The organism is Enterobacter sp. Bisph1, assembly GCF_000814905.1.
GTDB lineage: Bacteria > Pseudomonadota > Gammaproteobacteria > Enterobacterales > Enterobacteriaceae > Kosakonia.
In genome coordinates, this window is the sequence record NZ_JXAG01000028.1 from 57,672 (window position 1) to 115,342 (window position 57,671).

53 protein-coding genes, 1 tRNA gene and 3 pseudogenes (2 of these 57 cut by a window edge) are annotated in these 57,671 nt (G+C 51.5%); 23 read left to right on the forward strand and 34 right to left on the reverse strand.

The window, feature by feature from the left end; all coding sequences use genetic code 11:
• Nucleotides 1-976, reverse strand: the 5' portion of a protein-coding gene (phoE, locus tag RW65_RS04305) for a phosphoporin PhoE (RefSeq protein WP_039055435.1). It extends 131 nt beyond the left edge of the window; the window shows 976 of its 1,107 coding nt (coding positions 1-976); its start codon is at nt 974-976; its stop codon lies beyond the left edge, outside the window.
• A 296-nt stretch (nt 977-1,272) separates the two neighbouring features.
• Here phoE and proB point away from each other — a divergent pair, with 296 nt between their 5' ends.
• The 3 genes from proB (at nt 1,273) to RW65_RS04320 (ending at nt 3,828) form a co-directional block, all read left to right on the forward strand.
• Nucleotides 1,273-2,376, forward strand: coding sequence for a glutamate 5-kinase (gene proB, locus RW65_RS04310; protein ID WP_039055436.1), 1,104 nt, complete (start codon nt 1,273-1,275; stop codon nt 2,374-2,376).
• A gap of 11 nt (nt 2,377-2,387) precedes the next feature.
• The gene (gene proA / locus RW65_RS04315; RefSeq protein ID WP_039055437.1) at nt 2,388-3,641 is read left to right on the forward strand and encodes a glutamate-5-semialdehyde dehydrogenase; all 1,254 of its coding nucleotides are present in this window, start codon (nt 2,388-2,390) and stop codon (nt 3,639-3,641) included.
• 111 nt (nt 3,642-3,752) lie between these two features.
• Nucleotides 3,753-3,828 (forward strand) — tRNA-Thr (locus RW65_RS04320).
• A gap of 14 nt (nt 3,829-3,842) precedes the next feature.
• On the opposite strand, the pseudogene RW65_RS21390 reads toward RW65_RS04320, so the two are convergent.
• A pseudogene (locus RW65_RS21390) lies at nt 3,843-4,175 on the reverse strand (site-specific integrase); the annotation flags it as partial.
• Between the two features lie 1,247 nt (nt 4,176-5,422).
• On the opposite strand from RW65_RS21390, the gene RW65_RS04335 reads away from it, so the two are divergent.
• Nucleotides 5,423-6,445 (forward strand): acyltransferase family protein, encoded by a 1,023-nt coding sequence (locus tag RW65_RS04335; protein WP_072037699.1) that lies wholly within the window; start codon nt 5,423-5,425, stop codon nt 6,443-6,445.
• A gap of 190 nt (nt 6,446-6,635) precedes the next feature.
• Here the strand turns inward: RW65_RS04335 and RW65_RS04340 are convergent, their stop codons facing one another.
• The 9 genes from RW65_RS04340 to RW65_RS04380 form a co-directional block, all read right to left on the reverse strand.
• Nucleotides 6,636-7,904: an SGNH/GDSL hydrolase family protein gene (locus tag RW65_RS04340; protein WP_052250270.1), complete on the reverse strand. Its 1,269-nt coding sequence runs from the start codon at nt 7,902-7,904 to the stop codon at nt 6,636-6,638.
• A gap of 1,065 nt (nt 7,905-8,969) precedes the next feature.
• A complete protein-coding gene (locus tag RW65_RS04345) occupies nt 8,970-10,142 on the reverse strand; it encodes an alpha/beta hydrolase-fold protein (protein ID WP_039055441.1) in 1,173 nt (390 codons plus the stop codon).
• A gap of 226 nt (nt 10,143-10,368) precedes the next feature.
• Entirely contained in the window at nt 10,369-10,716 is a 348-nt protein-coding gene (yajD, locus tag RW65_RS04350; protein WP_039055442.1) for an HNH nuclease YajD, read from the reverse strand.
• A 211-nt stretch (nt 10,717-10,927) separates the two neighbouring features.
• Complete coding sequence (locus RW65_RS04355) at nt 10,928-15,652, reverse strand: RHS repeat domain-containing protein (protein WP_039055443.1); 4,725 nt, start codon at nt 15,650-15,652, stop codon at nt 10,928-10,930.
• 124 nt (nt 15,653-15,776) lie between these two features.
• Nucleotides 15,777-16,946, reverse strand: a complete 1,170-nt coding sequence (locus RW65_RS04360; RefSeq protein ID WP_039055444.1) for a hypothetical protein — start codon at nt 16,944-16,946, stop codon at nt 15,777-15,779.
• 16 nt (nt 16,947-16,962) lie between these two features.
• A complete protein-coding gene (locus RW65_RS04365; RefSeq protein ID WP_039055445.1) occupies nt 16,963-17,523 on the reverse strand; it encodes a hypothetical protein in 561 nt (186 codons plus the stop codon).
• Between the two features lie 13 nt (nt 17,524-17,536).
• Entirely contained in the window at nt 17,537-17,788 is a 252-nt protein-coding gene (locus RW65_RS04370) for an acyl carrier protein (protein WP_039055446.1), read from the reverse strand.
• Nucleotides 17,789-18,529: a hypothetical protein gene (locus tag RW65_RS04375; protein WP_039055447.1), complete on the reverse strand. Its 741-nt coding sequence runs from the start codon at nt 18,527-18,529 to the stop codon at nt 17,789-17,791.
• 2 nt (nt 18,530-18,531) lie between these two features.
• A complete protein-coding gene (locus RW65_RS04380) occupies nt 18,532-19,782 on the reverse strand; it encodes a beta-ketoacyl-[acyl-carrier-protein] synthase family protein (protein WP_039055448.1) in 1,251 nt (416 codons plus the stop codon).
• Between the two features lie 376 nt (nt 19,783-20,158).
• On the opposite strand from RW65_RS04380, the gene RW65_RS04385 reads away from it, so the two are divergent.
• Complete coding sequence (locus RW65_RS04385; protein WP_197058862.1) at nt 20,159-21,067, forward strand: helix-turn-helix domain-containing protein; 909 nt, start codon at nt 20,159-20,161, stop codon at nt 21,065-21,067.
• Between the two features lie 85 nt (nt 21,068-21,152).
• Here the strand turns inward: RW65_RS04385 and RW65_RS21615 are convergent, their stop codons facing one another.
• From RW65_RS21615 to bhsA, 5 genes are all read right to left on the reverse strand, one after another.
• Entirely contained in the window at nt 21,153-21,635 is a 483-nt protein-coding gene (locus tag RW65_RS21615) for a TIGR02594 family protein (protein ID WP_039055450.1), read from the reverse strand.
• The gene (locus tag RW65_RS04395; protein WP_039055451.1) at nt 21,625-21,906 is read right to left on the reverse strand and encodes a phage holin family protein; all 282 of its coding nucleotides are present in this window, start codon (nt 21,904-21,906) and stop codon (nt 21,625-21,627) included. The genes RW65_RS21615 and RW65_RS04395 overlap by 11 nt, the downstream gene beginning before the upstream one ends.
• Nucleotides 21,903-22,253, reverse strand: a complete 351-nt coding sequence (locus RW65_RS04400) for a phage holin family protein (protein ID WP_052250271.1) — start codon at nt 22,251-22,253, stop codon at nt 21,903-21,905. The genes RW65_RS04395 and RW65_RS04400 overlap by 4 nt, the downstream gene beginning before the upstream one ends.
• Before the next feature lie 178 nt (nt 22,254-22,431).
• A complete protein-coding gene (locus RW65_RS04405) occupies nt 22,432-22,641 on the reverse strand; it encodes a YdgH/BhsA/McbA family protein (RefSeq protein WP_039055452.1) in 210 nt (69 codons plus the stop codon).
• Between the two features lie 85 nt (nt 22,642-22,726).
• Complete coding sequence (gene bhsA, locus RW65_RS04410; protein WP_039055453.1) at nt 22,727-22,984, reverse strand: multiple stress resistance protein BhsA; 258 nt, start codon at nt 22,982-22,984, stop codon at nt 22,727-22,729.
• Nucleotides 22,985-23,234: 250 nt separating this feature from the next.
• Here bhsA and RW65_RS04415 point away from each other — a divergent pair, with 250 nt between their 5' ends.
• Complete coding sequence (locus RW65_RS04415) at nt 23,235-23,870, forward strand: TetR/AcrR family transcriptional regulator (protein ID WP_039055454.1); 636 nt, start codon at nt 23,235-23,237, stop codon at nt 23,868-23,870.
• A gap of 38 nt (nt 23,871-23,908) precedes the next feature.
• Here the strand turns inward: RW65_RS04415 and RW65_RS04420 are convergent, their stop codons facing one another.
• The 4 genes and pseudogenes from RW65_RS04420 to RW65_RS04435 all read right to left on the reverse strand — a co-directional run bounded on the left by RW65_RS04420 (nt 23,909) and on the right by RW65_RS04435 (nt 28,374).
• Nucleotides 23,909-25,489: a glycoside hydrolase family 43 protein gene (locus RW65_RS04420; protein ID WP_052250272.1), complete on the reverse strand. Its 1,581-nt coding sequence runs from the start codon at nt 25,487-25,489 to the stop codon at nt 23,909-23,911.
• The gene (locus RW65_RS04425; RefSeq protein WP_039055455.1) at nt 25,489-26,919 is read right to left on the reverse strand and encodes a glycoside-pentoside-hexuronide (GPH):cation symporter; all 1,431 of its coding nucleotides are present in this window, start codon (nt 26,917-26,919) and stop codon (nt 25,489-25,491) included. Before RW65_RS04425 ends, RW65_RS04420 begins: the two co-directional genes overlap by 1 nt.
• A 317-nt stretch (nt 26,920-27,236) precedes the next feature.
• Nucleotides 27,237-27,874, reverse strand: a pseudogene (gene zinT / locus RW65_RS04430) (metal-binding protein ZinT).
• A 173-nt stretch (nt 27,875-28,047) separates the two neighbouring features.
• Complete coding sequence (locus tag RW65_RS04435) at nt 28,048-28,374, reverse strand: four-helix bundle copper-binding protein (RefSeq protein ID WP_039055456.1); 327 nt, start codon at nt 28,372-28,374, stop codon at nt 28,048-28,050.
• Between the two features lie 323 nt (nt 28,375-28,697).
• Here RW65_RS04435 and RW65_RS04440 point away from each other — a divergent pair, with 323 nt between their 5' ends.
• From RW65_RS04440 to RW65_RS23140, 3 genes are all read left to right on the forward strand, one after another.
• Complete coding sequence (locus RW65_RS04440; protein ID WP_039055457.1) at nt 28,698-28,883, forward strand: con-10 family general stress protein; 186 nt, start codon at nt 28,698-28,700, stop codon at nt 28,881-28,883.
• A gap of 106 nt (nt 28,884-28,989) precedes the next feature.
• Entirely contained in the window at nt 28,990-29,199 is a 210-nt protein-coding gene (locus RW65_RS04445) for a hypothetical protein (protein ID WP_039055458.1), read from the forward strand.
• Between the two features lie 59 nt (nt 29,200-29,258).
• Nucleotides 29,259-29,486, forward strand: coding sequence for a hypothetical protein (locus tag RW65_RS23140; RefSeq protein WP_039055459.1), 228 nt, complete (start codon nt 29,259-29,261; stop codon nt 29,484-29,486).
• A gap of 63 nt (nt 29,487-29,549) precedes the next feature.
• On the opposite strand, the gene RW65_RS04455 is transcribed toward RW65_RS23140, so the two are convergent.
• Entirely contained in the window at nt 29,550-29,831 is a 282-nt protein-coding gene (locus RW65_RS04455; protein ID WP_039055460.1) for an Rdx family protein, read from the reverse strand.
• Nucleotides 29,832-30,053: 222 nt separating this feature from the next.
• Here RW65_RS04455 and RW65_RS04460 point away from each other — a divergent pair, with 222 nt between their 5' ends.
• The 6 genes and pseudogenes from RW65_RS04460 (at nt 30,054) to RW65_RS04480 (ending at nt 36,019) form a co-directional block, all read left to right on the forward strand.
• A complete protein-coding gene (locus RW65_RS04460; protein ID WP_052250273.1) occupies nt 30,054-32,420 on the forward strand; it encodes a TonB-dependent receptor domain-containing protein in 2,367 nt (788 codons plus the stop codon).
• Nucleotides 32,421-32,674: 254 nt separating this feature from the next.
• A pseudogene (locus RW65_RS23325) lies at nt 32,675-32,779 on the forward strand (hypothetical protein); the annotation flags it as partial.
• Nucleotides 32,776-33,594: a heme/hemin ABC transporter substrate-binding protein gene (locus RW65_RS04465; protein WP_039055461.1), complete on the forward strand. Its 819-nt coding sequence runs from the start codon at nt 32,776-32,778 to the stop codon at nt 33,592-33,594. The pseudogene RW65_RS23325 and the gene RW65_RS04465, both read left to right, overlap by 4 nt.
• Entirely contained in the window at nt 33,594-34,583 is a 990-nt protein-coding gene (locus tag RW65_RS04470; protein WP_039055462.1) for a FecCD family ABC transporter permease, read from the forward strand. Before RW65_RS04465 ends, RW65_RS04470 begins: the two co-directional genes overlap by 1 nt.
• Nucleotides 34,580-35,359 (forward strand): heme ABC transporter ATP-binding protein, encoded by a 780-nt coding sequence (locus RW65_RS04475; protein WP_039055463.1) that lies wholly within the window; start codon nt 34,580-34,582, stop codon nt 35,357-35,359. Before RW65_RS04470 ends, RW65_RS04475 begins: the two co-directional genes overlap by 4 nt.
• A 75-nt stretch (nt 35,360-35,434) precedes the next feature.
• Nucleotides 35,435-36,019, forward strand: coding sequence for a LysR family transcriptional regulator (locus tag RW65_RS04480; protein ID WP_039055464.1), 585 nt, complete (start codon nt 35,435-35,437; stop codon nt 36,017-36,019).
• 14 nt (nt 36,020-36,033) lie between these two features.
• Here RW65_RS04480 and RW65_RS04485 read toward each other — a convergent pair whose 3' ends face one another.
• The 11 genes from RW65_RS04485 to ampH all read right to left on the reverse strand — a co-directional run bounded on the left by RW65_RS04485 (nt 36,034) and on the right by ampH (nt 48,442).
• Entirely contained in the window at nt 36,034-36,882 is an 849-nt protein-coding gene (locus tag RW65_RS04485; RefSeq protein WP_039055465.1) for a glycosyltransferase family 8 protein, read from the reverse strand.
• Nucleotides 36,879-38,261, reverse strand: a complete 1,383-nt coding sequence (locus RW65_RS04490) for a D-arabinono-1,4-lactone oxidase (RefSeq protein WP_039055466.1) — start codon at nt 38,259-38,261, stop codon at nt 36,879-36,881. The genes RW65_RS04485 and RW65_RS04490 overlap by 4 nt, the downstream gene beginning before the upstream one ends.
• 192 nt (nt 38,262-38,453) lie before the next feature.
• Nucleotides 38,454-38,954, reverse strand: a complete 501-nt coding sequence (locus tag RW65_RS04495) for a 2-oxo-tetronate isomerase (RefSeq protein ID WP_039055500.1) — start codon at nt 38,952-38,954, stop codon at nt 38,454-38,456.
• A gap of 92 nt (nt 38,955-39,046) precedes the next feature.
• The gene (locus RW65_RS04500; RefSeq protein WP_039055467.1) at nt 39,047-39,493 is read right to left on the reverse strand and encodes a DUF421 domain-containing protein; all 447 of its coding nucleotides are present in this window, start codon (nt 39,491-39,493) and stop codon (nt 39,047-39,049) included.
• 10 nt (nt 39,494-39,503) lie between these two features.
• Complete coding sequence (locus RW65_RS04505; protein ID WP_039055468.1) at nt 39,504-40,019, reverse strand: hypothetical protein; 516 nt, start codon at nt 40,017-40,019, stop codon at nt 39,504-39,506.
• A 90-nt stretch (nt 40,020-40,109) separates the two neighbouring features.
• The gene (eutC, locus tag RW65_RS04510; protein WP_039055469.1) at nt 40,110-40,886 is read right to left on the reverse strand and encodes an ethanolamine ammonia-lyase subunit EutC; all 777 of its coding nucleotides are present in this window, start codon (nt 40,884-40,886) and stop codon (nt 40,110-40,112) included.
• Nucleotides 40,883-42,271, reverse strand: a complete 1,389-nt coding sequence (locus tag RW65_RS04515; protein ID WP_039055470.1) for an ethanolamine ammonia-lyase subunit EutB — start codon at nt 42,269-42,271, stop codon at nt 40,883-40,885. Before RW65_RS04515 ends, eutC begins: the two co-directional genes overlap by 4 nt.
• Before the next feature lie 9 nt (nt 42,272-42,280).
• Nucleotides 42,281-43,657, reverse strand: a complete 1,377-nt coding sequence (gene eat / locus RW65_RS04520; protein ID WP_039055471.1) for an ethanolamine permease — start codon at nt 43,655-43,657, stop codon at nt 42,281-42,283.
• A gap of 667 nt (nt 43,658-44,324) precedes the next feature.
• Nucleotides 44,325-46,049 carry a bifunctional ornithine lipid synthase OlsF gene (gene olsF / locus RW65_RS04525; protein ID WP_039055472.1) on the reverse strand — a complete coding sequence of 575 codons (1,725 nt, stop codon included), beginning with the start codon at nt 46,047-46,049 and terminating at the stop codon, nt 44,325-44,327.
• 140 nt (nt 46,050-46,189) lie between these two features.
• Nucleotides 46,190-47,161 carry a porphobilinogen synthase gene (hemB, locus tag RW65_RS04530; RefSeq protein ID WP_039055473.1) on the reverse strand — a complete coding sequence of 324 codons (972 nt, stop codon included), beginning with the start codon at nt 47,159-47,161 and terminating at the stop codon, nt 46,190-46,192.
• A 123-nt stretch (nt 47,162-47,284) separates the two neighbouring features.
• Nucleotides 47,285-48,442 carry a D-alanyl-D-alanine-carboxypeptidase/endopeptidase AmpH gene (ampH, locus tag RW65_RS04535; protein ID WP_039055474.1) on the reverse strand — a complete coding sequence of 386 codons (1,158 nt, stop codon included), beginning with the start codon at nt 48,440-48,442 and terminating at the stop codon, nt 47,285-47,287.
• 186 nt (nt 48,443-48,628) lie between these two features.
• Here ampH and RW65_RS04540 point away from each other — a divergent pair, with 186 nt between their 5' ends.
• The 3 genes from RW65_RS04540 (at nt 48,629) to RW65_RS04550 (ending at nt 51,637) form a co-directional block, all read left to right on the forward strand.
• Nucleotides 48,629-49,162 carry an isochorismatase family protein gene (locus RW65_RS04540; protein ID WP_039055475.1) on the forward strand — a complete coding sequence of 178 codons (534 nt, stop codon included), beginning with the start codon at nt 48,629-48,631 and terminating at the stop codon, nt 49,160-49,162.
• 131 nt (nt 49,163-49,293) lie between these two features.
• Nucleotides 49,294-50,514, forward strand: a complete 1,221-nt coding sequence (gene sbmA / locus RW65_RS04545) for a peptide antibiotic transporter SbmA (protein WP_039055476.1) — start codon at nt 49,294-49,296, stop codon at nt 50,512-50,514.
• 13 nt (nt 50,515-50,527) lie between these two features.
• Nucleotides 50,528-51,637, forward strand: a complete 1,110-nt coding sequence (locus RW65_RS04550) for a DUF1615 domain-containing protein (protein ID WP_039055477.1) — start codon at nt 50,528-50,530, stop codon at nt 51,635-51,637.
• On the opposite strand, the gene RW65_RS04555 is transcribed toward RW65_RS04550, so the two are convergent.
• On the reverse strand, nt 51,634-51,948 hold the full coding sequence (locus RW65_RS04555; RefSeq protein WP_039055478.1) for a DUF2755 family protein: 315 nt from the start codon (nt 51,946-51,948) through the stop codon (nt 51,634-51,636). The genes RW65_RS04550 and RW65_RS04555 overlap by 4 nt on opposite strands.
• A 266-nt stretch (nt 51,949-52,214) precedes the next feature.
• On the opposite strand from RW65_RS04555, the gene RW65_RS04560 reads away from it, so the two are divergent.
• Nucleotides 52,215-52,433, forward strand: a complete 219-nt coding sequence (locus RW65_RS04560; RefSeq protein WP_039055479.1) for a DUF2754 domain-containing protein — start codon at nt 52,215-52,217, stop codon at nt 52,431-52,433.
• A gap of 3 nt (nt 52,434-52,436) precedes the next feature.
• Here RW65_RS04560 and ddlA read toward each other — a convergent pair whose 3' ends face one another.
• On the reverse strand, nt 52,437-53,537 hold the full coding sequence (gene ddlA, locus RW65_RS04565; RefSeq protein WP_039055480.1) for a D-alanine--D-alanine ligase: 1,101 nt from the start codon (nt 53,535-53,537) through the stop codon (nt 52,437-52,439).
• A 124-nt stretch (nt 53,538-53,661) separates the two neighbouring features.
• Here ddlA and RW65_RS04570 point away from each other — a divergent pair, with 124 nt between their 5' ends.
• From RW65_RS04570 to phoA, 4 genes are all read left to right on the forward strand, one after another.
• The gene (locus RW65_RS04570; protein ID WP_502685542.1) at nt 53,662-54,327 is read left to right on the forward strand and encodes an extensin-like domain-containing protein; all 666 of its coding nucleotides are present in this window, start codon (nt 53,662-53,664) and stop codon (nt 54,325-54,327) included.
• A 170-nt stretch (nt 54,328-54,497) separates the two neighbouring features.
• Complete coding sequence (locus RW65_RS04575; protein WP_039055482.1) at nt 54,498-55,688, forward strand: multidrug efflux MFS transporter; 1,191 nt, start codon at nt 54,498-54,500, stop codon at nt 55,686-55,688.
• Between the two features lie 261 nt (nt 55,689-55,949).
• The gene (iraP, locus tag RW65_RS04580; protein WP_039055483.1) at nt 55,950-56,210 is read left to right on the forward strand and encodes an anti-adapter protein IraP; all 261 of its coding nucleotides are present in this window, start codon (nt 55,950-55,952) and stop codon (nt 56,208-56,210) included.
• 101 nt (nt 56,211-56,311) lie between these two features.
• Nucleotides 56,312-57,671 carry the 5' portion of an alkaline phosphatase gene (gene phoA, locus RW65_RS04585; protein WP_156123966.1) on the forward strand. The gene runs 56 nt beyond the window's last position, so only the first 1,360 of its 1,416 coding nucleotides appear in the window; the start codon lies at nt 56,312-56,314; its stop codon lies beyond the right edge, outside the window.

Here is a 57,671-nt window from a genome sequence, read left to right on the forward strand (position 1 = left end):
CAACGTCGATATAGTTAACCAGATCTTCGTCGCCGATACCTTTTTCCATGTCTTTGCCTTTGGTCAGGACATAGCCCACGGACGGACGCAGACCGAAGTCGAACTGGTACTGAATAACCGCTTCGAAGTTCTCGGCTTTGTTAGCAAAACCAGAACCCAGCCCGGTCGGCGTGGCGGCAGTTACCGGCGTCATGTTGTAGGTAACGCCATACATCGCAGCTACGTACAGGTTATTGGCGTCATATTTCGCGCCGGTTGCCCAGGCTTCGGCTTTCTCGCCGCGACCCAGCGCCACCGCAGTATTCTGCGCGTTAGTACGGTCAGAGTTCGCATAGGCACCGATCAAGGTGACCGGGCTGCCGCCAAAGTCATACGCCAGAGAAGTTCCCCAGCCGTCGCCGTTCTGTTTTTGCACGCTGCTGCGGCCGTTTTCGTTTTTGCCCTGGTATTGCAGGGTCATATCCAGGCCATCGATCATGCCGAAGAAGTCGGTGTTGCGCCAGGTCGCCACGCCTGTAGTACGTTTGGTCATAAAGTTATCGGTACGGGTCATGCCGTCGCCGCCGAATTCCGGGAACATATCCGTGACGGCAGCCACGTCGTACAGTACGCCCAGGTTACGACCGTAATCGATTGAACCAAAATCTTTGATTTTCAGACCCGCAAACGCAAGGCGCGTTTTCTGACTGGTCGCACTATTATTGTTGTTGGTTTCGTCGTTATTACCTGCAAACTCAGCTTCCCAACGGCCGAAACCGGTCAGCTGATCGTTAATTTGTGTTTCGCCTTTAAAGCCAAAACGCACGTAGGTTTTGTCACCGTCGTTATTGGTATCGTCGCTAAAGTAGTGCATGGCTTTGACTTTGCCGTACACGTCCACTTTGTTGCCGTTTTTGTTAAAAACTTCCGCCGCGTGAGCAGAAGAAGCAGCAGCAACAACGCCCATCACCATTAATGCCAGAGTGCTCTTTTTCATTTTGATTCCTGATTGAACTAACGCGCTAATATTCGCAGGCCATACGCCCCGTGAAAAACAGGAAGGGTTTTAACGCTCCGAAATTAAAGATTTATGACAAAGTAAGAATGTTTTTAAAAAGTTGTGTTTTTTTGTCTTTGCCATAAAAGTGTCAAACAGTGCCGCTACGCTTGCTGATCCTGCGCAACAAAAAAGAGGGCTGACCGCACTGGCAGTTGGCAATCGCCCTGACTCCTGTTACAACGTCTGACGACTATCTATTTTCCTTATACTTTTTAAAAAAACGGCAGAGAATCATGAGTGACAGCCAGACGCTGGTGGTAAAACTCGGTACCAGTGTTTTAACGGGCGGTTCCCGTCGCCTGAACCGCGCCCATATTGTGGAACTGGTGCGCCAGTGCGCACAGCAGCACGCCGCCGGGCATCGAATAGTAATAGTGACGTCAGGCGCCATCGCCGCCGGACGTGAACATCTGGGCTACCCGGAACTTCCCGCGACCATCGCCTCGAAACAGCTGCTGGCGGCGGTAGGGCAGAGCCGTTTGATTCAGCTGTGGGAACAACTGTTTTCAATTTACGGTATTCATATCGGGCAGATGCTGCTGACGCGCGCCGATATGGAAGACCGTGAGCGTTTCCTCAATGCGCGCGATACGCTGCGCGCCCTGCTCGATAACAATATCGTGCCGGTGATTAACGAAAACGACGCCGTCGCCACCACCGAAATCAAAGTGGGCGACAACGATAATCTCTCCGCCCTTGCGGCGATCCTCGCCGGTGCCGACAAGCTGCTGCTGCTAACGGATCAGCAAGGTCTGTTTACCGCCGACCCGCGCAGCAACCCGAACGCCGAACTGATTAAAGATATCTATGGCATCGACGATGCGCTGCGCGCCGTCGCAGGCGATAGCGTTTCCGGTCTCGGAACCGGCGGCATGGGCACCAAGCTGCAGGCGGCGGATGTCGCCTGTCGCGCGGGCATCGACACCATCATTGCCGCAGGCAGCAAGCCCGGCGTGATTGGCGATGTGGTGGAAGGCATTTCCGTCGGTACGCGCTTCCACGCGCAGGAGTCGCCGCTGGAGAGCCGTAAGCGCTGGATCTTTGGTGCGCCGCCCGCCGGTGAAATCACCGTTGATGAAGGCGCAACTGCCGCCATCCTCGAACGCGGCAGTTCGCTGCTGCCCAAGGGCATTAAAAGCGTGACAGGTAACTTCTCCCGTGGTGAAGTGATCCGCATTCTCAATCTGCAGGGCCGCGATATTGCCCACGGCGTGAGCCGCTATAACAGCGATGCGCTTAGGCGTATTGCGGGACAGCACTCCCAGCAGATCGACGCCATTCTGGGCTATGAATATGGCCCTGTCGCGGTACACCGCGACGATATGATTACCCGTTAAGGAGCAGAGGTATGCTGGAACAAATGGGTGCCGCTGCAAAAGCAGCGTCTTACACGCTGGCATTGCTCTCCAGCCGCGAAAAAAACCGCGTGCTGGAAAAAATCGCCGATTACCTTGAAGCACAGGCGCATGAGATCCTGCTGGCAAATGAACAGGATCTGCTGGAAGCGCGGCGTAACGGACTGAGCGAAGCGATGCTGGATCGTCTGGCCCTCAACCCGGCGCGTTTAAGCGCGATTGCCAACGATGTGCGCCAGGTATGCAAACTGGCGGATCCCGTCGGCCAGGTGATTGATGGCGGTTTACTGGACAGCGGCCTGCGCATTGAGCGCCGCCGCGTGCCGTTGGGCGTTATCGGCGTGATTTATGAAGCGCGTCCTAACGTGACCGTGGATGTTGCCTCGCTGTGCCTGAAAACCGGCAACGCGGCGATCCTGCGCGGTGGGAAAGAGACCTGGCGCACCAATGCCGCCACGGTAAAAGTGATCCAGCAGGCGCTGGAAGAGTGCGGTTTGCCCGCCGGTGCGGTGCAGGCGATTGAAAGCCCGGATCGCGCGCTGGTGAATGAAATGCTGCGTATGGATAAGTATATCGACATGCTGATCCCGCGCGGTGGTGCAGGCTTGCATAAGCTGTGTCGCGAACAGTCGACGATCCCGGTGATCACCGGCGGCATTGGCGTCTGCCATATTTTTGTTGATGACTCGGCAGAGATCGCGCCGGCATTAAACATTATCGTTAACGCCAAAACCCAGCGCCCCAGCACCTGCAATACCGTAGAAACCCTGCTGGTGCATCAGGACATTGCGCAGCAATTTTTACCTGCCCTGAGCCAGCAAATGGCACAGAGCGGCGTGACGCTGCATGCGGATGAGCAGGCGCTGGCGCTGCTGAAAAGCGGTCCGGCGAAGGTGGAAGCGGTGAAAGCGGAGCAGTATGACGACGAATTTTTGTCGCTCGATCTGAACGTGAAAATTGTCGCCGATCTCGATGATGCCATTGCCCATATTCGCCAGCACGGCACCCAGCACTCGGACGCTATCCTGACGCGCACATTGCGTAACGCCGATCGCTTTATCAACGAAGTAGACTCATCGGCGGTTTATGTGAATGCTTCAACGCGCTTTACCGACGGCGGACAGTTTGGCCTTGGGGCGGAAGTGGCGGTCAGCACGCAGAAGCTACACGCGCGCGGCCCGATGGGGCTGGAAGCCTTGACCACCTATAAGTGGATTGGTTACGGCGACGATACTATTCGTGCTTAATTGAAAAAGGGTGATGCAAAAGTAGCCGGTTGATTCCCAGGGGCATTGACGCATCACCCGCTTAGTTTTAACCTTCTACACCGTGATTCACGTTCGTGAACGCATCGCAGGGCCGATATAGCTCAGTTGGTAGAGCAGCGCATTCGTAATGCGAAGGTCGTAGGTTCGACTCCTATTATCGGCACCACTAACCACGCGGGTTCACGCGATATTAACCAGTTCAGCAAAAGCGCCTTGTGCCATATTTGTGCCATTCCCCGCCAGGAATGCATCAATTTGCATGGTGTGCTGCGTCAGGCGATTAGGTGCAAGATGTGCATAACGCTGAACCATCTCTATGCTTTCCCATCCTCCCATTTCCTGTACTGCGCTCAGTGGTACGCCGGATTGAACAAGCCAGCTTGCCCAGGTGTATCGCAGATCGTGGAAGCGGAAATTTTCTATGCCCGCCCGTCTTAATGCTGCGCGCCATGCTGTGTTAGCGTCATAGCGCATTTTCATGACTACCGGCGACTTCGTTCCGTCTGGATTTGTGCTTCGGGGTCGGCGTCCGATGTGCTCATTGAACTGGCAAAGCCAACAGGTTCGAACCGTATCTGTATCCCGACGGGGGAATCACTTATATCATACCTATCAACAATGCGAGGTATAGACCCCCGGATGCCGCCTTTTAATTATAAAGACTCAGATGATTTAGCAACCCGAACGGCATCAATACAGGCTGCATTAGCTTATTGCAATACCAACAAGTTTGGATTGTTCCAAAATGGTGTTTATGATGTCGATCATTTGATTTTATCGAACCATTCAGATTATGTGATTATGTGATTATGGGTAGTGGAGGGTTCATTTGCCGAGGAAATGCCATTTCTGCAATAGAAATGAAAAATTGCAGAAACATAACGTGGAGTCCTGTTATATCGATAAATAATGCCGGGCTATTCAGCTATGGTTTAAAAGGCTGGGGTGATAGTACCATAGGAACATCTCTAAACACTTTCGGCTTGATTATGGTTGGTTTTCCTATACCTTTTAGATTTGGGGACGAAAACTATCCAGATGCTTTATGTTCTGAAATGGTAGTTATACATTTAACTGCCGAAGAGTAGTCGAACTATACGGATTCCAAACTGTTATTGAGTTTAATGGATATCGGATGATTGGCAATGGTGATGATTCCGTTGGCTACAATACCAATGGCATAACCACGCTATTTGGTGGCATACTACATATCAACGGTGGTGATATGATGCAAATAACTGACTCATTGAGTCAAACGTTCCAGTCCTTTCCTGGTAATTTGATTTTAATAAATATAATGGACCATGCGTTTCTTTATTTGGTTAGAGCAAGATAATAGTCTGATCATTGAGTATTATAACAAAGATTCGGGTGTATTTACCGTATCTAAAGGAGGGTTGAGGTGTGTCTGTATATACGTACAGTAGATGCTGGTTCAAGCCACGCGAATTCAACACTATATGCGATGATCGGCATATCCATGTCTGTAGCAAAGACTTGAGGAGATCTCAGATTAATATATGGATTTATGTATTTGGGGAACTTGGATGAGAGGACCGCTAAAAGTCATAGGTACCAAAACGGAAGGAAAACTTTCAATGCATACTCAAAGAACGAAGATCATTTTACTAATCTTTAAAGTAATTACTTGAATTTATTGATTTTTTTTGCCGCCGTTAACTTGGCGACCAGTTGACCTGATGAAATTTATAATGTAGATTTTTGTAAATCCTCATTTATGTATTTAGGAACCTAAGAAATTGGAAAGACAGCACAATAATTCATTTGATTATATACGGCATTTAGCTGCCATCTTGGTGCTAGTGAGTCATCACTTTGCTTTATATGGTGGGGAAGAGCCTCTCTTTTTCGGTTACACGAAACTTGGTACGGCTTGCGTTATAGCTTTTTTCTGCATATCAGGTTACCTCATTACCGCTAGTTACTGCTCAAGCGAATCCATGCTTTCTTATGCACGCAAAAGAGTTTTAAGGATTTTCCCTGCATTAGTTACTTGCTCAATTTTAATGACAGTTGTGGCGTGCACTTTTTTCGGATCATTATCGCCGGTAAATTATTGGTCAACCATACAACCATTCCATAATATAATTAAATTCTCTCTTCTTGACGCGTCAGGTCATGGAGAGATTACTAACTATTTTGCTGCAAACTATCGCTTCCCAAACGCCTTGAACGGAAGTTTATGGACTTTATTTTATGAAGTCTTTGACTATGTTGCAATTGCATTTACTCTTTTTATATTCTATAAGTCTAAATTAGTAGGCGCCTCATTATTGCTTATCGGTTCAATTTCTCTTCAGTTTGTATTGTTAAAATTTAATGTTAACCAGCCACTTATAGATAGGTCGACTATTCTAACTATACCATTTGCGGTGGGATCGATAGTTTATCTTTGCAAGCATAGGCTTGATAATACTCGCGCATGGTTATTTCTGGCGTTAGCATCTATTGTTGCGATTATTTTGTTTTCTAAACATGGTGATGAGAGAGATATAGTATTTTTCTTTGCATTTTCAGTTTTCATTTTATCATTGTGTTCATTAATTAAAAACAAATTGAGTAAATTGAATGTTGATTATTCGTATGGTATATACATATACGCATACCCAATACAGCAATTAGTTATAAATGAATTAGGATTTACTTTTTTAACATCTATGATAATTTCACTTATTCTTACAGTGCTATTTGCGTCGTTTTCATGGCACTTTATAGAAAGTAAAGCCTTACTTCTGAAGAAAAGAGAAAGGGTGTTTTCATAACTCGTGGTTGGGTAAATATTTCTAAAACAGTCAACTGTAGCGTTATTAGACGTGGCTATAAAGTGAGAATCTACTAAGTGTTTTAGAAGATTCTCATCATAAGAACTGATGCAAGACGTCAATTGATGATGCTAACCAGCAATGCTGATTGAGGGGGACAAGTTTCACACGTCATCTGTTTCATACAATGTCATAGCGCACGTTCAAGGTCCGGATAGAGCATTTCGCTAATATATTGGTGTGTCATCGTCGTCGGATGCATATTATCCCAAAACATATAAGCTGCTTTCGTTTTCACACAGTCCGCTGTGGGTTTTCTGCCGGTGAAGTAATCGATTTTTGATCCTGACATTTTAAGGCAAGTATCTTTATTATTAGCGTAGCCATATTCAACGGGGTTATTGATGAGCTTTTCAAAGTAGGTAAAAAGATCCGCTGTGATAAATTTTACTTCAGGGTGGTCCTTTTTAAGCGAAGTGACAAGCGCAGTGAGCATATTATTAAAGGTATAGACATTTTGCTGTAATAGTTTTTTTTCATATTCACTCCGGCTTTGCACTGCGGGGACTTTTGAAAAATCCGGTAGGGTGAACAGAACAATCTGCTTCGCCCCATCAGCAATGAGTCGGGGGATCTCCGTAGAATAGTTTCCGATAATTTCTTCGGGTTTTTTTCTATCATTAATTAGATCATTACCGCCGAAAAAGATAAAAAAAAGTGTTTTATCAATAGCATAACCTTTAGAATATCTGGCGTATGCCTCGAAGGAATCCATTTGCTGATGTAGGCCATAGAAAATAATGCCCTTCCCACTTTCAGCATTCCCGGTAGCCCAGGTATAATCGGGAATAGTAATATGTTTCCTGACCAAATACTCATGCCAGATTAATCCATTGCTAAAATGGCCGAAGTACCAGGATGTTCTGTTTGGCACCGTTCCATAAGAGCCATTATAAACATTGATTGTATCTGACAAGCTATCGCCAAAAATGACCATTCGGTCCAACTCGGTACTGCCGACCTTTACAACTGGCAAATCATCTCCTTGACTCCAGAAAGTATAGTAATATGAAAGACTAAAATCGGCGGCATAAGGGTATATATCCGAGAATGTTACGCCAGATTTAGTTAGGGTGTCGTAGCAGACATTATACAAATCCTGTGCGCTGGCCTGCGTAAAGAACATATTGGCCAGCAGCGCATCGGAATACCACTTACCGTGAACAATCGCGTACTTGTTATCCTTGTGCCCCCACATCCATGACGAGGAGACATCATAGGGTCGGTCAATATATTTGCGGTAGGCACATTTGATATAGGTGTAATCATGGTTCTGTGCGGCGGGTGACGCTGAATCTTCTGGCGGTTTAATCGTCGTGCTCGATATTACATCTGCATACGTTATGGTCGGGATAACACATACTAACAACGCAAAGCACTTTGTTACGGATTTTTTCATTTGCCTCTCCTTGGTTATTCGGTAGTGTTGATAACGTTGACCTTAAATCCCGGATGGAAACGTTATTTATTGAAATTAAGGTTGTAATTATTCAGAATTAATCACACAATAAGTCAATTTCTTTATAATATCTCAATGTAGCGACTAATGAGGAGTTACAGGCTTTATTTGCAATTTGTCTCGTTAATGAGAACAGTAACGTGCAAGGGAATATTTATCATTTTAGGAGGGGTAAAAAAAGCCATTTTGAGAAATTGTTTATGTTTATTTTTTAAGTAGTTGTGCAAAATAATTAAATTCAGGGTTATAGTCAGAGTCGAAATACATATGTCTTTCGAAGATATAGCGTTCCGGGAAAGGGCTGGGAATGAAATCAAAAATATTTTGATTCTATATCGATAAAAAAGCTTAATTGCTACTGTACGTTCTAACTCTTAAATTGAATGACGTAAAGCCGAAGGTGTTAAAAATAGCGCTTCGGATGCTTTAAAATAACTCTTTTCCTCTGTTAATTTTATAAAATGGTTGATTTTTCTGGGAAAACATTTTTCTATCTCCTTGGGTTATTATCATAAATAAAAATAATATATGATACGTTCTAAAACATCGATATTGATCGATTTTTCAAGTGAATTTAATAATCTTTATTTATTAATCTTTTGCAAAATAAAGGCTGTTAGGGAATATAAAATTAACACTGTTTAATTTTTGGTGGTGATGGTTCTTGACAGTATTTAATTTTTTTTCTGTATTAATTAAAAATATTTCCTTTATGACCTGTGAGTAATTAGTTGCGGTGCCAGATTTAAAGTGTAATTAATACTCTTTAAGGAGACGGCTATTTATTTGATTTATCAATAAAGTCTCTAACGGTTTTACCGTTCTTCACGCGCTCAAGCTCAGCCTCATAAAACACAAGGGCATACTCAAGGAGACCAGCAGAAAGCGCTCGGTCTATAACATGGATGGGAAGAAGGTAGCAGGCTGAAAGACTTTTCATCAGTTAGTATTGCCAGGGTGCGGGTGAGGGAAAGCCCGGCGCTATCAAGCTCCGGGCGCACCACCTTATCTAAACACTTTCTGCACAAATTCAGCATACGCCGGACGCCAGACATCCATTTCATGGCCCAGGCCGGGGTACATTTTATAGTCGAATTTAATACCCTTTTTCTCCAGTTCCTGTTTCAGCCCGGCGATATCAGCGCCGGTAACCGAATCTTTTTCCCCTACCACCACAGTGAAGTTGTGCAGCGCCTTATTCACTTCCTCTGGTTTGCTGAGCTGGCGGGTAATCCCTTCATCGGCAACGGTGGCGGTCGTAACGCCGCTCAGCGTCGCCAGCCAGCCAAAGCTTGCAAGATGGTTCATGCCGGAATAGAGCGCCTGATAGCCGCCTTGCGATAAGCCAGCCAGCGCGCGTCCGTTGGCATCCTGTCGCACGTTAAACCGCGTGCTGATAAGTGGAATAATGTCATTCATCAGTTCGCCATCGGCGGCTTTAGCATTCAACGGGTAGAAGGTTTTGCGCCGATCTTTCGGTGGGAAATTTTCCGGCGTCGCTGCGGCAATATCCGTTTCGGTATCGGGTATGACCACTAACATCGGTTTGATTTTGCCCTCTGCCAGCAGGTTATCCATTATTTGCGGCACGCGGCCCTGATCAATAGCCGAACGCCCGGTATCGCCAAAGCCATGATAAAAATAGAGCACCGGCAACGGTTCGCCTGTGCCTGTATAGCCCGGTGGCGTCCAGACCGAGATCTGACGCTCTGCGCCCAGCGTTTTTGCGTGATAGGTCAGCGTTAGCAGATCGCCATGGGGGACGGAGCGATCGTCGAGCAGACTTCCCGGCACCAACACCAGGCTGGTATTGAGCTGGCGCTGCGGCTTGGGAAAGCGGCTGCCGGTATCCACAGAGCGAAAGCCATCAACATCAAAATAATATTCGTACAGATTCGGTGCCATTACGTCGCTTTTCCAGGCCCACACGCCGCGCTCATCTTTGCTCATATCGTGGGAAACAAAACTTTCAGCGGTGGATCCGGTGACGACCGATACCCGCTTCGCACCCGGTGCGAAGAGGCGGAAGGTCACGCTTTTATCGCCATTAACCTGGGTGATGTAGTCGCTGACCGGCACCGACGAATCCGCAGCAACCGGCAGAGGCGCGGCAACGGCAGGCTCGCTACCTGATAGCGCAGCGATAATAAGGGTCAAACAGGTGAGGTTTCTTTTCATCATTATTCCCGCTTTATTTTCATTTAAAACCGCTATGACCTGCGTTATGGGCAGACGCGGTAGTACGCTTTCAGCGCCATGCAACAGGCTTCACCGGCGCTTTCGCCGATAACCGCTATCTACGATTTTATAAGAAAATGCGGGGAGTGCAGGGGATACAGTCTGCTGAATATTATGGCATGGGGTTGAGGTTATTCAGGGCCGCTTCCGCCGCCCTGAACCTGAACTACTTTTTCTTATTGAGCATCGCCTGTAAATCGGCAAAAGGATTATAGGTGGCTTTACCGACATCATTTTGCGCATCTTCACCCGCTACCACCGTGGTGCCATACTGGTCCGCTTCGGTGTATTTAGAGTGTTCGTGATCATGACAAAACAGGCACAACAACTCCCAGTTACTGCCATCTTCCGGGTTATTGGTATGATCGTGATCGATATGGTGGACCGTTAACTCACGCAGATTGGAGTAAACAAACTCTCGCGAGCAGCGCCCGCATACCCATGGATAGATTTTTAACGCTTTTTCGCGGTAGCCGCTTTCCAGCCGCGCATAGTTTTTCGGGATCAGAGCCATTGTCGAGGTTACCTGTTAAAAGGGAATATTTTGCAGCAGGCTAGCCTTTTTTACCCGGCAGTTCAAATAGCATGCAAAACGGGCTGTTCACTCAAGGTGAAATGGGGCGTTGAGGTTGCAAGGAAGGCCGGCTTACCTGGAAAGTGTGTTAACAATGACAGCAGCCTGCAGAAACTTCAAAGGCTGCTGCCATAAACTCACAGAGGGATCGCTACAATCGTGTGGAAACTAACGGCTGCCTTCTGCGCTCAGCGGAAAAAAAGTTTATATCCTGCAGCATAACGTTGTCCGCCGTGGTGACTTGATAGATATATTTGCTGTGTCGCCATGCCCTGGCCATTGAGCCCAAACCCAGCGCGACGCCGCCGCCCCAAAAAGCCAAACCCGCAATGCCAAGCAGTTCTGCGTTTTCTTCCTCAGCCGAATCAGCCTCAACGGTGACACTCGCATAACCGATAGCAAAAACAATGCTTGTGCCCATCATAGCGGCATCATAGCGTGAATTTATACCGACAGCGCTGCTAATAAAATGGCCTGTACCAAACGTTGATACTGTCCTTTCAGCCACCTCTTTGCCTCTATTTCTGAAAAAGCTCATTACCGCACCGCTAAACCCGAATGGAATACCCGCCAAGCCTAAAGCAAGGTTCGTGAAATTCAGGGCGCGTGATGCAACAGGATTAGATTCTGACGTAGCCGCTGAGGCAACGGCAAACACATTGGTAACAACCGTATTCGTCGCAGTAAATATACCCATTTTCCCTTTAACAGCTATCGTCGCTATGGCCACAGATTTTGCAGCCACCGCGGGAATAGCGGCTCCCAGCGTAAAAATAGCCATCAAAATGCCGATGGCGCCTAACGCGATGCTGGAGATTGCGGTATCGCTTAAATGGCCGCTTGGGTCAACGTTATTGATAGGATCATTAAAGGTGTAAACATATGGATTGATGCCTCCCTGACCAAACGGGCTCCAGTTATCGGGGCTGTGAAAACGCATCAGGACCGGGTTATAAACGCGATAGCCGTTGCCGAGGAAATACCATCCCGTGACCGGGTCAGGCTGAGCGCCGCTAATACCGGGAATAAAGGCCATAAGACTGCGGTGACCAAATGGCATGCTAAAAAGGTGCTGAGTGCCGTTTGCTGAGCGAATCAGGTTCGGGACATCGTTGGTTAACAAGCCGTAACTATGATGGGTTTCCTGCCCATGGCTATTTTCTGTATGGCCTAATCGGCACAGGCTGCCGTCATTCAGCCAGGTAAGATCGGTATTGTTGATATGGGCATTCGACATCCTTTTACCGCTATAAAAATAGTGGTTATGCCGATTCCCGGGGACTTCCTGGCTAATCAGGACATCATGGGCATTGTATCTGTAACGGCAGACCAGCTGATTATTAGCGCTCCTTACCTCCGACAAACGGTTTTTAGCATCGTAAATCAGCGTTTGGCCTTTTTCATCACGCGTCAGATTGCCGTTGGCATCATATTGCAGGCTGATACGTTGGCCATTCTCGATAATTGTCATTAACTGTGTCGGATCGGCGGCGTTAAATTCATAAACCGCAGAAAGGGTTTGGGAACCATACACACTGTCCGTGCGGATAATATTTCCCCAGCGGTCATAATGATAGCGTTGTTCAGAAAGCGGCGTTCCTGCAGAATTACGCGGTACATTTCGACCAGAACATTGATATCTGCTTAAACGAGCGCAGTTGTCATAGGTAAAAATTTCCCTGAGCACCAGTCCGTTTTCCTGCATTTCGCGCGTACTGATCTTACCGTCGGCGGTATAGGCCATGGTTAATACCGCGCTGGAGTCATTTGAAACGTAGGTTCTGCTAATTTCCCGACTAAATTCGTCGTAGCGAATAGTGGTCACCAGGTTTGCTGCGGTACCGCGCATATCAATGGTGGTTTTACGGCCGAAGCTGTCATAACGATAAAGCGCTTCCTGCGCGCCCTGACGTGTACTGGTCAGACGGCCGAAATTATCATACTGGTAAGTATGAATCCTGTCCCGACTGTCACGGTTACGTTGCACGCGTCCCGCCATGGTAAAGCGGTAGGCATTTGAAGAGAGTGAGCGGCCTGCTTCGACGGTGCTCTCTTCTTGCAGCAACCCCGAGGGGAAATACGTTAATTGTGAGCTAACAGCAGCTTCCCGCGCATGAATTAACTTTCCGGTATTTGCCCCGTAATCAAAATCCTGCGTAATGCTGGAGGTGCGGATCTGCGTGATGGCATTGTTTAAGACGTGCGCATAACGTCTTATTTGCTCGCGATTATCCGGCGTAGTAATCGTTTCTGGTAGCGTTCCACCCGCACGATAAGCATAGCGTAGCGTTCTGTTACCCACGCGATGCCGGGTGATTCTGAGTAAGCCATCACGGGCCGCTTCGGCAAATTGATGGCCCTGAACCGAAATAGATGAAACAGCCTCTGCGTCGGTGAAGGTGCTATGAGGCGTATCGATTTGGGTGCCATCGGGTAAGGTTTTACTCACCCGACGATCAAAGTGATCCCAGGTAAAATGGGTGCTGTGATTATGGGTATCCGTTTCGCTGATCCTGCGGCCAAATCCATCGTAGGTGAACGTCCTGCGCGCATGAACCGTGCCATTCACATTCAGCAATGAAACGGACTCTTCCTCATCGAAAAGGTTATATTGGGTCTGGACCATTGAAAGGCCTTGTAAACCTTTTAAGGCGGTTTTACTTACCGGATCCTGACTATCAATTTCAACGCGACCGTCATTGTAAGTGGTTCTGGCAAGGTTACCCCAGCCATCGTATTCAAAATGTTTAACGCTTGATAACGGCGTGGTTAAACGGCGCAGGCCGGCAGCATTAAGATCCCATGCCCAATCAACGTCGCTTTCGGTAACCACTTGCCCCAGTGAATTATAGGTCCTGGTTTTTATCTCCCGGAAAGTACCATTATAATTTTGACTGATTACGGCATCGTCATCCTGGGCTAATACCTGACAGACTCGGCCTAAACCATCATACCGGTACTGATGGCTAACGCCGCCGGTGTCGGTTTCTGTCAGCATCGGCCAGGTATTTGTCGAATTTGCCGTCGGATAGGAATAAGTAAAGCGTTTGCGCTCAGGGGTTGAATTGCCGGTTGAGATACTCTTTTGGGCAATATGACCCGTTGGCGTATATTCGTAACGGGTAATTACCCCATGTTCATCCACCTGCTCTAAAACATCCCCCGTTAAAAAAGAGACTGTGTTGGTTCCTTCCTGGCTCGTATTGTCGTGCCCGGTGGTCCGCGCCACACAAACCACGCTGTGATTAGAAAAGGTATAGGAGAAAGATTCTGTGGTGGTGAAGTTATTTAATGTCGTGCTAACGCCGTTAAGCAAAGAGTGGCTGCGGTGCGAAGTCGAATTGATATAGGTATAACGCTTACGTAAGACACCATTACGCACTTCTGTCACCAGCATAATGTTGCCATGGGTCAGGGTATTGGCAAAGGGGGCAAAAGATTCCCATGTGTAATTAGTCGTTTGATTGGGCGTATTGCCATACGCGGCAATTTTCGTCGCTGAGCGGATAAATCGGCTAAAGCCAAGGGGATCGGCCGGACATAAGCCTGCTTGCCCATTGATACCATAATATTCGTTCCGCACCTGAATTCCGCTGGGATAAGTGATCCTTAGGGTGTTACCCCATTCATCAGTAAGGAATGTGGACCTCTCTTCGCGTGAGCGATGCGTGGTTAAATCCGTATGGATAATGGTTTCTTCTGCAACCAGCTGTAAATTTGGCGGTTGGCGATAAAAATCGACACCGGCTGTTTCATTATAACTATTGATCTTAATGAGCCGCTTACCCGTATGGGTGGTCTCTTCACGCGTCAACAAATGAAAACGGTTATAGGTACGCGTGGTAGTGGAGACAACATTTGCGCCCACATGTTTGCTCTCGGTCGACGAATAATTATAGACCCCGTTAACCAGATATAAGTTGTCTTGTTCTGGATCAATATGCGTACGTCCAGAGCTAAAGCCGGTAAAGTTTGTCGATTGGCTGTACTGGTAGGTCGTAATAATGGGGGGTTGACCGTTTCCCGGATTGATTGTTGAGCCGGTTACACAGGGAACAGAGTTTGACATCGTAATGCGGATACCGGTTGCATTATATTGGATGACCTCGACTGAACCCGAAGGTGTACGGAACCTATCGATGCAGAAAAAGTTATTCGCAAACTGAGCATAATTAATGGTATAGCCAGCGGTGGTTCTGGCGGAAGGCAGATAAGGAAGGCTGACGCCTGTCAGAAGATTATTCTGATACGTCAGATCGATATTCAACAGCTGCCCGGTACTATCAGGCACCTGAATCAGGTTACAGGTTGAGCCAAAATAGGACATCCGCAACATTAAACTATTGGTCTGCCGATGATGAATTTCCGTCAGGCAGGGTCGACCAGCAATCAGCATGCCATAGGTGAAATCGAATATTTCTCCGTTGGGATAGGCTACTGAGGTCACAACGGCCAGGTTGCTACTCAAATTGATACGCGCAATGGTTTGGATTAAACCCTCTTTGCTCTGTATGCGGAACTGATTAGCGTTCACCATAAAGGCTCGCAGATCGCGTAATTTCTTATCGGTCAATGTGATTTCCGCGCCGGGTAACATATTTTTACATTTGTAGCTCTCCCCGGTATGATTTGACAGTACATGCCTTTGTGTATCAATAAATGTTGTTGAGATATTCCATCCGTGCCCGAATCCCTGCTGACTGCTATTAAATGACGAGAAATTTAAATTAATGTCATAAGTATCACCTTTGATATTAAAAGGCGTTAAGCTTGTCAGGTTAATCGATGCTGTATATTGTCCCGTGCGTGCATCAACGCCAGAATTGATAAAAGAAGAGAAGTTAAACGCGTTAGAATAAATATTTGTCGTGCTCATACTATGTGCCTTCATTTTATGATGAGGGTAAAAGCCAATAGCATTGAGCATGGAATAACCCCATGTCTTTTTTGGATTATGTTAAGAATAAGCACAATGCTATGGCTATGATTTATGTAACTAACTAATTACCGATGCGGGAAATAGATAACGTTCTTCCGGTATCTTCTGGAGTAATTCTAAAGCGATGTTCAGTTCCATAATTATCAAGAATTGATAGTTCATGAGTCCCGGCACGCATTGGTGATGTCCATGAACAACCCATGACATGGATAACTTCAGCGATAATTTCAGTTCTCGCTCGACTAACGTTATAGCGGTGATCCCAAACACAACCACCGGTCATTGAGTCCCGGGCATTAACAGTCGATGTACCTACGACAAATACGCGGCCGCGGGTGAGGAAGCGGTTGCTTTGATGGGTATTGCCCAATTCATAAAAAAAACGGTTTTGATTGCCTGAGACTAGACGCTGCGCGCGCAAACGCCATGGGAGCGCCCAACGATGCATAATAATGCGTTGATGGTGCACATCGGGATTTTTACTATCAGTCACATTGTCGCGGCGATCCTGAATAGTTTGTACCGTATGCCAGAGATCACCGGGATGAACGGCGACCGGGTTAAGCGCTATTAAAAGAATATTGCTATTAAACACATTTTGGCCGGTCGCCATATTTGTCGTCGCGGTAATAGTGATAGGGGATTGCCCCCCAGCGCCGATTGGAGAAACCTCAAGCCGGGCTTTCGCCATCAAGCGCTGATTGCCGGTGGCGCGGGAGGTAATATAAAAATTGAAGATTTCCGGTACGTTGTTATTCAGCGGGTCGATCTCAAGATTTCCCGCTTCAGTAAGTGAGGTAACATGCTCGCTGGCAACGCTACCATCATTTTCAGCGCAACTGTGACACGCATCCTCTACCTCGACATAAGGGGAAACGGATAACTCTTCCTGCGCTTCATTTTCAAGGTGTTTGTTTGAAGACCAACGCGATCGAGGGTTAAACAACGATGACGATATCATGCCCAGATCAAATTCATTACGCGTTCTCGATGACGCCCAGTTATTAGGCATGGGTAGCGCATCGTAGTTAAGCGAGGATGAAAAATTGGCAACAGCAATAGAGTTTCTTTCCTGCTGAGTTAAAGGGACACGGACAAATTGATGTTGTGCATTCATCCCCTGTTTCATCACCATCACTTGCACATGGCACTGATGATTACCATTGGCATAAAAACGTTCGCTTAAAGACTGGATACTAAAATGAGTAATTTGTATATTAGTAAATGACATAATTTAATCTCCATATTCAGTAAGTGTTAACAGGCAAGTAAGAAGGGAAAAGTTCAAAAGCGAAATATTTTTCGGAAAACTCTTCAATTTTTCGGGCAGTAAATCCCAGAGCATTAAGAAACTCATCGTTGATCAACGTAGTGAAAATAAACTGCGCAAAATTTTCCTTCGCTTCAATAACGAATTGGCTAGTCACGGGGTTTTTTGCAACATAATCGCAGAGCGCTTTGCGCAGGACTGAACGAAATGCCGGGCCTAAGGCCGCGTCTGTGAGTAGTTCATCATCTCCGTGCATCATTTCCAGCACACCAAAATCATTAACTTTATAAACGCGCAGTTCACGATGATCTCGGCGCAATAAAAAAAGCTCGTCTTTGTCTACAATGTAATATTTGGGTTCGGACTGCGGGTCCATAATATGTGCAGGGATAACAAGTTCGAGTAAAATACGCGTGCTACCGACTTGTAGCGGGATATGTTCCGCACCTTTCATAAAATAGCTCAGCAGTCCGTTCCAGGCTTCGCCCTCAGCTTTTTTATACAAGGCGTTTAAATGACTTTCAGATAGATTTAACATAGCGACCTCTTGGTTATAGAGATTGTTGAGAAATGGCGAAATTAATCAAATCCTGAATGCTGGTAAGAGTGTTGTCAGCAAACAGATTATCGGGGATTTTTATTGAATAGGTCTCGAACATAAAAATTTGCAGTTCGACATAATCCAGACTGTCAAATTCCATCTCTTTAAATTTACTCTCCTTGGTAATTTCCGTATGCCCCATATCTTTCATGGTATTGATTAGGTTGCGTATATCATCAAATAACGTTTCTTCACGTAACATTTATGCCTCCTTTTGACGTATGTAAAATCTACTCGCCATCACCAGCATCGGTTTGCCGGCATCCACTAACCCATAGCCGAGGGTTACCAGGTATGACTGGTTCTCCTGTGGCAATACACTCTTGTTAAAAATAAGCACTTCCAGCGAACACGACGTCAAGATGCTGTACGTGAACGGATTCGTCACCTCGAGTGATTGAAAAATATGTATAACGTCATAATGGTCAAACAAACTTTGCTTGTGTGCGTCGTTATTACCTTGGTCTAAAGAAAACCAGGCTGAATTTAATAAATACCTAAAACAGACTGCGCTATAAAAAAGAACATCGCAGTTGTAATCGTTAAACGCTTTTGCGAAACGAGAGCGATAGTGATAAATATCGCCATGGGTAAGCCGGGTGAGAGCGGTATCGCCACTGGCTTTAGCTGCAAAAAAATTCCCGTCAGTAAAAGACAGAGTCCCTGATGCACAGTTGTTTGAATCCCCGCTGTGCAACGAGACTTTGAACTTACTCGGACTCGTAACATGTACATCTTGCCCGGTGAATACTTTTTTTCTAAAGAAGACATCGATTTTTATCGGTTGATTTTGTGTATCGATTATTGCGAGTAACTGTTTGCTGAGAAACATAAAAACTAACATGCCATGGATCATGAACCCATCGTCGCTTGCTTTAAAATGGATTGTATTAGGGTCATTAGCAAATAAAGCCCAGTGTTTAAGTTCTGCCAGCGAAAACATGATTAACCTACCTTAGAGATTATCAGGGCGGCATTATGCCCGCCAAAACCGGCGCTGATATTCATGGCGTTATTCACGCATGTACCCAATAAATGATCGTTGGGCACGTAATTCAGATCGCATTTCGGGTCAGGATTAAATAAATTGATCGTTGCCGGGATAAAATTTTCATTGATTACTTTGGTACATATGATCGTTTCGAAACTGCCGGCCGCACCGATAAGATGACCGGTATAAGACTTGGTGCTGGAAACAGGAATATGATAAGCGGCAGTGCCGAAGGCTTTTTTAATCGCGCAGCTTTCATGGTAATCGTTTAGCAGGGTAGAAGTGCCGTGCGCATTAATGTAACCGACATCGGTGTTGTTGAGCCTGGCGTTGGCCAGGGCTTGCTCAAGGGTCCTGGCCCGGCAATCAACCTCTTGTGCCGGGCGTATCATATGCTCACCTTCGGAAAAACTGCTGTAGCCAGTGATTTCGCCAAGGATGCAGGCCCCGCGTTTTTGCGCGGTTTCATAATTTTCTAAACAGACCACCGCGCTGCCTTCTGCTAGTACAAAGCCTGTTCGGTCTAAACTGAATGGACAAGAGGCTTTTTCCGGCAAATGGGCTTCTTTCGACAGCGCCTTGAGAATATCGATAGACCAGATTCCAAATGTTCCCGTCAGCGATTCACTGCCACCTGCCAGCATGCAATCAGCGCGCCCGGTTCTAATATGTTCATAGGCTTCACCGATGGCCATCGTTCCCGTTGCGCACGCCGCCATTAAGGTATTTTGATAACCTTTAAAGCCATATTGCATTGCGCAGGCTGCGGTCATGGCACCGGGCATGGTAATGATATTACTTCGCGGATTGGTGATCCCTTTTTCAACCAAGTGGCTATTTAATTTGCAAATCTCATCCAACGCCCCCCAGCCGCTGCCCAGGATGACGCCACACCGGTGTGCAGCATAGTATTCAGTCGGTGGTGTATTGGTGCCAAAAGCCTGGCTTACCGCTTCCCTGGCGCTCGTTAACGCAAGCTTTCCGTGTTTGGGCAGAAAATGCAGCAATTCATTGGGGATGCCCGAAAAACGTTTTTTATTTTCCGCGAGAAAGGAAAAGAAAGTTGTCTCTAACATTACCTCGCGGTCTTTTAATTTATGAAACGCATTTCTTTTCTCACGTATTGCTTGCCAGCATTGTTCGACGTTTTCACCCAGAGCATTTACGGCGCCCATACCGGTAATTACTACACGGAATTGTCTCATTACATCACCTGTTGATAATTAGTGAGTTGCCATGAATATTTAGTTTCGTAATGTTTTGTTGAAGATTTATATTCACTTGCTGTTTGTCATTTATCGATCCTAACATTCGCCAGTAAATATTTTTTCAGTAATTTTCCAAATAAAAGCAATATAATTTGATTTCGTTTTTCTGTGAAATTAACGTTTTGATTTATATGGATTTTATATATTATAAATCTGAGATAATGCTCACATTTATAAATTCGACCACAATGCCGCATGAAAAAAAACGCTTGTCGCAAAGATGTTTTTTTGCCTATATGTTTTTCAGATTGGGATTTTTAATACGTTAAAGATAGGTTGCAAGGCTCTCAAAAGGAAATCAAAGGACGCGGTTATGATTTTATCAAAAAGGATTGTTTATTTTCTCACTCTCGTTGAAAGTGAATGTTATGTGGTTGCCTCGGATAAATTATGCATCACTGTTTCGGCATTACGGCATTCAATGAGTGAGCTTGAAAAATTAGTCGATGAAAAATTACTTAAGAAAAATTGTGGTGGAATCAAACTAACTGAGGCAGGTTTTGCATTTTATACAAAATTGCTTCCGGTTTATGAGTTGGCTTACAACACCTTCGAAACGTATAAACAGAAAGATATTGCCAGTGAAAGCATACGAATTTTTATCTCAGGGTTTTACTATCCCGATATTTTCTTCAAGGCCAGAAGCATCATGAAGAAATCACTCTTTAACTTATATATCAGTCAGGGGCAGGCTGATACCCATAAAAATTGTACTGGTTCGCAATTTGATTTGTATATCTATTCTTCAGTTTCTCCCTATGCAGATTTTCAGCGAAATATGTATCAGATTTTTCTTTCGCAAGAGAAATTAGGGATCCTGGTCACGAAAAAGATGAAGCATAAATATGCCGATATTTCTGAGTTAATAAGGAGCGAGAAGATTATTTTAAGAAATTCTCTGAGAGAGCATCCGTTTATTGATATGTTAAAGAAAAATATTTCAGAATTGACCATTGCGTGGGATTTTTTGTGGTTGCCTGATTTTACCGATGTATTGAATGCAATACAGGATAATATGGGGTTTACTTTTTTTCCTGCCAGCATGATTACCTATTTGCCTATCAAAATGGAAGAGTATGAGTTTATCCTACAGCCGTTTAAAAAGGATATGATTATTGACAGATATATCTGTTTTGATAAAAAGAACTTTGAGCAACTGATCAAAATAGCTACCTCCCTCAAAAGTGAAAGTGAAATTGTAGAAAGAGAAACCTGTATGTAGATATCTATCAGGACATGCAATTTATCCTGGTCGCATGAATAATATTGTCTGTCCTGGAGTGTTTATAGCGTAAAGAGAAAGGTTTTTAATTTTCTCGCGTAGATCGCGTAATGTTTATTATCGGTAGGGGACGGGTATCTATATTCTCATTTTCTGGCCAGCAATAAGCTATCACTCGCGCGCGTGAAAAAGCCCGATAATTTACCGCATCGCTTTGGTTTCCACCCAGCAAAACCAGATCGCCGTCCGGCGTTTCGCCAATGGCAAATCCTACATGTCCACCCCCGTTACGACTGAGAACGACAATGCAACCATATGCCGGTTCTGCTATTTGTTTTCCCCAGTGCGTATAGGAACGCGCCGATTCGAATCGTGTCGACCTTATACCAGTACGCTCAAGCATGGCGCCGACAAAGGCCGCGCACCATGGGGTTTCATCATCCTTAATCCCTGAGCGTTTGATATCTCGCCAAAATTGAACAATATTGGGATTATGCACCGGTCCCTTAATCTCTTTTTCATTAAGATATTTTCTGGCTTCATTAAGCCACTTTGGTTCAATGTCCATTTTTTCTCTCAAATAATTTTGTCAGGTAACCGTCGCTGCGATATAGCATGAGGCAAAATAAAGAAATGAGAATCAATTCTCCAGGCTCCGTTACGGTATATTGGCCTGTAAATATACGTATAGCGGTGCTTGCAGATGCCATAAATATTGTTGCCGCCACTACTTTCATCCAAATATTTTTACGATGCACCTCTTTTATCGACATTAGCACCCTGAGCGCGATGGCGATGGTGATTACAAGGTGAATAAGCAGCATCACTTTTTCAATCATCCTTTATCTCCCGTGGTTTTTTTTCTGATAATGCTCAATATTCCCGACAATAGGGAAACGCTGGTAACGGAAGCCACCATTGCGCCTATCGCAGTAGAAATTTGTATGTCATAACCGGCGGTAATAAACTGCGTAATTAATGCACTGAAGGTTGCCGATATTGCACCTGCCGCATCGGCCGCTCCGTATACGCCACACAAAAAGGAAATGATCGCGGTAACTAATTTTCGTAACGGATTCGTATTCTCCTCAGTAATAATATATAAAGTTGTACCCATCAATGAACATATCATGACGGCTGGCGTAAATTCCGGATTCAACGTAACGACAACGTGTTCGACTTCCACTCCTAAGCACCTCCTGTGTTACCGAGCGTATGCTCAATTTTATGGGGTTCATATTTATCTCGGAGGGAAATTTATTACGTTTCATTGCCTTTTTTTATGTTTGGTTGTTGTGTGTGGGAGAATTAAACAAAAAAAAAGCGCCCGCAGGCGCTTTTTAACTGTGATAACAGCAACGATCTTATTTAGTCAGTTCAGCTGTCATATGAACATTGTTATTGGTGTTGGCTTCAATGATTTTATAAGACGCACCGGACTGCTGTGCTTTAGCGGCGATCATGGATTCCGCTTCATCAAGAGTGGACGCGGTTGCGGTTACGGTCTGGGCGAACGCACCGAAGGAAAGAACAGAAAGCACAGTAGCAACAGCAATTGAATTCATGGTTTTCATGGTGATAATCCTTAAAATTTTTTGATATGAGGCGCTTATGCCTGATTTCACATATTTACGTTATGCCGGTTTCATACGGCAGAGCTTATTTATAAATCACGGCGGTGCCGTGCAGGGTGTTCGGGCCGGTAACCGAGGTGATACGGAACGATTTCGCGCCCATCTCATCGGCTTTTTGCGCCAGTTCACTTTGCAAAGAGGAGAGGTTGGTACCGGCGTTAGCGGAAATCACGCCCGCTTGCTGCTGGCCTGCCGGCGTGGCCTGAACTTCAACGGCGGCTACGCTTGCAAAAGAGAGGGAGCTCAGGACGGCAACGGCAATCAGGGGTTTAATACTTTTCATACTCTTTTACCTTCTAAATGCGAGTGTCTGTGAGGTCGTTATGATTAACTTAACGATCGATAGGTAAATCATAAGTGTGATCTACGTCACTCGTCAACACTATTTTTATAATGGTCGTTAAATTAAATTATAAGGCTTTGTTAATTAACATAATATTGGGTTATTTTTTTCTTGATTATTTTGCTGGTAACCCGTCTTGCAATGTTTTTATAATGATTATTAATTAAATTCATGTGAATAAGGGGGAACCATGACTACCGATGGCACATGTTGTGTTAAAAAAGGCCGCGGGCGGCCAAAAGTCTTCGATCGTGAGGCAATGCTGGATAAAGCCATGATGCTGTTCTGGCAGCATGGGTATGAAGCTACTTCCCTTACCGATTTGGTGGAGGCCACCGGCGCAAAAGCGCCGACGCTGTATGCGGAATTTACGAATAAAGAAGGGTTGTTCAGGGCGGTGGTCGACCGGTATATGGCGCGTTTTGCCACGCAGCACCGGGCGGCGCTGTTTTGCGATGAGAAAAGCGTTGAGCAGGCGCTGCGCGATTATCTGCAGGCGTTAGCCAGCTGTTTTGCCGGTGGCGATACGCCCGCTGGCTGCTTTCTGGTGAATACTTCTGCCACCGTTTCAGCGTCATCGGAACCCATTGCTGACACCCTGCGGGCGCGGCAAACGGATCAGCAACAAACGCTGCTGCTCTTTTTGCAACAGCGCCAGCTGCGCGGCGAAATCCCGTCTCAGGCCCCTCTACGCGACATTGCGCTGTTCTTAAGCTGCTTAATTCACGGCATGTCGGTCAGCGCGCGCGACGGTGCAAGCCCTGAGAAATTAACGCAGGTTATCGACACCGCGCTGCGCTTGTGGCCGACGTTACTGCAGGCGTGATGGCGATACGCTGTCTCGCCTTGCCATCAGTCACCTTATTAACGCCTGCTGTAGGGCGGCGGCGATGTGGCCGTCACCGTAAAGTGCGCAAAGCACGCGCGGCCTTTAACGGCGTAATCCGCTGACGAGAGAGCGTAAATACCGACTTTCGCGCCGATCCATTTACCCGCCGATGCGGCAAAGTCCGGCGTGATAAGCTGCCAGCTCTCGCCATGCTGCGACCAGGAAAACTGGCAAATGCCATCGTTATCCACCGCCACGCGCAGCGAAATACGACTCATGCTTGCGCGCACCGGCAGCAGCTCTGAGGTGAAATCAACGATCCCTTTATCGCTGTTCCAGCCGGTAGTGACCTTAAGGTGTGCATTTCCGTTTTGCCAAACCAACGCCACTGACGCAAAGCGCTCGCCATAAATCACCAGCCCGGCTTCGTCATTTTGGTGTATGAAATCGGCGGTCAGGGTTGTTTGCGCGCTAAAGGCCGGTGCGGGGAATTTTTGCAGCAGCAGCTGGGGCGTGTCATACAGCGAATGCGGCCCGACCGGGTAACAGGCAAGGGTTAGCCCTTGCTGACCGGGAATAATCCAGCCCGGTTGCGGGTTGGCGGGCCACTGCCATTGCAGGCCGGGCTTACCATCGACGAAATCATCCGAGGTTTGCGGCTCGCAATAGGCAGCTTGCGCGCTGCCCGCAGGCTTACGCGCGCGCATTACCGGTTCACCCATCGCTGAGAGCGAATCAAGGGCGCCGATTTGCGGCCAACCCTCGTCATCCCAGCGTAGCGGTTGTACGTGCACTATCCGGCCATAAAAGCCTTTATCCTGGAAATGGACAAACCAGCCTTCACCGTCGGGTGATTCAACCCAGCCTCCCTGATGCGGGCCGTTAACCCCGGTCACGCCCTGATGCAACACATTTTTAGCGAGATACTGACCCTCGACGGTGCGGCTACGCAACACCGTTTGCCAGCCCGATTCCACGCCGCCTGCCGGGGCGAAAATGTAATATTCGCCATTGCGTTTGTAGAATTTGGGTCCTTCAAGGGTCGGGTGCGAGCGGGTGCCATCAAAGATGATTTTCCCTTCATCAAGCAGGCTGCGGCCATCCGGCGACATGGCGCACAACTGAAGTTTATGTTTGATATTGGCGCGGCTGTAGGCAAAGGCGTGCACCAGCCAGGCGCGACCGTCGTCATCCCACAGCGGGCAGGGATCAATCCAGCCTTGCACCGCTTTCAGACAGTGCGCCGCCGACCATTCGCCATACGGGTCCTGCGCTTTACTCATAAAGATGCCTTCATCGGGCATGCTGTAAAAGACCCAGAAATAGCCGTCATGAAAGCGCAGCGAGGGAGCCCAAACGCCTTTGCCCGGTAATACTTCGTCAAACTGTTTCGGCAGTGTTGGCAGAACGTGGTTGATGATTCGCCAGTTCACCAGGTCGCTGGATTCAAGGATCGGTAAACCGGGTAGATGGTTAAAGCTTGAGGCCACCATATAGTAGCGGCCGTTGACGCAAATCGCGTCCGGGTCTGAATAGTCCGCATGGATCACCGGATTACGGTAAGTGCCATCCTGATTATCCGCTGGCCAGATGCAGGGAGAAACGTAGTGGGTCATTATTTCGCTCCTCCGGCAATCAGTACGCCCTCAGACACATCCTCGGTGTTGCGCTGTGCGGCCGCCGTTTTGGCGCTCATATCACGGTGGATATTGCTCATTGTTTCGTCATCCAGTTTATAAAGCCAGGAGAGGCACCATAGCACCAGATAAGAGAGGGAGGGACCCACGGTCAGCAGGCTGACAATGCCGGTAATGGCGGCCGCGCTTTGCGTTGCCGACCCGGCCTGGTAACCAAACCAGCCCAGTGAAAAACCGACCATCGCCCCGGCTACCGCCATCCCCAGTTTCAGCATAAACAGGTTGCCCGAAAACGACAGACCGGTAATACGTCGCCCGGTTTTCCACTCGCCGTAATCCGCTGCATTCGCCATCATGTTCCACTTAAACGGCTGATACATCTGATGCAGGAAGCCAATCAAAAAATAGATCGGGAAAATAACACTCAGCAGGGTAGGCGGCACGAAGAACATAATAACCCCGGCGAAGACCAGCAGCAGGTTAATGGTGCGGAACATAAACAGCGACTTATAGCGCTGGGAGAAATAACCCGCGCCCATTGCGCCAAATATAGTGCCCACCACCATCGTAGTAATAAAGGCGGTTTTCATGGTGGTGCTGGCGGCGCCCATTTGCGCCCCGCCGGTCATTAAATAGGTGGCGTAATAAAGCGTGGCGGAACTTCTCATCACGCTCGCCATACTAGAGAAGAAGGTAATTACAGCGACGATACGCCATTGATCGTTGTGCCAGAGATTTTTTAAATCCTCTTTAACGGAGGATTTAGTATCAACCGCGGGCGTGACGCGTTCCTGGGTGTTAAAGAAACAGAGCACTAGCATAATAATGGCAATGGTGCCCATCACCGCCATCGTCGCCTGATAACCCAACTGTTTATTCTCTTTGCCAAACCACTCGACCAGGCTCAATGTGCCGACAGACACTAATAAACCGGCACAGGAAGAGAGCGTGAAACGCCAGGATTGGGCGGATAAACGATCTTTATCATTGTCGGTAATCACGCCGCCGAGCGCGCAGTAAGGGATATTAATAAAGGTGTATGCCAGCATCAGGCCGGTATAGGTCAAATAGGCATAGACTAATTTTCCTGTATGACCAAAATCCGGTGTAGTGAAGGTCATTACCGCCATGACTGCATACGGCACGGCAAACCAGATAAGCCACGGACGGAAGTGACCATATTTTGTTTTGACCCGATCGGCAATCATCCCGGTGAGGGGATCCACCACCGCATCGAGGATTCGCGTTACTAAAAACATAATACCGACGGCGGCGGCATCCAGGCCGTAAATATCCGTATAAAAGTAGGTTAAAAACATGGTCACAGAGGAGAAAACGATGCCGCAAGCCGCATCGCCCATGCCAAAACTTAGCTTCTCCATTGTGCTCAAGCGAGCGTGAACAGACATAGGTGCCTCGTAGTTGTCATGCAAATTAAGGTAATTTGTATGCTAACTTCTGTTCTGAGGTATACCACTTATAATATTTCATTTCAGGTTTACGTTTTTTTACTAATGTGAGGCTTATCGCAATCTCCCCCTACTAAAAATAACGGCGTGACAGGCAGCATTATTTTTATGTCGCCAGGATAATTCTTTATGAAATAAAGTGTGCAGCCGAATGACCCCTATTTATTTCATTTTTATTAAAACGGGCAGGGCAGAGATAATATAAAAATCGGCTCAGGTAGCGCGGGCGACCGGGTGTTACGCCCGCTTAGATCACATTAATGATGCAGCATCTCGTCGACAATCTGCGCTTTGGTCATATTGTAGGGATAGTACGTCGGCCAGTTATCCATCTCTTTGAGCAGGGCTTCCTGCGAGCTATTGCCCATGAAAATATGGAAGTGCTGCGAAGTACGCGGGGCGATAGTATGGTCGCTGAACTGGACATATTTCGGCGCTTAGATTGCGGCTCCGTACATTCATACAGATAACGTACCCCTTTTTTTCCCGAGCTGTAGGTGAGGATTTTAAAGCCGGTATAAGCATAACGGCAGGCATTAACCGCTTTGCCGGTGTGAAATTCCATTACCCCGTTTTCAATGCCAATCATCTCCACATCGCTGGCGTAGCCCTTTTTGTAATAGTCACGGTAATCTTCTACGCTTTTCCCGCTCAATTTTGCTTTCTTCATCAGGACCGGATCGAGATCGCCATTTTGCAAATAGGGGTACAAGGATTGCCAAATTCCCTGCCAGTCCGATAGCGGCCGATCCTTTACATCCTTGTCAGCAAAATCGCCTTCGCTGGCTTTACGCTCTGCTTCTGTCAAGGGTTTGCCATGGTGATGACCATGAGCCATGGCCTGCGCGCCTGCAAACAGACCGCCTATACACACGATAAAAGCCAATCTTTTCATAATCCTGATACGCTCCTGATAAGAAATTGTTACGAAATGAAATGTTATAATATAACAATAACAAAAGCCAGAGTGTTGATACTCGAGATAAAAGGGGATTCAGAACCGGGCAGTAAGCCAGCTCAGCGGGCAGTGAAAAGGAGAGAGGGCAGGGTGATCCCTGCCCGAAGGCGTTATGCCGCCATTTGCATACAGGATTCTGCGCAGGCGCGACAGTATTTCGCACACTGTTTACAGTGAGCAGACTGATGTTTGCTGCACTCTTCAGCGCAGGCGCGACAGATATCAATGCAGATTCGGCACAGGGAAGGCAACTGGTTGCTCTCCATCGCCATAAACTGCGCGGCAAGACGGCACAGCGAGGCACACTGAACGTCCAGTTTGATGCATTCTCGCATCATGGCGATGTCCTCTTCCTGTAAACAAGAGAGGGCGCAGTGCTCGCAGGCGGCGGCGCAGCGGTAACACGCTTCTGCGCACTGTTGATGTTGTTCGTGCATCGGTTTCTCCAGCAAAAATGTGTGGCAGAAATAAGTGTGCACAGAATATTTACTCAGGCCACTTTATTTACGAAATTAATCGTAGCGGCAATTTTTTCTCGGTGATAATTTAGATTGTAAGGTGTTTAAAAATATACTAAATATATTATTTGCAACAGATGTGTTTAAATATTTCTATATCTCACATAGGGTTATTTAAAGGATATATCCTTGGTGAAAGTTTGACTATTATCAATAAATGTCCAGACTTAAGATTCCAACGCGATTGATATGAGCTGTTTACCGTATCGATTATATCGAAGATGAAAATGTGGAGATATAACATGGCCGAGCATAGAGGTGGTTCTGGTAATTTCGCTGAAGATCGTGAAAAAGCCTCCGAAGCAGGACGTAAAGGTGGTCAGCACAGCGGTGGTAACTTCAAGAACGACACCGAACGTGCATCCGAAGCCGGTAAAAAAGGCGGTAGTAGTAGCAGTAAAAGTAGCAGCAGTGGCGGTAAGAAATAACCGTTTCGCTCACTACTTTTTCTCCCTACCTAATTTTTATCGAAAGCGAGTCGGCAACGACTCGTTTATTTTTATTTTTTTTGAAAAAGGTTGAGGCATTATAGTAATGAACCAAAATAATAATGAGGAGGGAGAGAGGATTATCGACAAAACTGAAAATTTAGCGCTCTCTATTCCCGCTCAATTAACCGACAATTCTTCTTCCCTGTGCGAAATGATTGCTGTTGATTTTACCGAAACGGTAGATTTACAGCTGCTGCCTTACAAGAAACGCCTGATTCATAAATTGGCTAATCGTAAGTCACGCCTGAAATAACCTTTTCACCTACCCGCTGAGGCAGCGTGTGCCTCCTCTCTTCTCGGCCATTGTGCTGTATGACCGGGACACTTTCATTTCTTTTGCAGGTAAAAAAACAGTTATTCAATGTTATACGCATTGAAGGGTGGTTTTCAGCTCTGCCGCCTGGGCGTTTTGTACCTGCGTTGTCTATAGTAAAAGTAGATCCACTCACCAAAGGAGGCTATGTGTTCAGAATTGAAAAAGATGATCCGCGTGAAGCACCGGAATCAGGTGATAAAAAACCGCAGCCGGTGAAAAAGTAATCAAAAAGGTCGCTTCGGCGGCCTTTTTGTTATTTAAGACGGCACGCTTACGCTTACGCGGCGCTAACCTTCTTTTTTCTCCACATGCCCCAGCGGCTTTTCCGGGAAGCAGTAATCCCGCACACGACGTTTTAACTCGGCAGCATCAGGAAAACCGCCATCAATTTTGCGGTCCCAAATCACCGTACCGTCAGCATCAATAACGAAAATCCCGCCGCTGCCCGGTATCAGCGTCACGCTGCCTAAATCGGTACTAAACGTGTGCAACAGTTCTTGCGCCATCCAGCTGGCGCGCAGCATCCAGTTGCATTGTGAACAGTAGCGCAAGGTGATGGCAGGTTTCATTTTCCGGGGCTCCAGACGCGGTTGAGATAACCTCATAAAAGGCGGCAACAAAAAATGCGAAGCGTATTTCAGATGATTGCAATAGGCAATTGTTAAAACTATTTTAATGAATCATAACATAAAAATAACCTACCACCGGAGGTACTGACGGCAGTTGTTTGTGGCTTACCTGGACGTAAGACGTGAGCTGAATAGGGATAAATTCTAAGGATTACAAAATTTATGGATAATTTTCAACGCTCTCTCCTGCCCATTACCCGACGCGCATTAGTCACCTCATTACTCGCAGCTATATATCAACATACCGCCCTTGCGGAAACGAGTCCCGCCGTTACGAATACGGATCTTAAGCCCGATAAAGCAGAAGAGATGGTCGTTACCGCGCCCGCACCGAACTTAAACGCCGGCAGTACGCATTCACTCAGCGCTGAGGATTTGCAACACAAAGGGGCGAAGGACTTTGGCTCCATTATGCGTTATGAACCGCTTATCAGCGCCACCGGCGCAAGCGGCGGTTCAGGCAATGGCAAGAGCGGCTTCGACCGCGGCGGCTACAGCGGATATAACATTCGCGGAATGGAAAGTAACCGCGTTGGCATTGATGTCGATGGCATAGCTACGCCCGGCGCTACCGGGCGCAGCTATGCCAGCCGCGCAGGCTTAAACACCTTTGGTATTGGCCGCGACTATATCGATCCCTATATGTACGGCAGTGTCGATATCCAGTCTGGCGCCACCCGCATTGAACAAGCCAATACATCCATCGGCGGGAGTGTCTCTTTCCGCCCCAAATCGGCGGATGATTATTTACAACCCGGCACAGCAACCTGGTTTGGTTACCAGAGCAATTACGACTCAGCGGACCGCAGTTGGCACAACGGCGTCACCGGCGCGGCAGGTGACGATATTTTGCGCGGTATTGTGATCTATAGCCGCCGAGACGGTCAGCAAACGCGAAACAACAGCGGCACGGTAGCCGCCCCACCCGCCAACTGGCACTCGAACGCGCTAATGACCTCCGGCATCTGGCAGCCGAACGACCTGCACAAATTCACCGCCACCCTCGATGCCTTCCACAGAACTAACCATACCCATTATGACGCGTGGAACACCGAGGGCAGCAGGGTGCTGGGCGAGGCGCGTCAAACCAGCCAGACGCGCCGCTGGGGCGCGAGCCTGAACGATGAATGGACGCCAATCAACGACTGGCTGGACAGCATGTCGACAAAAGTTTACTACCAGCACACCGAAGCGCACGATCGTACCTGGATGCCGGACCGCATCACCGCCATCAGGGAGACGGTCTACTCGAACTACGATACCGATAGCTGGGGTATGCAAAATGGACTGCTGAAAAGCGTCGGCCGCCACGATCTGAGCGGCGGTTTCAACGTCGGCAGCAGCAAAACCCAGCGCCCGTTTCACCAGTCGCCCGCGCTGAGCGGTTATAGCCAGATTATGCAGCCGGAGGCCGACAGCCGCAGCGACACGCTGGGTGTTTTTCTCCAGGATCGGATCAACCTTGACGCCAGCGGTCATCCCTTCGCCATTACGCCCGGTGCGCGCGTGGTTTACCAGACGACAAAACCACGCAATCTTTCCAGCCTGGTCGCCAACAGCACGGTGGTAGACGGGGCCGATGTCGCCGCGCTGTACGGCAAAAATAGCGATACCCAGCTTTTGCCATCGCTGATCTTCCAGTACGAGATTACCCCGCGCCTGATAAGCTGGTTGCAGTACCAACGCGGCGCGCAGTTCCCCAATGCCAGCCAGCTGTATGGCTCCTGGGATCTGGGTTCGAACTTTGCCGGAAGCGAGCAGTATGCGCTTCTCGGCAATACGGATCTTAAAACCGAAACCAGCGACAATCTTGAATGGGGCATTAAAGGCGAGGTGACAGAAGGCATCACGTTGCGTACAGCGCTGTTCTATAACAGTTATAAAAACTTTATCGCTTATACCCGCTATACCCGCGCCGCTAATCCCGACAAGTTTATTCGCATTCCATCGAACATCTACACCGCCTTTCAGGCGGAAAACCGCGATGAAGCCTTTATTTATGGCGGTGAAGTTAGTGCGAAATTCAACGTTGGCAGCTGGTTTGAACCCCTCGATGGCCTAAGCGCGCGGCTGGCTTACGGCTACAGCGAGGGGAAAGCGAAATCCCATTATCTGGGGGATAAATACGTCGATCTCGATAGCGTCGCGCCGATGAAGGCGATTTTCGGTATCGGCTGGGACGATCCTCGCAAACGCTACGGGAGCGCCCTGACCGCCACTTTTGTCAAAGGCAAGCGCGCCACGGCGACAAATCGCCAGGCGTATGCCAATAACGACGAACCTATTGGCGAGCCCAGCATCGACTATATGCGCGTGCCGGGTTACGGGGTACTCGACTGGTCGGCTTACTGGCGGGTAGCGAAAAATATCAACATCAACGGCGGCATCTACAACCTCACCGCCAGGAAATATTGGGATTATCTCAGTAGCCGTAACCTGCAAGAGATCAGCAAGCAGAACGCCTACGACAAGGCGCTGGCGGTGATGCCGGGACGGACATGGCAGCTGGGTGTGAACATCGATTTCTAATCGCCAAACGACGGTCGGGTAGCTATTTAGCCTGGCTGACGTTGCGCGTGACACAGGACCGAATCCCGGCCGTGCCGCCGGGGTTTTCTGCGCTACAGGAGGTTTTTCAATGTCCGCATCACACCCGTATTGTGCCAACATCTGGCGGCTTTACCTCGCCATTAAAACGCAGCACCCGGAAAAATGTGCCCACGATATCGCCGTAAAAATGGGCATAAGCGAAGCCGAATTAACCTACGCCCGCGTGGGCTATGACGCTGATCGCCCAGCTTTACGGTCAGCGCAGCGAAGGACAGCCGGAGCAACGCCACTGGCGCGCGCAGATGGATGCCTTAACCCGCCGGGGGCAAGCCGCATGAAAACCCTGCTGCTGGTTTTGATGGCGCTGTCGTTTAGCCTCAGCGCCGCCGCGCAAAAAATCGTATCCCTCGGTGGCGATGTCACCGAAATTATCTACGGATTGAATGCGCAGTCGGCGCTGGTCGGGCGTGACAGCACCAGCATCTGGCCTGTGCAGGCGCAACAGTTGCCGGACGTCGGTTATCTTCGCCAGTTAAACGCCGAAGGCATTCTCTCTCTGCGCCCGACGCTGGTGCTGGCAAGCGCGTATGCCCAGCCCTCGCGGGTACTGCAAACGGTGCAGGAAAATCATGTCAAAGTGGTCACGCTGCCTGGGGATTACACGCTGGCGGCGATTGATAAAAAAATCGCCGTGGTGGCCGATGCCATCGGCAAACCCGATGCCGGTGCCGCGCTGCGTCAACGGCTGGCGGCACAAATCGCCGCGCTGGCGCAACAGCCGCTAAATAAACGGGCGCTGTTTATTCTCAGTCACAGCGGCATGGGTACGCTGGTTGCCGGGCAGCAAACCGCCGCCGACAGTGCGTTACGGGCGGCGGGTCTGCAAAATGCTATGCAGGGTTTCGACCATTATCGGGCGCTGTCGCAGGAAGGTGTGATGGCCAGCCAGGCGGATCTGATTGTCATCTCTGCCGACAGCGTTAAAGCGATGGGCGGCGAAGAGAACCTGTGGCACCAGCCTGGGCTGGCGCAGACCCCCGCCGGGCGAAAAAAACAGCTGCTGATGGTGGATGATATCGCGCTGCTGGGGTTTAGTGTGCGGACACCACAGGCGCTGCTGGCGCTGCGTCAGCAAGCGGAGCAGTTACCCTGATGAACCGCGCTTCCCGCAGGCTTATCGGGCTGATGCTGCTGTTGTTGGGTTTAGCGGCCCTTGCCAGCACTCAGGGCGCAATGCGGCTACCTTTCGCCTGCTTATGGCACACGGGTGATGAGGCGTTACGCCAGATCTGGCTCACGGTTCGTCTACCGCGCGTGCTGCTGGCGCTGCTGATCGGTGCGGCGCTGGCGCTCTCCGGCTGTGTGATGCAGGGGCTGTTTCGTAATCCCCTTGCGGATCCGGGTCTGCTGGGGATCAGCGGCGGCGCATCGCTAACGGTGGCCTGCTGGCTGGTGCTGCCGATCGGCGTTTCACCGATGGTGGCGCTTTACGCTCCCGTTCTGGCGGCGTTTACCGGCAGCCTGGCGGTGATGATGATCATTTACCTGCTCAGCAAAAGTGGGGACGCGGGGTTATCCCGGCTGCTGCTGGTAGGGATTGCGCTGAACGCGCTGTGTGGTGCGGGCGTCGGCGTGCTGGCGTGGATCAGTAACGATGCCCAGCTTCGCCAGCTTTCCCAGTGGGGAATGGGCAGCCTCGGGCAGATCGAGTGGTCGACCCTATCCCTCGCCACCGGCCTGATCCTGCCGGCCTCGCTGGTGATAGGGCGCAGGGCATGTGCCCTCAATCTGCTGCAGTTGGGCGAAGAAGAGGCGCATTATCTCGGCGTTAATGTGGCGCAGGTGCAGCGCGAAATGCTGGTGTGTAGCGCGCTGCTGGTGGCAACGGCGGTAGCGGTAAGCGGCATTATCAGCTTTGTCGGGCTGGTGGTGCCGCATCTGATGCGCCTGTGGCTGGGGGCGGATCACCGCGCGCTGGTTCCCGGTTCGCTACTAATGGGCGCAATACTGTTGCTGGCGGCGGATACCGTGGCACGCACCCTCGTCGCGCCTGCGGAAATGCCGGTGGGTTTATTGACCAGCCTGTTTGGCGCGCCGTGGTTTTTATGGCTTATTTTTCGTGCCTCTAAGGCGGCTATATGACCCTGCCATTAACCGCCGCCCACCTGCGGCTTGTCGCCGGTTCACGGCTGCTAATTGACGATGTTTCTTTCACCCTTGCGCGCGGTGAAATGGTAGCGCTGATCGGCCCGAACGGCGCGGGTAAATCAACGCTGCTGCGCCTGCTAACGGGCTATCTCCCGCCAGTGGCAGGAGAGTGTCAACTAGAAGGCAAAGCGTTAGCGCAGTGGAGCGCACAGGCCCTTGCGCGCCGCCGGGCGGTGATGCTGCAACAGCCAACCCTTGGCTTTGATTGGCCGGTTGCGGCGATTATCTCTATGGGTCGCGCGCCCTGGGGGCCTCAACGCGCGCACGATATTGTACGGCAGGTGGCGTTGCTTAGCGGCTGCGAAACGCTACTCGAGCGGCGTTATCACACCTTATCCGGCGGGGAGCAGCAGCGGGTACAGCTGGCGCGCAGCCTTGCGCAGTTATGGCATCACGACGGCCCGCAGGGCTGGCTATTTCTTGATGAACCGACGTCGGCCCTCGATCTCTATCACCAGCAGCAGGTGTTGCGTTTGCTGAAGCGTTTGACCGGCGACGGCAAACTGCATGTGTGCGCGGTGCTGCACGATCTCAACCTTGCCGCGCTGTGGGCGGACAGGATCTTGCTGCTGCACCAGGGCAAGCTGGTGGCGCAGGGCATGCCGGAGCAGGTGATTCAGGCGCCGCTTATCGCCCGCTGGTATGGCGCAGAGGTGGCAGTGAACACGCATCCCGTCGCGGGTTCGCCGCAGGTTTTTCTTGCCCGCTGAGCGCGACGGATGTTGACGAGTGTAGCCGGATTTTTGCTAGAGTTAAGTGTCACTTAACCGATGCGGAGACAGGCAATGACCCTACCGCCATTGCAGGCGCTGATCTGCTTTAATGCCGTCGCGCAACACGGCAGTATGAAAGCGGCGGCAGAGGCGCTATCCATCAGCGCCAGCGCGGTGAGCCAACAAATCGCCAAACTGGAAGCCTGGGTCAACGTGCGGCTGTTTATGCGCGGTTCCCGCGTACTGACGTTGACGGCAGAAGGGACACGCTACCTGCGGGCGATTCAGCCCGCTTTTTCGCAGGTAGCCCAGGCAACACAGTGGTTAATCGACGGTACGGCGCAGCGGCGCATTCATCTTCACTGCTCTGCGGATTTCGCCATGCACTGGTTGCTGCCAAGGCTGAAGGGCTTTGAGCGCTATCATCCCCATGCCGAAGTGCTTATCAACACCGCCGATCGGCAGTTAGCATTGCAAAACGGCGGTATCGATTTCGCGTTTCGCAAGCAAGCCGACGCCGCCCTGTATCATCCGTTGCCCAACAGTGGTGGCATGCTGCTGGTGTATGACAAAGGGACGTTATTCGAGCCTCTTTGTCATACTTTTCGCGACTGGGTACTTGCCGCCGCGCAACAGCATCGCTGGCCGGAGCCGTAATACACCGCAAGGTTTTATGCCCCAGGCGCGTCGATCCCGGCACGCTCCCTCCATAGACAATAAAGCTGATAGTCCTTGTCGCCGGGCTCAGGGCGTTTGTCCCAGGGATTATCAATGATGTAATGGATATTTTTTACCCGCGCCAGATCCCACATTTTTTTATGCTGATACGGCAGGGTCTTTAAGGCGTTATAACCGTAATGCAGCGGCAGCCAGCGGTCACGGAAGATCTCATTAAGAAAATCCTGCTCGGCGAAAACGTAGGCGGAGATATCGGCTTTCTGCGCCAGCTGCGTCATCATCTGCCGATACTGCGCGATGTCGGGGGTGAGCAGCAGAAATCCGCCGTTCAGGTAGTTATCAAGCCCGGCGGGGGGATTAGCGTGCATTTGCGCGTCTTCACACCAGCTGTAGTAGCAGTTTTCCGGCCGCCAGGCTGGCGGGTAGCTGGCAATGTGGTTGGGGTTGCAGCGACAAGCATGGCAGGCGGCAATCATGCCTGCGGGCAGCGGCAGTTCAAACACTTCATCCATGTTCTGAATCACCAGCATATCGGCATCGAGAAACGCCACGCGCTGATATTCCGTAAGCGTCCACACTGCCAGTTTGCTCCACACATCGGCAAAGCGGGCGTTAGCATACCGGTTTGCCAGCGAGGGATCGGGGCCGATTATCGGCACCTCACGTACGGTACAGCCCAGCGCCTGTAGCTGCTGGCGCGTGTTATCGTCAATGGTTTCGGTCACCATCACCACCAGCGGCCAGGGCGAACCGCTGTCACGCAGGGAGCGCTGCAGCGCGGCGACGCCCGTCAGATAATCCGGTTGCGTCAGAAGAGTAACCCAGGCGAAGGCGGCGCTCATGACAGCAGCTCCGTCATAAAAGCATTGAGGAATTTGCCCTGTGGATCGAAGCGCTGGCGCACCTGTTGAAACGCCGACCATTGCGGATAGAGCGTCGGCCAGTCATAGAGCGTGGCATCAAAATATTTCCCCCAGTGCGGCTTACCGCCCTCCTGCGCCAGCAACTGCTCGGCGTCGCGCAAAAACGCCAGCCCGTCGGCGGAGAGGGAGCCGTCTTCGGCGTAATAGACCACAAAGCCAAAAAAGCAGGTCGCCTGCTGCCAGGCCGGGTTTAACCACGCCTGGGATGGCCCGGTACAGCGCAAAATAATCGGGTAGTGCATATGCGGGTGTGATTGCTGATACCACGCTTTCATGCGGGCGATAACCGCCGGTGCACGCGCTAATGGAATACCAATCTCAATATTGATTTGCGGCGTGGCAATCCCGCGACAGAAAACCTGATAGACATCGCCAATCACATCTGAAAAATCTTTAAAGCGGGTAACGGTGCGAAACGGCTTGCCGTTTTCATCAACGATATGGGTGTCATCGCGCATCTGCTGCAGGGTTTTATCAACGGCGGCGTTCATCTGCTCGTCCGTCTCTTCCAGCTCGACCAGATTGCCATGATTATTGCGCCACCGTTCGCGCTCATCAGGGGTCGATTCACGTGCATTCCACGTATGCACTTTATTCTCCTGCGGGAACCACCAGGCTTTGCTTAACGCCCAGCGCTGATTCCAGTCGAGCAGATCCGTTTCAAGGTTATCGGCGCTGCTGGCACTTTTAAAGCAGGTATAAAGCGTGGTTGGGCGCGTGCGCAGGGTGACGGCGGTTATCGCTCCCAGCGTGCCGAGTGCGAGCTGGGCGGCGGCAAACTCTGGCTGCTGGCAAGAGACCTCATGAATTGTCCCGGCGGCGTCCACCAGCCGAATGCGTAGTGCCTCATCCGCCAGCGAGCTTTGCTGCAATCCCTGACCGTGCGTGCCGGTGGAAATCGCCCCGGCAAGGGTTTGCGAATCAATCACCCCCGGTGAGGCATGTAGCATACGGTTCATGGCGGTGAGGGTTTCAAACACCTCATGCAGCTGCGTACCAGCGGCGAAGGTGACGCTGTCCTCTTCCACCGCCAACACGCCGCGCAGCGCCGAGATATCAATCAGCGTATCGCCTGGCTGGCGCAGTTTCAGCATTCGCCCGGACGACATACGGCTGCCCATGATCCGCACTTTTCCGGCGGCAGCGGCAATCACCTGCTGCAGTTGTTGTTCATTTTCGATGTGAATCACGGCATTTTTATTTGCCAGCATCGCGTTTTGCGCCCAGTTGAGCAGGGCGGGCTCCTGCGGATCCGTAGCGGGCTGGCGACGGGGGAAAAGAGTATTGATATCAGTCATTGGCGGTTTCTCTTTATATTTTTTTATACTTAAACCAAGCGTAGCTCATCACGGGAAAGTGTGATGTTTGTCGCATTTTGCAGTCATCCATGGAGGAGAGCAGGATACACGCAGCAGAAAGGCTTCTGTCGTGCCGCAGGCGGATCGCGTGATGGTTGAGTTAACGCATTACGCGCAGAGGAAGGCCAATACTTAACGGCTTAACAGGGTGATCAAGGCCGCCAGCGCATATTTCACCGCTTGTTCAACGACGCTGGTGCAATCGCCGGAAAAGCGCCGCATTTCCGTGATCGGTGGCTCTCCCGGCAGCGCCCAGGCAAACCACACGGTACCGGCGGGCGTGCCATCTTCACCGCCGTCCGGGCCGGCATAACCGGTGACGGCTATCCCTACCGGCTCATGGCTCACCGCGCAGGCGCCTTGCACCATCTCACTGGCGGTTTGTTCACTTACTGCCGTCCAGCGCGCCAGCGTGTCCGTTGAAACATGCAGCAGTGTGCTTTTCGCTTCATCGGTAAAAGTGACAAACCCGCTGCCGAAAAACTCAGGCGTATCGCCGGTCGCGCACAGCGCCGTGGCAATTTGCCCGCCGGTGCAGGATTCCGCCGTGGTGACGCGCAGCTTTTTTTGTGTCAGCAGCTCACCTAATTGTGAGGACAACATGGCCACCGGCAGGCACAGCAGTGAATTCATCGTGTGGGTTAACGTTGCGTCTTGATTCATATTGTTTTAACCGCTTCGTGCATCAATGGTTTGGTCTATCAAGTATAGCGAGCAGAACGTTATCAGGGCGTTTTGGGAATAATCGAGATATGGCCGTTGCGCTCAAGGATGGCGAATTTAATCTCTGCCAGTTCGGCAATCCCCTGATTATTACGCGCCGACATGAGAATATCGTCGCGCGAGATATCCGCTTCCCGCATTTTGTTCTCCAGCATCTGGCCGTTCTCCACCAGCACCACCGGCGTGCCATCAATTAAGTTTTCCGCCCCTTTCACATACTTCTTCAGGTTGCCAAAGATAATATCCACCCCCACCAGGGTGATAATGGTCAGCGACGCGCCGGTGACGGAGAAATCGCTGCCGAGTAGGGCCTGCTGCGTGGCTTCGCTGATGATCAGCAGCAAAATGAGATCAAAAGAGGTCATCTGTAACAGCGTTCGGCGGCCGGCAATTTTGAACACCACCATCAACACCAGATAGATCGCTACCGCGCGTAAAACCATATCCATCGCTCTCTCCTCAGGGCCAAATAAACTGTGTGAGTGTGACCGTTGTGGCGCTATTCACTGACAGGGTTTGCGTGCTGGTGCCGACACCGAGCGGCGTTAAGCCCAGCCAGACCGTTAAGGGTTTATCAGGCGCGGGACGGGCGTACTCCAGCACCAGCTCGCCGCTGCGGCTGTACATTTTCTGCGGCTGGGGCTGCAGGGTGCGGATTTCAAAATCGTGCATAAAATCGCCGCCGAGGGTGAAAGTGACGCGGCTATCCGCCGAGGCGTTGGCGGTCATTTGCATATCCAGATCGCTCTGTAAACGACCGAAACGGTCATATTCAACCATCAGCTTTTGATCATCGCTTACCGCCGTTTTTTTACTCAGAAAGCCCTGGGAAAACAGGCCACACAAGCCAGCAATCACAATCACGATAAGCGCTATCGCGCCCCATTTTTGTACCTGCTTCTCAAAATGCAGCCAGAAAGGATTATCTTCAACGGGCCATGCTTCTTTGCTATCGGCGCTGTTCTTTTTCTCCATACATCCTCCACGGGTTCGCCGTATACAACGTAAAGAGTGTAGATGACGCGGGGAAAAGAGCGCTTCACCGAGGCGAAGCGCCAGGGGGAATTATTGTGCGGTAAGTCGGGGGGTTACGCGCCCGTGCAGCGCCGGATTGTCGCTCTCATCTTTTAGCTGCACGCCGGTAAGGCGGCGTAAAAACGCCTGCTCCAGCAGCCAGGCGAGCTTAAAGGCCGCAGCGTCGTAATTAAGCCCCTCCGGGCGAATATTGGAGATGCAGTTTCGCTCGGATTCGATGCGCTGGCGCGATGGCTGCCAGGTCAGGTAAACGCCGAGGCTATCCGGCGAGGATAAACCAGGACGTTCGCCAATCAGCATCGCCACCGCTTTGCTGCCCAGGGTTTCGCCAATATCATCCCCCAGCGCCACCCGCGACTGATGCGCCAGCACAATCGGGCCGCAGGAGACGCCGAGGGTTTCAAGATAGGGCAGCAGGGCGGTAATAAGCCCGACGGACTGGCGATGAACGGCGTGAGACGAGAGCCCGTCACCAATCACCAGCAGCAAATCGTGGGCTGGCGGACGATGGGCGGCCAGGTATTCGCGGCTCTCTTCGCTCAGCATACGCCCCAGATCCGGGCGGTTAAGGTAGATATGGCGATCGGCGGCGGCGCTGTGGGCATCCAGGGTTTTTAAGCCCAGCGCGTGCAGTTGCTGCGCCAGGCGTTCGCTGTCGAAGGGCTGGTGGATAGCGTCGCGCGCCTGGGCATGGGCGAGGCCAAAATTAAGCACTTCCCGCGTGGGCAGGCTCGCACCGCTGCGGCCGAGCGCGATACGGGCATCGGTAAACTCGCGCAGCAGTGTCCATGCATCGGGTCCGTTCATGCGTGGGCTCCTTGTGGAATAACGCTCAGCAGCGGATGGTTCGCCCCCGTCAGGCGTAGCTGACCGCCATTGTCAATAATCTGCATTTTCTTCAGCCACTCGGCGAACTCCGGAGCATGTTTTAGCCCCAGCAGGCGGCGGGCGTACAGGGCGTCGTGAAACGAGGTGCTCTGGTAATTGAGCATAATGTCATCGGCGCCCGGTACGCCAATCAGGAAGGTCAGCCCGGCAGTGCACAGCAGCGTCAACAGCGTATCCATATCGTCCTGATCCGCTTCTGCATGGTTGGTGTAGCAGACATCGCAGCCGATAGGCAGCCCCATCAGTTTGCCGCAGAAGTGATCCTCCAGCCCGGCGCGGATAATCTGTTTGCCGTCATAGAGATATTCCGGGCCGATAAAGCCCACCACCGTATTCACCAGAAGCGGTTTGAAGTGGCGCGCCACGGCATAAGCGCGGGCTTCGCAGGTTTGCTGATCGACGCCGTGATGGGCGTTGGCGGAGAGGCAGCTTCCCTGGCCGGTTTCGAAATACATCACGTTATTGCCAAGCGTGCCGCGCCCAAGACTCAGCGCCGCGTCATACGCCTCCTGCAGCAGCGCAAGGTTAATACCAAACCCGCTATTGGCGGCTTCGGTTCCCGCCACCGACTGAAACACCAGATCGACCGGCGTACCGCGCTCTATCAACTGTAAGGTGTTAGTCACATGGGTTAACACACAGGATTGGGTAGGAATGGCGAAGCGCTCAATAATGTCGGCCATCATATGGTTGAGCTTTTGCAGCACCGGCAGGCTGTCGCTGGCCGGATTAATGCCGACTACCGCGTCACCCGCGCCGTACAGCAGACCGTCGAGCATGCTGGCGGCAATGCCTTTCATATCGTCCGTTGGGTGATTAGGCTGTAAACGTACGCTGAGATGGCCGGGCAGGCCAATGGTGTTGCGAAAACGGGTGATCACCCGGCATTTGCTGGCGGCAAGGATCAGATCCTGATTGCGCATCAGTTTACTGACGGCGGCGGCCATTTCCGGCGTAATCGCCGGGGCAACGTGGCTTAAGGTGGCGGTATCGGTGCTGTCATCCAGCAGCCAGTCACGAAATTCGCCCACCGTCAGGTGGGCAATCAGGGCAAAGGCGCGGCTATCGTGGGTATCGATAATCAGGCGCGTCACTTCATCCTCTTCATAGGGGATCAGCGGCGAGGCGAGAATCTCGCGCAGCGGAACATCCGCCAGCGCAATTTTCGCCGCCATCCGCTCTTCTGCCGTTTGCGCGGTAACCCCGGCCAGCACATCCCCGGAACGCGCCGGGGAGGCTTTTGCCAGCAGCGTTTTCAGGCTGGCAAACTGATAAGTACGGTGAGCGAGGGTGGTTTTATACATTTAGTCTCCTCAGGAGACGGCCCGCAGCTGCGGATCCATCCCGGCACGTTCGCGCGCATGCGCCGTTTTACGAAACCATAGATAACCGCCGAGCATCATGATGGCGAAAATCAGCGCCAGCAGCGGGTTATACCAGACCATTGCCACCAGACAGAACAGCGCCATGCCCAGCGCAAAGGCGGGGGCGAACGGGAACAGGGGCGCTTTAAACGGACGAATGAGCGCCGGTTCGCTGCGGCGCAGCTTAAACAGTGCGGCCATCGAGATGATATACATAACGATAGCCCCGAAAACCGACATCGTCACAATACAGGCAGTAAGGGGCGAACCACTGATGGTTATCAGCGAGTCGGAGAAAATCGCCCCGATGCCCACCACACCACCGGCGAGGATCGCCAGATGCGGAGTGCGTGTGGTGCGGTTGAGCGTGGCCAGGCTCGCCGGAAGATAGCCCGCGCGCGCCAGCGAGTAGATCTGACGCGAGTAACCCATGATGATGCCGTGAAACGACGCCACCAGGCCAAACAGGCCCAGCCACACCAGCATATGCAACCAGCCGCTACTGCTGCCGACGACAATTTTCATTGCCTGCGGCAGGGGATCGTTAATGTTGGAAAGGTTGCGCCAGTCGCCGACGCCACCGGCAAATACCATCACACCAATCGCCAGCACGGTGAGGGTTAAGATGCCGCCGCCAAGGGCGCGGGGAATGGTGCGCTGGGGATCTTTCGCTTCCTCTGCGGCCATGGAAGCGCCTTCAATGGCGAGGAAAAACCAGATAGCAAACGGGATTGCCGCAAACATCCCCGGCAGCGCCAGAGTGCTGAAACTCTCCGCGCCTGCCCAGCCGTTGGCGGTAAAGTTATCCCACGAGAAACCCGGTGCGACCACGCCCATAAACACCAGCAGTTCGAAAATCGCCAGCAGCGTCACCACCAGTTCAAAAGTGGCGGCAATACCCACGCCGAGAATATTCAGCGCCATAAAGATGACGTACGCGCCGCAGGCGACCCACTTAGCATCGAGAGAGGGGAACTGCACATTCAGGTAGGCACCAATCGCCATGGCGATTGCCGGCGGGGCAAAGACAAACTCAATCAGCGTGGCAAACCCGGCGATAAACCCTCCCGTAGGCCCAAAGGCGCGGTAGGCGTAAGCGAAAGGGCCACCGGCGTGCGGAATCGCTGTTGTCAATTCGGTAAAGCTAAAGATAAAGGCGCAGTACATCGCGGCAATTAACAGCGCGACGATGAGAAAGCCAAGTGTTCCTGCCTGCGACCAGCCATAGCTCCAGCCAAAATACTCCCCTGAAATCACCAGCCCCACCGCAATGCCCCACAGACGGAAGCTGCCGAGGGTTCTTTTTAATGTTGTTTGTGTACTCATGTTGATTGCCTCGCCATTGAATAACCTTCTTTGTTATGTGCAAAGGCGGTGCCAGGATACAAAGAGATGTGAAACCACTGAATTAACGCTATCGATAGCGCTTTAAGTCCCAGGTTGCACCGTGGCGATCCTTGTTCAGGTGCAGGCTGCCCCGCAATGGGGAAACGCCATTATATTGCCTGAGGGCAAACCTATCTGCGTTGTAAGAATAAGGCCGGGCTGCGGCGGAATGCCTAAGGGCGGTGAATTTGAAATCCGACGATTCTTAGCCTTTTTTCTGTTATATCGGGCTTTAATAATAAGCAACGAAGGCATTTTTAGATGTTCTGTTTCACGATAATTTAACCTACTGATTTAGAATGTTATTTATCCGGACTTAGGTGAAGCGTTACGTTTATTAATAGCTAAATAATCTGCTGTTAATACTCATCCGAAATAATGGGCTGTTCTTAATTCTCTGGCACTTTTGTTGGAAGGAAAAATATTCAGCCAAATCCAGGATGATATTTAACAAAGGAGGAGATAATGGCCTGGCGACCAATTCTGTATGTCATTTTTACCCATAATCCGCGTTTAAATAGCCGCAGGGCACGGCTGCGACTGGTGCAGCGCTAATTGACATAAAAAAGCCGTCGCACCTGTGGCGACGGCTCGCTTGCCCTAACTTTTATTCCACGCTCGCTGCCTGCTGGGGCAGATGCGCCGCAATATAACGTTCGTAGCGGTTGCTTTTAAGAAGCGTTAAATCCACCAGCACCAGCCCATCGACGCAGTTATTAAAATCCGGATCGCAGCCGAAGTCGATAAACTGCACGCCACCGGGTTCGCACAATTCGGAATACTGTTTGTACAGGGGCGGAATACCGCAGCCCATATTGCCGAGCAGAGATTTTAAGCGCGTCAGATCTTCGCTGTAATCGTCGCCGGTGAACTGTGCCAGCACTTCCGGCAACGTAGCCGGCCACGGACGTCTGGATGCAGCCAGCGGCCAGCTTGCCGGGAACCACAGGCGATAGAACGCCACCAGCAAATCCCGCGCCGCCGGGGGCAGCCCGCCGGAAATTGACACCGGACCAAACAGATAGCGGTATTGTGGATAGCGCGCCAGGTAAGCGCCAATCCCCGACCATAAATAATCCAGCCCGCGGCGGCCCCAGTAGCGCGGCTGAATAAAGCTGCGTCCCAGTTCGATGCCCGCGCGCAGTACGTCAGCCATACTGTCGTCATAATGGAACAGACTGTGGCTGTAGAGCCCTTCGATGCCGCGCGTCGCCACTTGCTGCGCCGTCGGCATAAAGCGGTACGCGCCGACAATTTCCAGATCCGCGTCATCCCACAAAATCAGATGCAGATAATCGTCGTCATATTTATCCGTATCGCGACGCTTACCGCTGCCTTCGCCTACCGCGCGAAAGGCAATTTCACGTAGCCGCCCAAGCTCGCGCAGCAGCGGCACATCTTCCTGTCCTTTACGCTGCCACAAATAGATGTGCTTACCGTCAGCCGTGCGGCCAAGGCACTCGGCGTTGTTCAATGCCCGGCGCAGGGTAATGCGCTCTTCCGGGCGCGCAATGGCGCATTCGGTTTTGAACAGGCCAGGCACTCCCTTGCCGAGACGCAGGACATGTTTGCGACACTTAGCGGCCAGCTCGCGCGGTGCCAGCTGCGGCGTGTGCCAGCTATTCCATGGAATACGTTCACCGATTTTGATCGGCAGTTCGCTGTCGCGGCGGCGAAACATCTGCTGCATCAGCAGTAAAAACGGCAGGGTTTCAGAAACCAGCGCGCTGGCGTAGAACAGCGCGCTATTGCGCGCGTCAATCCACACCGGCAGTAGCGGGGCGCGAAACTTGCGGGCAAGTTTAATAAACCCGGCATGCCACTCTTTATCGCGGATCCCTTTACGCGTCAGGCGGGAAACTTCCCCGGCCGGGAAGAAGATCAGCACGCCGCCATTTTGCAGCTGGTTTTCCATCTGCTGCAGGGAGGATTTCCGCGTGCGTCCGCCCATATTGTCTACCGGAATAAACAGCGAGTTGAGGGGTTCAAGATGGGTCAACATGCGGTTGGTCACCACCTTTACATCGCGGCGTACGCGGGACACGGCGTACATCAACGCCAGCCCGTCAAGGGTGCCTGTTGGGTGGTTGGCGATAATAACCAGCGGACCATGTTCGGGGATTTGTTCGAGGCAGCGGGTGGCAACGGTACAGCGGATTTGCAGATGTTCGAGCACTTGCTCCACCATATCCAGCCCTTTCAGATGGGGATGGCGGGCGGCGAACTGCTGAAACTCTCGCTCATACAGCAGCCGTCTGAGCAGGTTCTTTTGCCAGGGGGCCGGGCTGGCCTGCGGCCAGAGATCAGAAACAACATTATCAAGACTAAACATGATTTCTCCTCCCGTCTTGCCGATGACAGTAGACGGCGAAGATGACGCTTACATTTCATTACAGTGAATAAATGACAGCGTAAAGGGCAGGAGAAACAGCGCAAGAAAGGCCAGAAAAAAGCGGGCTGCGCCCGCTTCGTTTACAGAATGCCGCGTTCGGCGAGATCGAGGGCAAAATAGCTAAAGATCAGATCGGCACCGGCGCGCTTAATCGCACCCAGGCTTTCCAGTACCACTTTATCTTCGTCAATCGCCCCCGCCTGGGCGGCAAATTTGATCATCGCGTATTCACCACTCACCTGATACGCGCCCAGCGGCAGCTCGGTGCGCTCGCGGATATCACGCAGAATATCCAGATAGGCCCCGGCCGGTTTCACCATCAGGCAATCAGCGCCTTCGGCCTGATCGATAAGGGACTCGCGAATCGCTTCGCGACGGTTCATCGGATGCATCTGGTAGGTTTTACGATCGCCTTTCAGCGCGGTACCCGCCGCTTCGCGGAACGGACCGTAGAACGAGGAGGCGAATTTGGTGGAGTAGGACATGATCGCGGTGTCGGTAAAGCCCGCTGCGTCCAGCGCCCTGCGGATCGCCTGCACCTGGCCGTCCATCGCCGCCGAAGGGGCAATAAAATCGGCACCGGCCGCCGCGGCGATCACCGCCTGTTTGCCCAGATTAATCAGCGTCGCGTCATTATCGACGCCGTGATCGCACAGCACGCCGCAGTGGCCGTGTGAGGTGTATTCACAAAAACAGGTATCGGACATCACCACCATTTCCGGCACCGTCTCTTTACAGATGCGCGACATACGCGCCACCAGGCCATTTTCTTGCCAGGTATCGCTGCCGGTCTCATCCGTATGATGGGAGATGCCAAAGGTCATCACCGAGCGGATCCCGGCTTTCGCGATGCGTTCGATTTCGCGCGCCAGATACTTCTCGGGAATGCGCATAACGCCGGGCATGGCGCTAATGGCTTTATAATCGTCGAGCTCTTCTTCAACAAAGATCGGCAACACCAGGTCGTTTTTGCTCAGTGTTGTCTCTTCAAACATGGCGCGCAGCGCAGGGGATTTGCGCAGGCGACGAGGGCGAGTGATTAAATCGTTCATGGTATGCCTGATGTTTGTGGACAGATGGCGGCATTGTAGCCGAAAAGGCGGCGCGCTGTTTTACCAAAATCGCTGTTAAACGTGAAGACAGGCAGACGGCAAACCGCCTGCCTGTTTGTTGCATCAGATGGAAGGTGCCGCCAGCGGTTTATTGTTACTCAGCTCGCTCACCAGATCGTTGGCACCATCGCTCATGCTGGTAAAACGCGTCAGCGGCGAGCGGGTAATCACCACAAAGACGCCGACGTTATGCTGCGGCACCATCGCCATATAGGTGATAAAACCGCCGCCGCCGCCGGTTTTTTGAATAATCCCCGGATGGCCCTCTTTCGGTGCCATATAGACCCAGCCGAGGCCGAGAGCGTCGGCTTTTCCGGGGACATCCATGCCGACCACTTTGGTCAGCTGATTACGCGGATAGATCAGCGTCTGCATACGGTCGGCCTGGCTGTCGCGAGTGTGGAAATCCGACGACAGGAACTGCTGCATCCAGCGCATCATATCCCCTGGCGTTGAGTAAACGCCGCCGCTGCCGACCGCTGCCAGGGTGTTATCGCAGGGGCTGGCCCCTTTTTCCGCCACCATCAGCCGCTTGCACTGATCCGGCGACGGCGTAAAGGTGGTGTCTTTCATCCCCAGCGGGCGGGTTATCTGCTCTTCAAACAGCTGCGGATAGGGTTTACCCGCCGCTTGTGACAGGGCATCTGCCAGCAGGTCAAATGCCAGGTTTGAGTAAGCGGCCTGGGTGCCGGGCGTGGTTTTCAACTGGGCGGTAGAGAGCCAGCTCCAGCGCTGTTCACGCGTGGGCCAGACAAAGACCGAGCGGTGCGCCGCGCCGCCGGGTTGCTCACGCGGCAGGGCGCTGGTGTGGGTTGCCAGATTGACCAGCGTAATCGGCGTGCCCTGATACGTTGGCACCCGCGCCCCCGGCGGCGCATATTTGCTTAAGGGATCGTTGAGACGCACCCGCCCCTGATCGAGCAATTTGACCAACATTTCGCTGGTCATCAGCTTTGAGAGGGAGGCAATGCGGATAACGGAATCCAGCTGCGGCCGGACATTATTGCCCGGACGGGTTTCGCCATAGCTTCTGAATACCCGCTGGTTACCATCAATAACGACCATCGCCATCCCGGTCGCGCCGCTGCCGTAAAAGATATGGTTGGCGTAGCGATCGACAATGTCAGAAGCAAAAACCGGATCGGGCGAGGGTTGCGCCGCCCATGCGCGGGTCAGACTCAGCGCGCCAAGCAACGCCGAGAAAATCAGACAAGGTTTCAACGAAGAGATCCAAACAAAAATGGGAACGATAGGGATATTTTACTACCCGGCGGGCCGTTGCAAAGCGGCAATAAGCGTATTATTTCGCCCTAATACGTAACGATGAGTAAATTGCCCGTTTCGCCAACCACTTCGGCGAAAGTGGGATGTGGTAATCTTTTTATTTCCTCATTCAGGAGTCAGGCAATGGCGGGTAAACGGATAGTGATGGTGGTGGATATGCAAAACGGCGTCTTTGCCACCGAACGTATTCAGCGCGAGCAGTGCGTGGCGCGCATCAACCAGCTTACGGCGGTGGCGGACACCGTCATTTTTATCCAGCATGCCGAAGCGGGCGGGCTGGAAGAGGGGAGCGACGGTTTTGCCCTGCTGCCGGAACTCAATCAGCCGGCGAACGCGCTGTATGTCAGCAAAACCGCCTGCGACGCCTTTTATCAAACCCGCCTTGAAAAGGTGCTGCATGACCACGATATTCACAGCTTTGTGATATGCGGCTGCGCCACGGATTACTGTGTCGATACCACCATCAAAAACGGTGCCAGCCGCGGGTATTCCATTACCGTGGCGCAAGATGCGCATACCACAGCCAATCGCCCGGCGGCGCAGGCCGCAGTATTAATTGAGCACTATAACGCTGTGTGGGCAACGTTAACGGTGCCCGGCAACCCGGTGCGGGTGAAACCCGTCGATACAATTCTTCATGAATGGCAAACGAACTAAGGCGTTATCCTCGGGTCAGATTCAGCGATACGGCGCCGCACTCAGCGGCGCTTTTTGATCGCCATGCTGGGGGCGATGGCGGTGTAACACAGCATATGTCGTGAATAATAAGAAGTTCGCAGGAGAAAAGAATGTTCAAGTCCTTCTTCCCAAGGCCAACACTGTTTTTTTTGTCGGCGTTTATATGGACCGCTATTACCGTGATTTTCTGGCAGGCAGGCGGCGATGAGTGGCTGCTGCGTCTGAGCGGTGCCTCGGCCGAGGTGCCTATTAGCGCCGCCCGTTTCTGGAGCGCCAGCTACCTGCTGTTTTATGCCTATTATCTGCTGTGTGTCGGCATCTTTGCCCTGTGCTGGTTTACCTTCTCGCCGCACCGCTGGCAGCGCTGGTCGATCCTCGGCACGGCGTTGATCATCTTTGTCACCTGGTTTTTGGTTGAGGTGAACGTGGCCATTAATGCCTGGTATCAGCCGTTTTACGATCTTATCCAGACCGCCCTTAGCGCGCCGAATAAAGTCAGCATCGGCCAGCTTTACCACGAGATTGGCGTGTTTTTATGGATAGCGCTGATTGCCGTTACCGTCGCGGTGCTGAATAACTTTTTTGTCAGCCACTATATCTTCCGCTGGCGTACGGCAATGAACGAATACTATATGGCGCACTGGGAACATCTGCGCCATATCGAAGGCGCAGCGCAGCGTGTGCAGGAAGACACCATGCGTTTCGCCACCACCCTTGAAGATATGGGCACCAGCTTTATTAACGCCATTATGACGCTGATTGCCTTTTTGCCGGTGCTGGTGGCGCTGTCGCCCCATGTGCAGCAGTTGCCGGTAGTCGGCCATATTGCCTACGGGCTGGTGATTGCCGCCGTCGGCTGGGCACTGGTGGGCACCGTGCTGCTGGCTTTCGTCGGCATTAAGCTGCCGGGGCTACAGTTTAAAAACCAGCGTGTGGAAGCCGCCTACCGTAAGGAGCTGGTTTACGGCGAAGATGATGCCAGCCGTGCGCGGCCGCATACGGTCGCCGAGCTGTTCGCCGCCGTGCGCCGCAACTATTTCCGTATCTATTTCCACTATATGTATTTCAATATCGCCCGTATTCTGTATATGCAGGTCGATGTGGTGGTGGGCCTGATTGTGCTCTTCCCGACCATTGCCGCCGGGGCGATCACTTTCGGTCTGATGCGCCAGATTACCAACGTCTTTGAGCAGGTGCGCAGTTCGTTCCAGTATTTGATCTCATCCTGGACGACGCTGGTAGAACTGATGTCTATCTATAAACGTTTACGCAGTTTTGAGCGTGAACTGGACGGGCAAGCGATTCAACCGCTGCCGCATATTTTTGGTTAATACAAGGAAGGTTATGGTTTACATCCCTCGCTTTAGCGGATTACTGGCGGCGCTGATCCTCGCAGGCTGTACCACGCAGGGCACGCTGACCCATGAAGCTGAAAAAGAGAACGCTAAAGAAAGCAAACCGCTGGATGTCGCAAGCGTCGTGCGGCGAACGATCCCGGCAAGCGTAAAAGATCGTGAAGGCTGGGCGCAGGATCTGGCCACCACCTTTGAGAGCCAGAAACTGCCGCCGACGCTGGAAAATATCTGTTCGGTACTGGCGGTGGCGCAGCAGGAGTCCAATTATCAGTCCGATCCGGTGGTGCCGGGGCTGAATAAAATCGCCTGGAAAGAGATCGATAAACGCGCCGAGCGGTTGCATATTCCGCCGCTGCTGGTGCACACCGCGCTAAAAATTCCGTCGCCGAACGGCAAAAGCTACAGCGAGCGGTTAGACAAAGTGCGCACGGAAAAAGAACTAAGCGCCATTTTCGACGATATGATCGGTATGGTGCCGATGGGGCAGAAGCTGTTCGGCTCCTTTAACCCGGTGCGTACCGGCGGGCCGATGCAGGTAAGCGTCGCCTTTGCCGAGCAGCATAACGACGGTTATCCTTGGAAACGAGAGGGCACAGTGCGGCAGGAGGTCTTTAGCCGTCGCGGTGGTCTGTGGTTCGGCACTTATCATTTGCTCAACTATCCGGCGAGCTATACGGCGCCGATCTACCGTTTTGCCGACTTTAACGCCGGGCTGTACGCCAGCCGTAATGCCGCGTTTCAAAATGCCGTTAGTAAAGCAACCGGGGTGAAACTGGCGCTGGATGGCGATCTTATTGCCTACGGCAGCAGCGAGGCGGGCGGTACGGAATTAGCCGTGCGCAAACTGGGGGCGCAGTTGGGTATGTCAGACCGGGATATTCGTCGCCAGCTGGAGCGTGGCGACAGCCAAAAACTGGAAGAGACGAAACTGTATCGCGAAGTCTACCGTCTGGCCGAGAAGAGAAGCGGCAAAACGTTGCCGAGGGAGATCCTGCCGGGGATCAAGCTGGAGAGCCCGAAAATCACGCGCAACCTGACAACAGCATGGTTTGCGAAGCGCGTTGACGATCGTCGGGCCGCCTGCATGGCGCAGAACTAGCGCGTAAAATGGCGGCGCCAGCGTAAAACCAGTCCCACTATACCCAGCAGGGCGCTGCCTACGAGGAAGGGTACGAGGCCAAAGATAGTGCCGACGCCCATGCCCATTTCAACATGGGGGCGAGCGCTATCCTGTGTCTGAATCAGGTGTTCAAACACGCCCGGCGCATGAACCAGCAGGTTGAGGAGTTGTGCACCAGCCCAGAAGCAGAGTAGTACGAATATGGCATAAGCAATATTACCCGGCCTGGAGGCGTCACGTTGTTTCGCACCCTTAACTTTAAAGGGTTTTGACATAGTAAAGTCAGCCATAAGACCTCCGGTACTCTTCACTTTTTACGCTCGAATGAGTTGGCATGTGGCCCGAACTCAGGGTAATTCTGGCAGCTGTAACGCGTTGTCAACATCAGAATGGTGATAATTTAGCCCCGGGAATGATCCCAGAAGGATGATTTTTGGGGATGATCACATTCCAGTAACATTTTTATTACTTAGGTAACATTTCAGAATTTCCGCATACGGCACAGACCAGGGGGCGGCAGTTATGGGATGATGCCGTTTTGATTGCCGGAGTTGTCATGAAGCTGCCTGTGAAAATCCGCCGTGACTGGCACTATTATGCGTTTGCGATTGGGCTGATATTTATTCTGAATGGGGTAGTGGGGCTGTTGGGCTTTGAGGCTAAAGGCTGGCAAACCTACGCTGTAGGGCTGGTAACCTGGGGGATCGGTTTCTGGCTCTCCGGGCTGATTATCCGCCGCCGCCCGGAAAATGAGGAGGCAGCGGATAAACCGTAGTCGTTAGCCGGTGATGGTCATTTTCAGCGCGCTGTTTGCCTGATGGCGCGCTACCGCCAACTCTATCAGGCGGGTGATGAGATCGGTGTAGCTAATACCGCTCGCCTGCCACAGTTTCGGGTACATGCTGATATTGGTAAATCCTGGCAGCGTGTTGAGTTCATTGATGATCACCTCGTTGTCCGGCGTCAAAAACACATCCACGCGCGCCATACCTTCGCAATCCAGCGTTTGATACGCCTGCACCGCAATCGCGCGGATCTTATCGTTGATCGCCGGATCGATATCAGCGGGCACGACAACCTGCGCACCGTTATCATCAATGTATTTGGTGTCGTAGGCGTAAAACTCGCTATTGAGCACAATCTCGCCGCAGGTGCTGGCCTGCGGATGGTCATTGCCGAGCACGGCGCATTCAATTTCGCGCCCGGTAATGCCTTTTTCAATAACCACTTTTTTATCGAACTCAAAGGCCATGTTTACCGCGGCAAGGTATTGCGCTTCGTTGGTCACTTTGCTGACGCCAACGGATGAACCCTGATTGGCAGGTTTCACAAACAGCGGCAGACCGAGCCGGGCCTGCACATCGGAGAAAGTGTATTGTTGGCGATTGGCGCGCGTTAGCGTAATAAACGGCGCAATGGCAAGCCCCGCATCACGCAGCAGACGCTTGGCGACATCTTTATCCATGCAGACGGCGGAGGCCAGCACATCGGAGCCGACAAAGGGCAGATTCGCCAGGCGCAGCATCCCCTGCAATGAGCCATCTTCGCCCAGCGTGCCGTGAACAATAGGGAAGATCACATCGACATTCGGTAACGGCGCGCTATTCTCTGCCTGGATCAGCTGCTGCTGTGCGATCCCCGGCACCAGCGCCACGCTATTGGCTGAAGGATTAAGGGCGATATGCGCCGGATCGCTGGCGTTAAGCAGGTAATTGTCCGCATCGCTAACATGCCACTGACCCTGTTTATCGATTCCCAGAAGCACCACGTCAAAGCGCGATTTATCCATTGCGTCGACGATATTTTTTGCCGACTGAAGCGAGACTTCATGTTCCGCTGATTTGCCACCGAAGACGATCCCTACCCGCATTTTTGCCATTTCTTGTTTTACTCACCGTAAAGTCACAAAGCACATACGATAGCACGTTGAAACGCGTGATTCGCGGCCTTCTGCCATAATGTTTTTGCAGACGAAAGGAGGTGATGTGAGCGGGAAAGGCCTGATGGTTTTATGCATACTTGTGGCGGTGATTTATATCGGTTATCGCGCGCTGCCGCCTTACTACAACCCGTTTGCGCCATTACAACTTAGCGATCCGCCGGGGCGCATCACCCAGTTTAAACTGCGTCGGCTGCCGCCGCAGGCCTGTAGCGCATTACTGGCCGAGGCCAATCAGCAGCGGTTGATCTCCTCAGTGGCCGTCGCCGACAGTGCAGGGGACTGTCCTCTGATTAACGTGGTGCGGGTGCGTGATTTCGGCGCGGTTAAACTGAGCAGCAGTTTTCTCGCCAGTTGCCCGTTAGCCCTTAGCTCGGCGCTGTTTGTTGCGCAGCAGGCGCGGCCGCTGACGGAACGTTTTATGGGCAGCCAGCTTACGCGTATCGATCACCTGGGCAGCTATGCCTGTCGCAATATCTATAACCGCGCCAATGCCCGTCGCAGCGAACATGCCAGCGCAGAAGCGCTGGATCTGAGCGCCTTTCATCTGGCAAACGGCCAGTCCGTTACGGTGCTCAAGGGCTGGCGTCAGGCGCGCACGCAGCCTTGGCTGCAGGCGATGCTCAGCGCCAGCTGCGGCTATTATGGCAACGGGCTTGGACCGGCGTATAACGCCGCCCACGCCAACCATTTTCACCTCGGGATGCGCGGATTCGGTCTCTGTCGCTAAGCATAAATCACTGCCAGCAGCAGGGTTTTTCGACCGAGCCGGCAGCGCGAGAGGCTGGGTGAGAGATAAAACACCAAATTTATCTTTACCGCATCTCTGGTGACTTATCGCGGGCGCATTCTTGTTAGTCTGTGCGCAGTTTGTCAAAACCTGAATAATTACGTGTACTTATGGAATCCTGGAAGGTCAATCTTATCTCGGTTTGGTTCGGCTGTTTTTTCACCGGCCTTGCCATCAGCCAAATTCTGCCGTTCTTGCCGCTATATGTCGCCCAGCTTGGCGTAAGCTCCCATGAAGCGCTGTCGATGTGGTCTGGCTTAACCTTCAGTATTACCTTCCTGGTGTCGGCGATTGTCTCGCCGATGTGGGGCAGCCTTGCGGATCGCAAAGGGCGTAAGCTAATGCTGCTGCGCGCCTCGCTGGGCATGGCGATAGCGATTCTGTTGCAAGCCTTCGCCACCAACGTCTGGCAACTGCTGATTCTGCGCGGCGTGATGGGGCTGACCTCCGGCTATATTCCCAATGCGATGGCGCTGGTGGCCTCGCAGGTGCCGCGCGAGCGCAGCGGCTGGGCGCTGAGTACACTCTCCACGGCGCAGATAAGCGGCGTGATTGGCGGGCCGCTGATGGGCGGTTTTCTCGCCGACCACTTAGGGCTGCGGATGGTGTTTTTTATCACCGCCGTGCTACTGATGGTGAGCTTTCTCGTGACGCTGTTTTTAATTAAAGAGGGCGGCAGGCCGACGGTGAAAAAGGGCGAACGCCTGAGCGGCAAAGCGGTTTTTTCCAGCCTGCCTTATCCGGGGCTGGTGATCAGCCTGTTTATCACCACCATGGTTATTCAGCTCTGCAACGGTTCTATCGGCCCGATTCTGGCGCTGTTTATACAATCTTTATCGCCGCAGACCACCAATATTGCTTTTCTTAGCGGGCTTATCGCCGCCGTGCCCGGCGTTTCGGCGCTGATCTCCGCCCCGCGTCTGGGTAAGCTCGGCGATCGCATCGGCACGTCGCGTATTTTAATGGCTACTATGGTGGTGGCTGTGGTGCTGTTCTTCGCCATGTCGTTTGTCACCTCGCCGCTGCAGCTTGGCATTCTGCGCTTTATGCTGGGCTTTGCCGATGGCGCGATGCTGCCAGCGGTGCAAACGCTGCTGCTGAAGTACACCAGCGAGCAAGTGACCGGGCGCATCTTTGGTTATAACCAGTCTTTTATGTATTTAGGCAATGTCGCCGGTCCGCTGATGGGGGCCGCCGTTTCGGCGATGGCGGGTTTTCGTTGGGTATTTGCCGCTACGGCGGTAGTGGTATTTATTAATCTTTGGCAACTGGGCTTCGCGTTTCGTCGGGCGAAGCGCTAACGCAACGGGCGAAATAATATAGCGAAATTTCGCCCGATTATACTATTTCCTTATGCCAACAGACCTGCTTCTTATTCTTTTTATTGGCTAAGCGATAAAAAAAAATTTGCCTTAAGTGCACATCGAATTTTTCATTAACCCTGCTTTTAAAATGTCAATTCAACGTTGTGAGAAAAACCGCAAAAATAATACATGTATCCGCTTTGCAACCTGAAAACTCAGTGCTAACGTCATGCGAATATCTTGTAAGGAAATAGCGCTATGAAAAATCTCATTGCAGAGTTACTGGTTAAGCTAGCGGAAAAAGAAGAAGAATCAAAAGAACTGGTTGCTCAGGTAGAAGCGCTGGAAATAGTGGTGACCGCGCTGCTGCGTCATATGGCAACTCCCGAACAACAGGCGTTAATCGACAGTATCGAAGGTGCGCTGGAAGAGGCTCAGCCCGGTGCGCCCGTTCCCCATAAAGATACGGAGTTACTTCATCAGTACGTAAAAAAGCTTTTAAAGCATCCACGCAGCTAACCCCTTACCGTTAGCTGAAACTGTCATCCCACTGTCATCTAAGATTCTTATAGTCGCTCTGTTTTATTTTCTTTAAGTATTTGTACATGGAGAATATTAAAGTGAAACAGAGCGCACTTTTCCTTGCATTATTACCTCTGATCTTTACCCCTACTATTTATGCGGAAACCTCTCAGGCCTCCGTACTGGATAACCGTGCCGCCCAGGGGGATATTTCTACTCCCGGCGGCGCGCGCCGTTTAACCGCCGATCAAACTGCCGCCTTGCGTGATTCCCTGATTGATAAACCGGCAAAAAATATTATTTTGCTGATTGGCGACGGCATGGGTGATTCCGAAATCACCAGTGCGCGAAATTATGCCGAAGGGGCTGGCGGATTTTTTAAAGGTATCGACGCATTGCCGTTGACCGGTCAGTACACCCATTATGCGCTGGATAAAAAAACCGGCAAACCGGACTACGTGACGGACTCCGCCGCGTCGGCCACCGCGTGGAGCACCGGGGTGAAAACCTATAACGGGGCGCTTGGCGTTGATATTCATGAAAAAGATCACCCCACTATTCTGGAAATAGCGAAAGCGGCGGGGTTGGCAACGGGTAACGTCTCGACCGCTGAATTGCAGGATGCCACGCCTGCGGCGCTGGTTTCCCACGTTATTTCGCGTCGCTGCTACGGCCCGACGGTGACCAGCGAGAAATGCGCGGTAAATGCGCTGGAGAAAGGCGGCAAAGGTTCGATCGCCGAACAGCTATTAAATGCCCGCCCTGATGTCACACTGGGCGGCGGAGCGAAAACCTTCGCTGAAACCGCCACCGCCGGCGAGTGGCAAGGTAAAACCCTGCGCGAACAGGCGCAGGCGCGCGGCTACCAGCTGGTGAGCGATGCCTCTTCGTTGGCAAGCGTTAGCGAAGCAAACCAGGACAAACCGCTGCTCGGGCTGTTTGCCGACGGCAATATGCCGGTGCGCTGGGAAGGTCCAAAAGCCACGCTGCACGGCAATCTTGATCAACCCGCCATCACCTGTAAGCCCAACGCGAAGCGCACCGACAGCGTACCGACGCTGGCGGCAATGACGGAAAAAGCCATTGAGCTGCTGAGCAAAAACCAGAAGGGCTTCTTCTTGCAGGTAGAAGGCGCGTCGATCGATAAGCAGGATCATGCAGCGAATCCGTGCGGTCAGATTGGCGAAACCGTCGATCTCGACGAAGCGGTACAGAAAGCGCTGGCGTTTGCCAAAAAAGAGGGCAATACGCTGGTAATCGTCACCGCCGATCATGCCCACGCCAGCCAGATCATTCCGGCGGATACTAAAGCTCCCGGCCTGAGTCAGGCGCTGAATACCAAAGATGGCGCGGTGATGGCGATAACCTACGGCAACTCGGAAGAGGAGTCGATGGAGCATACCGGCACTCAGCTGCGCATTGCGGCTTACGGCCCGCATGCGGGCAACGTGGTGGGGC

Bases quoted from the DNA above. Each gene is read 5' to 3' on its own strand.
- proB (WP_039055436.1), top strand. From the start codon at position 1,273: ATGAGTGACAGCCAGACGCTGGTGGTAAAACTCGGTACCAGTGTTTTA.
- proA (WP_039055437.1), top strand. From the start codon at position 2,388: ATGCTGGAACAAATGGGTGCCGCTGCAAAAGCAGCGTCTTACACGCTG.
- RW65_RS04340 (WP_052250270.1), bottom strand. From the start codon at position 7,904: ATGAAAAAATCCGTAACAAAGTGCTTTGCGTTGTTAGTATGTGTTATC.
- RW65_RS04345 (WP_039055441.1), bottom strand. From the start codon at position 10,142: ATGAAAAGAAACCTCACCTGTTTGACCCTTATTATCGCTGCGCTATCA.
- yajD (WP_039055442.1), bottom strand. From the start codon at position 10,716: ATGGCTCTGATCCCGAAAAACTATGCGCGGCTGGAAAGCGGCTACCGC.
- RW65_RS04355 (WP_039055443.1), bottom strand. From the start codon at position 15,652: ATGAGCACGACAAATATTTATTCTAACGCGTTTAACTTCTCTTCTTTT.
- RW65_RS04360 (WP_039055444.1), bottom strand. From the start codon at position 16,946: ATGTCATTTACTAATATACAAATTACTCATTTTAGTATCCAGTCTTTA.
- RW65_RS04365 (WP_039055445.1), bottom strand. From the start codon at position 17,523: ATGTTAAATCTATCTGAAAGTCATTTAAACGCCTTGTATAAAAAAGCT.
- RW65_RS04370 (WP_039055446.1), bottom strand. From the start codon at position 17,788: ATGTTACGTGAAGAAACGTTATTTGATGATATACGCAACCTAATCAAT.
- RW65_RS04375 (WP_039055447.1), bottom strand. From the start codon at position 18,529: ATGTTTTCGCTGGCAGAACTTAAACACTGGGCTTTATTTGCTAATGAC.
- RW65_RS04380 (WP_039055448.1), bottom strand. From the start codon at position 19,782: ATGAGACAATTCCGTGTAGTAATTACCGGTATGGGCGCCGTAAATGCT.
- RW65_RS04385 (WP_197058862.1), top strand. From the start codon at position 20,159: ATGATTTTATCAAAAAGGATTGTTTATTTTCTCACTCTCGTTGAAAGT.
- RW65_RS21615 (WP_039055450.1), bottom strand. From the start codon at position 21,635: ATGGACATTGAACCAAAGTGGCTTAATGAAGCCAGAAAATATCTTAAT.
- RW65_RS04395 (WP_039055451.1), bottom strand. From the start codon at position 21,906: ATGATTGAAAAAGTGATGCTGCTTATTCACCTTGTAATCACCATCGCC.
- RW65_RS04405 (WP_039055452.1), bottom strand. From the start codon at position 22,641: ATGAAAACCATGAATTCAATTGCTGTTGCTACTGTGCTTTCTGTTCTT.
- bhsA (WP_039055453.1), bottom strand. From the start codon at position 22,984: ATGAAAAGTATTAAACCCCTGATTGCCGTTGCCGTCCTGAGCTCCCTC.
- RW65_RS04415 (WP_039055454.1), top strand. From the start codon at position 23,235: ATGACTACCGATGGCACATGTTGTGTTAAAAAAGGCCGCGGGCGGCCA.
- RW65_RS04420 (WP_052250272.1), bottom strand. From the start codon at position 25,489: ATGACCCACTACGTTTCTCCCTGCATCTGGCCAGCGGATAATCAGGAT.
- RW65_RS04425 (WP_039055455.1), bottom strand. From the start codon at position 26,919: ATGTCTGTTCACGCTCGCTTGAGCACAATGGAGAAGCTAAGTTTTGGC.
- RW65_RS04435 (WP_039055456.1), bottom strand. From the start codon at position 28,374: ATGCACGAACAACATCAACAGTGCGCAGAAGCGTGTTACCGCTGCGCC.
- RW65_RS04440 (WP_039055457.1), top strand. From the start codon at position 28,698: ATGGCCGAGCATAGAGGTGGTTCTGGTAATTTCGCTGAAGATCGTGAA.
- RW65_RS04445 (WP_039055458.1), top strand. From the start codon at position 28,990: ATGAACCAAAATAATAATGAGGAGGGAGAGAGGATTATCGACAAAACT.
- RW65_RS23140 (WP_039055459.1), top strand. From the start codon at position 29,259: ATGACCGGGACACTTTCATTTCTTTTGCAGGTAAAAAAACAGTTATTC.
- RW65_RS04455 (WP_039055460.1), bottom strand. From the start codon at position 29,831: ATGAAACCTGCCATCACCTTGCGCTACTGTTCACAATGCAACTGGATG.
- RW65_RS04460 (WP_052250273.1), top strand. From the start codon at position 30,054: ATGGATAATTTTCAACGCTCTCTCCTGCCCATTACCCGACGCGCATTA.
- RW65_RS04465 (WP_039055461.1), top strand. From the start codon at position 32,776: ATGAAAACCCTGCTGCTGGTTTTGATGGCGCTGTCGTTTAGCCTCAGC.
- RW65_RS04470 (WP_039055462.1), top strand. From the start codon at position 33,594: ATGAACCGCGCTTCCCGCAGGCTTATCGGGCTGATGCTGCTGTTGTTG.
- RW65_RS04475 (WP_039055463.1), top strand. From the start codon at position 34,580: ATGACCCTGCCATTAACCGCCGCCCACCTGCGGCTTGTCGCCGGTTCA.
- RW65_RS04480 (WP_039055464.1), top strand. From the start codon at position 35,435: ATGACCCTACCGCCATTGCAGGCGCTGATCTGCTTTAATGCCGTCGCG.
- RW65_RS04485 (WP_039055465.1), bottom strand. From the start codon at position 36,882: ATGAGCGCCGCCTTCGCCTGGGTTACTCTTCTGACGCAACCGGATTAT.
- RW65_RS04490 (WP_039055466.1), bottom strand. From the start codon at position 38,261: ATGACTGATATCAATACTCTTTTCCCCCGTCGCCAGCCCGCTACGGAT.
- RW65_RS04495 (WP_039055500.1), bottom strand. From the start codon at position 38,954: ATGAATTCACTGCTGTGCCTGCCGGTGGCCATGTTGTCCTCACAATTA.
- RW65_RS04500 (WP_039055467.1), bottom strand. From the start codon at position 39,493: ATGGATATGGTTTTACGCGCGGTAGCGATCTATCTGGTGTTGATGGTG.
- RW65_RS04505 (WP_039055468.1), bottom strand. From the start codon at position 40,019: ATGGAGAAAAAGAACAGCGCCGATAGCAAAGAAGCATGGCCCGTTGAA.
- eutC (WP_039055469.1), bottom strand. From the start codon at position 40,886: ATGAACGGACCCGATGCATGGACACTGCTGCGCGAGTTTACCGATGCC.
- RW65_RS04515 (WP_039055470.1), bottom strand. From the start codon at position 42,271: ATGTATAAAACCACCCTCGCTCACCGTACTTATCAGTTTGCCAGCCTG.
- eat (WP_039055471.1), bottom strand. From the start codon at position 43,657: ATGAGTACACAAACAACATTAAAAAGAACCCTCGGCAGCTTCCGTCTG.
- olsF (WP_039055472.1), bottom strand. From the start codon at position 46,049: ATGTTTAGTCTTGATAATGTTGTTTCTGATCTCTGGCCGCAGGCCAGC.
- hemB (WP_039055473.1), bottom strand. From the start codon at position 47,161: ATGAACGATTTAATCACTCGCCCTCGTCGCCTGCGCAAATCCCCTGCG.
- RW65_RS04540 (WP_039055475.1), top strand. From the start codon at position 48,629: ATGGCGGGTAAACGGATAGTGATGGTGGTGGATATGCAAAACGGCGTC.
- sbmA (WP_039055476.1), top strand. From the start codon at position 49,294: ATGTTCAAGTCCTTCTTCCCAAGGCCAACACTGTTTTTTTTGTCGGCG.
- RW65_RS04550 (WP_039055477.1), top strand. From the start codon at position 50,528: ATGGTTTACATCCCTCGCTTTAGCGGATTACTGGCGGCGCTGATCCTC.
- RW65_RS04555 (WP_039055478.1), bottom strand. From the start codon at position 51,948: ATGGCTGACTTTACTATGTCAAAACCCTTTAAAGTTAAGGGTGCGAAA.
- RW65_RS04560 (WP_039055479.1), top strand. From the start codon at position 52,215: ATGAAGCTGCCTGTGAAAATCCGCCGTGACTGGCACTATTATGCGTTT.
- ddlA (WP_039055480.1), bottom strand. From the start codon at position 53,537: ATGGCAAAAATGCGGGTAGGGATCGTCTTCGGTGGCAAATCAGCGGAA.
- RW65_RS04570 (WP_502685542.1), top strand. From the start codon at position 53,662: ATGGTTTTATGCATACTTGTGGCGGTGATTTATATCGGTTATCGCGCG.
- RW65_RS04575 (WP_039055482.1), top strand. From the start codon at position 54,498: ATGGAATCCTGGAAGGTCAATCTTATCTCGGTTTGGTTCGGCTGTTTT.
- iraP (WP_039055483.1), top strand. From the start codon at position 55,950: ATGAAAAATCTCATTGCAGAGTTACTGGTTAAGCTAGCGGAAAAAGAA.